The organism is Microbacterium sp. NPDC064584, from assembly GCF_040687315.1.
Classification (GTDB): Bacteria; Actinomycetota; Actinomycetes; order Actinomycetales; family Microbacteriaceae; genus Microbacterium; species Microbacterium lacus.
Window position 1 is genome coordinate 1 of the sequence record NZ_JBFBMZ010000002.1, and the last position, 55,633, is coordinate 55,633.

A 55,633-nucleotide genomic window follows, 5' to 3' on the forward strand; every position below is an offset into this window, starting at 1 on the left:
CTCGATGATCGATGACCACTCCCGGCTCGCATACTCCGAGATCCACCCCGACGAGAAGGGCGCGACCTGCGCCGGGTTCCTCACCCGGGCTGCGGTGAACTCAACCCGTCAGCGCAACACCTCGATGATCATTTCGGAGGTGTGGTGTGGCGAAGATCGGTAGGCCGGGGTTGCCGTCGGATCGGCGGCAGCAGGTATGGGAGTTGTGGAAGACGGGCGCGTCTATCAGCGAGATCTCACGGACGGTGGGATCCCCGCCGGGCTCGATCTTTTCGATTCTGTTGCCGTTCGGCGGGTTCTATCAGCCGCCCCAGCGCCGAAGGCCGGGGACGCTGACACTCGCCGAACGCGAAGAGATCTCCCGCGGCCTCGCCGCAGGCGAGTCATATCGGGCGATCGGCCGCCGACTTGGGCGTCCGGCGTCGACGATCAGCCGCGAGGTCGCGAAGAACAGAGGTCCGCGCCGCTACCGAGCGGTCGACGCCGACGACCGTGCATGGCGGCGCGCGCGGCGTCCGCAGAAGTGCAAGCTTGCTCGCAACCCGGTGCTGCGTGGTTACGTTGCCGCTCGGCTTCGGGAAGACTGGTCGCCCGAGCAGATCGCCGGAGCGCTCCGGAAGCGTCACCGGGCGGGGAGCGGTATGCGGGTGTCACACGAGACGATCTACAAGTCCCTGTTCGTGCAGTCCCGCGGCGTGCTGGCGAAGGAGCTGCAGAAGCACCTCAGGTCCGGGCGGCCGATCCGGCGCAGCGTCCACAACAACGTCACCGGGCAATGGCGCTCTCAGATCAAGGATGCGGTCTCGATCTCCGAGCGCCCCGCTGAGGCGGAGGATCGCGCGATCCCGGGCCATTGGGAGGGAGACCTCCTGCTCGGGCGCCATTGGACGCAGATCGCGACAGTCGTCGAGCGCGCAACACGGTTCACGGTCCTGGTCCAGGTCGATGGCCGTGACATGGAGTCCGTCACCGCGGGGCTCTCGCGTGAGATGAATCTGCTGCCGGAGCAGTTGCGTCGCTCACTGACGTGGGATCGCGGGATGGAACTCGCCGACCACAAGACGGTCACGAAGAACACCGGACTCGACGTCTACTTCGCCGACCCTCGCAGCCCCTGGCAACGCGGCACGAACGAGAACACGAATCGGCTGCTGCGTCAGTACTTCCCCAAGGGCGTCAGCATGAAAGACCTCACCCAGGCAGACCTCGACGTTGTCGCCGCCCGTCTCAACTCCCGCCCGAGGAAGACTCTCGACTTCGACACGCCAGCCGCTAGGCTCCAAGCACTGTTGCGCTGACGGGTTGAGTTCACCGCGGCGTACTTCGCCGCGCACGGCATCACCCGCATCGAACGGGTCATGACCGACAACCACTTCAGCTACCGGCTCTCGAACGACTTCCAGACCGTCCTCCGCAGGCTCGGTGCGAAACACGTCCTCATCCGCCCGCACTGCCCCTGGCAAAACGGCAAAGTCGAACGCCTGAACCGCACCCTGCAAACCGAATGGGCCTACCGGCAGATCTTCACCTCTAACACCGCCCGCGCCGACGCCCTCGCACCCTTCATCGAGCATTACAACGCTCATCGCCACCACACCGCCATCAACGGCACACCCCTCAGCCGAGTGTTACCAACGTGACAGCCGAGTACACCTAGACCCCGAGATCAGTCCGAGAGCCAGCGACGCAGCGCCGCGTCGGAGGCGCGCTCCGCGTCGGCCTGCGCGTCCGTGTCGCCCCCGTCGTCGGCGGCGGGTCTGCGGAATGCGCCGATGTCGATCGGTGCGGTCGAAGTGTCATCGTGCGTCGTCGGGGCGCTGTCGGCGGCACGCCGATCGGGCTCCGGATCGTCGCCGAGCTGCACCGCGTCGACCTCGATCGTGTCCGCCGAGTCCTCCTCGGCGCTCACCCACAGGGCGAGCTCCTCGGGATCGTACGCGTCGGTGTGCATCGAGGTGTCCAGCGTCGTCGCCTGCGCGTCGGGAACCCGATCCAAGAGCGCGAGCGCGTCGTCCACCCCGAGTGCCGAGGCGGAGACGATGTCGTCGTCGCTCACGCCGGCGGCGAGGGACTCGAGCAGATTCACCGCATCCTGCACGATGTCCTCGCGACCGGTGTCGTGCCCGTGCACGAGCCACTTGGCGAACTCGAGCTCGGCGTACAGGCGCGCTCGCGACCGCACGAGCTGATCGGGGGCGCGTTCGCTGTGACCCACGTAAGCGGCGTAGACATCCTCCGCGGCCGCGGGCGCGGAGGCGAGCCACTGCAGGTCGGTCGCCGGGTCGCCGACGGAGAGTCCGTGCCATTCGAGGACCCCGGTCACGCGCGGTTCGTCGGCGATGTCTTCGAACAGGAACGACGCCGCACCGGCGCCGCCGAGGACGACGGCGGATTCGAAGCGCCACAGCCGCTCGTCGTCCAGAGCGCGACGCCACCGTGCCAGGAGGTTGACGGGCGCCGAGCGGGTGTGCTCGACGCGATCGATCAGACGCGAGACGTCGTCCCTGACCTGCTGTGGGGTGCGCACCGGCAGGCCCTCCGTGCGCACGATCGACAGCGGCAGGGCGTGCAGTGCCGCGAGGGCCTCCCCGATCGAGGTGGCTGCCCCGCGGCCCGAGGGCAGGTGCGCGGCGTCGACCCGATACCCCGGGAGGAAGTCGACGACGAGCGCGCGTGCGTCGCCGAGGCCCGTCTCGCCGAGAAGCTCAGGAGCACGGAAGGGCAGGAGACCGCGGACACCGGGAGTCAGCGCGCGCAGCGCTCGGGCCTGGGCGGCGAGTTCGGCATCGGCATCCGCGTCCGACGCCGCGCGGACGACGACTCTCCGCCCGTCGTCGAGATCGGCGACGGCGGCATCGTATCGGCCGGCGGTTCCTTCGGTCAGGACACCGACGCCGATCACGCCCACTCGGGGCAGAGCCGAGGTCACGGACGCGGCTAGAGTGAGGGGTGAGCGTGCCATGAGCCCAGGGTAGGTCGGCCGAGGGCCTGCGCCCCCGCGCCACGCCCGGCTTGTCGCCCGCGGCGATGAGGCGTCGCGCATCCACTGCACGACAATCTGCGCGCCCACACGCTGCACATCGGATCACGGCGGAGAGGATCGGTCATGACGCCGTCAAAGGGCACACGAGCCGTCGGGCTGGACCGGGCGGCCGAAGAGCGTGCCGTGCCCGGTTTCCTCGAGGCGGCGCGCGCCGATGAGCGCAGCCGCGTGCTCGTGCTGCAGGGCGACCGGGCGCCGCTGTCGGACGCTGATGCTCTGTACTGGGTGAGCCCGGCCGCCGTTCCCGGGGGCGCGGAGTGGGCCTTCCTCGGGCGCGCGGAGGACGGAGCGGCGCTGCTGACGGCGGTCCTGGCGAGCGCTGACGACGATCCGTTTCCGGCTCCTGCGGGGTGGGCGTCGCTGCGTGCTGTCGGCGGTGCACTCTCACACCCCGAGTCGGGGGCGTTCGTCACGGCTCTGAGTCTCGGCCGCTGGCTGCGCGAGGCACCGCACTGCCCGGCGTGCGGAGCGTCGACCGAGATCCGTTCGGCGGGGTGGGCGCGCCACTGCCCGTCGTGCGGTCGCGAGCACTTCCCGCGCACGGATCCCGCGGTGATCGTGGCGATCACGAGCGCTCGGCATCCGGATCGGCTTCTGCTCGGATCGAATGCGATGTGGGCGGGCGAGCGGTTCTCGTGCTTCGCGGGCTTCGTCGAGGCGGGCGAGTCCCTCGAGGACGCGGTGGCGCGCGAAGTGCGGGAAGAGGCGGGTGTCGATCTCGTCGACGTGCGCTACCGCGGGTCGCAGGCGTGGCCGTACCCGCGGTCGCTCATGCTCGGATTCCTCGCCACGGCCGCCGACGACTCCGCCGCTGAGGCGGACGGCGAGGAGATCCTCGCGGTGCGCTGGTTCGGGCGCGACGAAATCGGGGCGGGTCTGGCGGGCCGCAGCGTGCTGCTGCTCCCCGGTCCCGCCTCGATCGCGCACCGCCTCATCTCCGAGTGGTACGCGGGCTCGGCATGAGCGATCGCGCTCTCGCCGGACTCGACGAGCGTCAGCGCGAGGCCGTGACGACGCTGCGCGGACCCCTCGTCGTCCTCGCGGGCGCCGGAACCGGAAAGACCCGGGTGATCACGCACCGTATCGCCCACGGCGTCGACACCGGCGCGTACTCGCCCGGCCGCGTGATGGCGGTCACCTTCACCGCCAAAGCGGCCGGCGAGATGCGTGGTCGCCTCCGCGCGCTCGGCGTCGACGGTGTCGCGGCGCGCACTTTCCACGCGGCGGCTCTCGCGCAGGTGAACTACTTCTGGCCGACGGTCGCGGGGGACACCGCCCCGTCGATCGTCGACAACAAGGTGCGGTTGCTCGCGCACGCGGCGGACGGCATCGGACTCGAACCCGACACCGCCACCCTGCGGGACGTGGCGTCGGAGATCGAGTGGCGCAAGGTGTCGATGCTCAGCATCGACCAGTACGCGGCGGCGCGACCCTCGGGCGTCGGCAGACTGGACGTCTCGCGCGTGGCGGACCTGCAGCGTGCTTACGAGAAGCTCAAGGACGAGCGCCGCAAGCTCGACTTCGAGGATGTGCTCTTGGCGTGCGCCGGAATGCTCGAGGCCGAACCTCGCGTGCTCGCCTCCGTGCACGAGCAGTACCGCCACTTCACGGTGGACGAATTCCAGGACGTCTCGCCGTTGCAGCATCGTCTGCTCGAGCTCTGGCGGGGCGACCGCCGCGACATCTGCGTCGTCGGCGACGCGAGCCAGACGATCTACTCGTTCGCCGGCGCAGACTCGCGATTCCTCCTCGAGTTCGCCGCTGCCCACCCCGACGCGCGCGTCGTGCGGCTCGAGACAAACTATCGATCGGATGCCGCCATCCTGGCCGTCGCGAACGAACTCATGCGCGGACGTCCCGGAGCGCTCGAGCTGGCGCCCGCCCGCGCCGAACGCGGACCCGAACCACCGACGGTCACGGCGTACGAGGACGATGCCGCCGAGGCGGCGGGGGTGGCCGAGGCCGTGGCCGCCCGGATCGCCGCGGGGGTCGACCCGCGCGAGATCGCGGTGCTGTACCGCGCCCACTCCCAGTCGCCGGAACTCGTCCGCGCGCTCGCAGAGCGCGGGATCGCCGCGAGCGTGCTCGGCGGACGCAGGTTCTTCGACATGCCGGAGGTCCGGCAGGCAGTGATGGCGTTGCGCGGCGCGTCGGTGGCGCCGTTGGAGAGCGGGTTCATCGATGCAGTGCGCGACGTCCTTCGCTCGCTCGGGTTCACGGACGAGCCACCCCAGGCCGGCGGCGCCCTGCGCGACGCCTGGGAGGCGCGGGCGGCGATTCTCCGTCTGGCCCAGGAGTCGCCGGCCGGGACGAGTCTGCGGCAGTTCACCGACGAGCTGCAGGCGCGTGCGCGCACCCAGCACGAGCCTGCGCTGCGCACCGTCACCCTGGCGACACTGCACGCGGCCAAGGGGCTGGAATGGCCGTACGTGCACCTGCTCGGCCTCGCCGAGGGGCTGCTGCCGATCAGCTACGCGACCACGTTCGAACAGGCGGACGAAGAACGGCGCCTCGCATACGTCGGCATCACGCGGGCCGGCCGAGTCCTGACGATGTCATGGTCGAGAGGACTTCGCGACCGGCAGCCGTCGCGCTTCCTCCGAGAGATCGGCAGCGGCACTCTGCGTGCGGCCGGTGCGGCAGCGTCGAGCGGAGCGCGGAACGTGCGTGGAGGGTCAGCGACGTGGACGGGATCGCGCCCGGATCGAGGACGGGCTCACTGATCATCCGTACGGCCGCGAACGCCGCTTCGGCGAGGATCGGCGTCGACACCGGTGGTGCGGGCCGACCCAGGAGCTGCGCCGCGATCTGCGGCCATGCGTCGTCGGCGTCCCGGCGATGGGCGGCGACGCACGCCAGGCACGCCGTGCGCCCGGGCACGACGACCGGCCCGATCTGCGCACCCGTACCGGTCAGGATCAGCGGGACGTGCGTGACGTCGGCGCTCATGAGAGGGGCTATGCGTCGGGGTTCGACCAGGTGGTAGGCCACCACGACGACCGGCGGACCGGGTTTCACCGTCTCATCCGGTGCGCCGAACCATTCGCTGCGGGAGCACTCGGCGCCGGTCTGCGCGAAGGCGTCGAGCAGCGTCTCCGCGTGCGTGATCGCGAGCCCGGACGGGATCTGCACCCGCAGCTGCGGCGACGCGGCCGCGGGGGCGCACAGAGCCGCGGCGATGCGGCGGAGGAACGGCGCGGCGGCGCGCTCCGGCGCACCGAGCGCGATCGCCACCGGATCCAGTGCGCCGTCCGGGATGCCGCGCTCGAGCTCCGCGATCAGACGCTGCTGCCAGCGTGTGGGCTCCTCGATCACCGCGACGGCGTCCGCACCGAACTGCAGCGTGGATGCGGAGCGCCACAGCGGCGGGTGAGCCGGGTCCAGTCGGAGCAGCATGGGCCGATTCTGCAAGACCGCACCCGCGCGCGGCGCGTTCTCCACAGGCCACTGCGCGGGATGCTCCCGTAGCGAGGTTGGGGAGAAGTCGATGCGGTCGGTCAGACCGGGCGCGGATCCTCCGGCTCGGCATCTGCGGGGGGCTGCCCAGGGTCCTCGCCGGCGAGCAGGCGCTCGAGGGCGTCGTCCATCTCGTCGCGCACCGGCTCCTCGCCACGGGAGCGGGCCTGGAGGCGCGCCACGAGCGCTCCCGGATCGTCGATGTCCTCCGCGGCGGGCATGAGATCGGGGTAATCCCAGAGCGCATCCCGGCCGCTCGCGCCCACGGCATCCGTCACCGCGCGCCACATGGCCGCCGCCTCGCGCATCCGCCGCGGCCGCAGCTCCAGTCCCACGAGCGAGCCGAGCGCCTGCTCGGCGGGTCCTCCCACCGCGCGCCGGCGCCGGACGGCCTCGGCGATCCGCGCCGCCGACGGCAGCCGCGAGGTCGCGTCCTCCGTGACCACGTCCACCCAGCCTTCGATCGTCGCGAGCAGGTTCTCGAGTCGCGTCAGCGCCGCGTTCTGCGCATCGGACCGCGTCGGCAGCAGCGCGCCGCTCTCGAGGGCGCGGCGCAGCTCGTCGGGCTCGGAGGGGTCGAAGCGGGTCGCGAGCTCTTCGAGTGCATCGGTGTCGACGTGGATGCCGCGCGCGAAGTCCGTGATCTGCGACAGGACGTGCAGCCGCAGCCAGCGGGCGTGGCGGAACAGTCGTGCGTGTGCGAGCTCGCGGGTCGCGATGTACAGCGCGAGCTGGTCCTGCGGGATCTCGAGGTCGCGGCCGAAGTCGGCGAAGTTCTGGGGGAGGATCGCGGCTTCACCCGCCGGCAGCAGGGGGATGCCGACGTCGCCGCCGCTGACGACTTCTTTGGACAGGTTGCCCACCACGTGGCCGAGCTGCGACGCGAACAGCGAGCCGCCGACGGTCCGCATCAACCGGCCCGCGCCCTGGACGAGCGCCTGCATCTCCTCGGGTGCCTGCTCCTGGAGCGCCGCGGTGAGGGCGTCCGAGATGCTGGTCGCGACGGGCTCCGCGAGCTCCTGCCAGACGGGCAGCGTCGCCTCCACCCACGCGCCACGCGTGAGCGTGCGCGGTGGTGACGACAGATCGGAGATCGTCGTCGCCTCGCTCAGCCACAGCGTCGCGAGCGCGAACGCCTGGTCGAGGTCGGTGCGCTCTCCGGCGGAGATGCCGAGGCCGTCCTGGTTGGCGATGTGCAGAGCCTGCCGGGCGGCCATGTCCCACGAGATGCCGCTGCCCGATTCGTCACCGGCGGCGAACGCCCCCTGGAGGTGCTGCATGACGGTCTGCATCATCGCCGGGTCGATGCCCATGCCGGACAGTCTCGCCAGCTGCTCGGGATCGATCTCGGCTCCGGACCCGCCGAACAGCTGCCGGATGAGCTCCTGGAACTGGTCCTGCGGGCTCTGCTCGTCGTCGGATTCTGCCACTTCAGCCGCCTTTCAGCCGGGTCATGACCTCGCGCTCTACGCTAGTCGCACGGATCATCGCACTTCCGGGCCGGGGACCCTCCCGCTGTACGCCGGTCGCGAACGACCACGTACAGAAAGGTCTCTCGTGACGCTGTTCGATGAGAACGTGACGATCACGCCCGCCCCGCGGCGTCGCATGTCGCGCGGTATGCGCGCCGGCGTCTGGTCCCTCACCGTGGCGCTCGCGGTGCTGCTCGTGATCACCTTCCTGCCCACGTCTTACGTCATCCAGCGCCCGGGGCCCGTGTACAACACCCTCGGCACGACCGAGTCGACACAGGGCACGCAGGTGCCGCTCATCTCCGTCGAGGGTGCCGAGACGTTCCCGACGGAGGGAGCGCTGGACCTGCTCACGGTGCAGGTGGTCGGCAGCCGCGAGCGCACGCCCTCGTGGTTCGAGCTCGCGACCGCATGGTTCGACCCGAGCAAGGCGGTCCTTCCGATCGACACCGTCTTCCCCGACGGCGAGAGCACCCAGCAGCGCAACGAGCAGAGCGCCGCGATGATGGTGGACTCGCAGAAGGAGGCGACCGCCGCCGCCCTGACCGAGCTCGGCTACGACGTGGGGGCGCAGCTGGAGGTCTATTCACTCACCGAGGACTCGGCATCCGCGGGCGTGCTCGAGGAGGGGGATGTGATCCTGGCGGCGAACGGCACGACGGTGACCGATGCCGCGACGCTGCGCGAGATCGTGGCGGACGGCGACGGCGCCCCCGTCGACCTGGCGATCCAGCGCGACGGCGGTGCGCGGACCGTGTCGGTCACTCCGCGCTCCACCGAGATCGACGGCGAGCAGGTGTGGCTGCTCGGGATCCAGCTCACGAACGACTACGAGTTCCCGATCGACGTCACGATCCAGCTGAACAACGTCGGCGGACCGAGCGCCGGGATGATGTTCGCGCTCGGGATCATCGACACCCTGACTCCGGGCCAGCTCAACGGCGGCGAGAACGTCGCCGGCACCGGGACGATCGACGCCGCGGGCGACGTCGGACCGATCGGCGGGATCCGTCAGAAGATGTGGGGCGCGGTGGGCGCGGGCGCGGACTGGTTCCTCGCTCCGGCCGACAACTGCGACGAGGTCGTCGGCTACGTGCCGGACGGGCTCCGCGTCTTCTCGGTCGCCACTCTGGACGACGCGTTGGACGTGCTCGAGGTCGTCGCCGACCCCGAGCGCGACGCGGCGGATCTCGCGGCTCTGCCGGCCTGCACCGCCGGCTGAGCGGAGGATTCGCCCACAGCGCAACTCTCGGCGCCGGTAGGTCGATCCCACGGCGTACGCCCAGAACCGCCCGCCTAGGATTGAGGGGTGACCACGACCTCAGCGCCGACACCGGCCACGCCTTCCCGCTCCCGACGCGTCATCGCGATTTCGCTGGCGATCATCGCCGCGCTCGTCGTGGCGTTCTTCATCTTCGCCAACCTTTACGCCGACTGGCAGTGGTATGCACAGCTGGGCTTCCAGTCCGTGCTGCTGACGCAATGGACCGCGCGGGTCGTGATGTTCGTGGTCGGCTTCCTCGGGATGGCGGTGCCGGTCTGGCTCGCGATCCAGCTCGCCTACCGCCTGCGACCCGTGTACGCGCGCCTCAGCTCGCAGCTGGACCGCTACCAGGAGGTCGTCGAGCCGCTTCGCCGTCTCGCGATGTGGGGCATCCCGGTCTTCTTCGGCTTCTTCTCGGGCTTCGCCGCGTCCGCGCAGTGGGAGACCACGTGGCTGTGGTTCAACGGTGTCGCCACGCGCGTGACCGACCCGCAGTTCCAGCTGGACACCGGTTTCTACCTGTTCGCGATGCCCTTCTACAGTGCGCTGCTCGGGTTCGTCTCGGCCGTCCTGCTCGTGAGTCTTCTGGTGACCGCGCTCGTGTCGTACCTGTACGGTTCGGTGCGGATCGGCCAGCGCGAGCTGCGCATCTCCAAGGCGGCGCGCATCCAGCTCGCCGTGATCGCCGGGCTGTACCTGCTCGTTCAGGGCGCGAGCCTGTGGCTGGACCGGTACAAGACCCTCGTCGAGCCGGGCGACCGCATCACCGGGCCCGGGTACACCGGGGTGAACGCGATCATCCCGGGGCTCACGATCCTGTCCGTCGTGGCCGTGATCGTCGCGATCCTCTTCTTCGTGACAGCCGTGATCGGCCGCTGGCGCTACCCGCTCATCGCGACCGCGCTCCTGGTGGTCTCCGCGATCGTGGTGGGCGTGGGCTATCCCTGGGTCGTGAACACCTTCCAGGTTCGACCGAACCAGTTCGCCCTCGAGGGAGAGTTCTACCAGCGCGGCATCGACATGACCCAGCAGGCGTACGGGATCGCCGACCTGGAGAAGAGCGATTTCCAGGCGACGACGGATGCCGAGGCCGGCGCGCTGCGCGAAGACGCCGCCACGACCGCGCAGATCCGCATCATGGACCCCGCCGTGATCAGCCCCACCGTCAGGCAGCTCGAGCAGTTCCGCGGCTACTACCAGTTCGCGGATCCGCTGGACGTCGACCGCTACGAGATCGACGGGGTCTCCCAGGACACGGTCGTATCGGTCCGTGAGCTGAACATGGACCAGCTCGGTGCGGCCGCGTCGTGGCAGAACACCACGCTCGTCTACACGCACGGCTACGGCGTCGTCGCCGCGAAGGGCAACGACCGCACGACCGACGGCGACCCGGTGTTCCTCGAGCGTGGCATCCCGGCGGCGGGTTTCCTGTCGGATCAAGAGAACTTCGAACCGCGCGTGTACTTCGGCGAGTTCTCGCCGACCTACTCGATCGTCGGCGCGCCCGAAGGGACCGCGCCGGTCGAGCTCGACTACCCGCGCGGCACGGACGAGGGCTCGAGCGAGACCAAGACGACGTTCACGGGCGACGGCGGGCCGAGCGTGGGCAGCGTCTTCAACCGCCTGATCTACGCGCTGAAGTTCCAGTCCGAGCAGATCCTGTTCTCGGACAACGTGAACGAGGAATCGCAGATCCTCTACGACCGCGACCCGAGCCTGCGCGTGCAGAAGGCCGCCCCCTACCTGACTCTGGACGGCGACCCGTACCCGAGCGTCGTGGACGGTCGCATCGTCTGGATCATCGACGGCTACACGCTGAGCTCGAACTACCCGTACTCGACGACGGTGAGCCTGCAGCAGGCGATCTCGGACTCGACGACGACGGCACAGCGCTTCGCCCTGGACAACATCAACTACATCCGCAATTCCGTGAAGGCCACGGTCGACGCGTACGACGGCAAGGTGACGCTGTACGCGTGGGACGACGAGGACCCGATCCTGCAGGCGTGGCAGAACGTGTACCCGTCGACGGTGAAGCCGATCAGCGAGATGTCCGGCGACCTGATGAGCCACGTCCGCTACCCGACCGACCTGTTCAAGGTGCAGCGCTACGCGCTGGGCGTCTACCACGTCGATGACGCGCAGTCCTTCTACCAGCGCGACAACGCGTGGCAGACGCCGAACGACCCGCAGCAGGACACCGTCCTGCAGCCGCCGTACTACCTCACGATGCAGATGCCCGGACAGGACGAGCCGACGTACTCGATGTTCACGAGCTTCATCCCGGCATCCGAGGGGACGGCATCCCGCAACGTGTTGATGGGGTATCTCGCCGTCGATTCGAATGCGGGCAGCGAGGCGGGCGTGAAGGGTGAGGACTACGGCAAGCTCCGCATGCTCGTGGTGGATGCCGACACCACGATCCCCGGCCCCGGTCAGGTGCAGAACACCTTCAATTCGGACCCGTTGATCTCGTCGCAGATCAACCTGCTGAAGCAGGGTCAGTCCGAAGTGATCAACGGGAACCTGCTGACTCTTCCCGTCGGCGGCGGACTGCTCTACGTCCAGCCGGTCTTCGTGCAGGCCTCCAGCGGGACGCAGCTTCCGCAGCTGCAGAAGGTGCTCGTGGCCTTCGGCAACGAGGTCGCCTTCGAGGACACGCTGAACGAGGCGCTGGACGCGCTGTTCGGCGGTGACTCGGGAGCGGATGCCGGCGACACCGACGTGCCCGCCACGCCGTCGCCGACCGAGACGCCGACTCCGGGTGAGACGACGGATCCGCAGCCCACGACGCCGCCGACCGATGACTACCAGGCGGCGCTGGAGGAGGCTCGACAGGCGATCCTGGACCGACAGGCGGCGCTGCAGGCCGGTGACCTGACCGCGTTCGCGGAGGCGGACAAGCGCCTGACCGCGGCGGTCGAGGCGCTCCTCGCCCTCGGCGAGCAGTAACGGCCGTATGAGACGAAGGCCCCGCACCGATCGGTGCGGGGCCTTCTTCGCTGTCCAGACGCCTTACGCCGTGAGCAGCGCGTACCAGATGATCAGCAGCGTCACGATGAATCCGGCGATCTGGTTGACCCAGAGGAACCGCCCCCACCCCTTCGTCGCGGTCTCCGCCGTGTCGTCGGTGATCGAGCGGTAGGGCCAGACGGTCGCGATGTACAGCAACGGCACGAGCGCGGCGAGGGGGCCCGGCCACGCGGTAGTGAGCATCATGACGCCCGCGGCCGCGTAGCAGACCAGTGCGAACCACACCGTCCAGCGCGCTCCGCGGACCGTCGCGATCGACGAGATCCCCGCTTCCCTGTCCGCGACGACGTCCTGGACGGCACCGAACGCATGGGAGGCGACCCCCCAGAGCGCGAAAGCGACGATCACCGCCGCAAGCTGCCACGTCCAGGCGACACCGGCGAGCACCAGCCCGTACACGGCGGGGGAGAAGAAGTGGATGCTGGAGGTCACCGAGTCCGCGAACGGGACCTCCTTCAGCCGCAGTGGAGGGGCACTGTAGAAGACGACGAAGAACAGGCTCGCCGCCAGCACGATCCAGGAGGCCGGCGAGCCGACGATCAGCAGGTACACCACGAACGGCAGGCACGACAGGGTCGCCGCCCACAGCGTGATGCGATGCATCCGCCGGTCCAGGACCGCCCCGTGGGCACCGCCCTTGCGCGGATTGCGCAGGTCGGTCTCGTAGTCGAAGACGTCGTTGATCCCGTACATCGCGAGGTTGTAAGGGATGAGGAAGAAGATCGCACCGATGATCAGGGTGGCGTCGATCTGACGCGTCGCCAGAAGGTACGCGGCGGCGAACGGATACGCCGTGTTGACCCAGCTCACCGGACGCGAGGCCACGAACAGCTGACCGATGATCGTGCTCACCCGCAGGGGGGTGCGCGACTGGCTCATGCGTGTCTCTCCTCGGGGGTCTTCCGTGTGAGCAGCGTGTAGACGGCCGGAACCAGGAACGCCGCGCACAGCGGATACGAGAAGTCTTCCAAAGGTGCCAAGCCGATGCGCAATCCGCTCAGATGCTCCTCCGGATACACGACGAGCCCGGCCGCGATCATGGCGTTGTCGAACACGGCGGTGAGCACGAGGAGCACGGCCGCCGAGATCGCCGATGCCGCCATGCGACGGCCGAACGCCGGCCGGCGGAGCGTGGCGAGGGTGACGATCACCGTCACCACGACGAACGGGATGACGATCAGGGAATAGGTCACGACGACTCACCACCCTGCGACGGACGCGCGTCGGTGCCGGGCTGCGTCGCCCGGCGCGCGAGCACGCGCATTCCCGCCGCCCACGCGACCAGCCCGAGGTAGCACAGGAAGGTGAGGAAGAAGAGCTCCTCGAAGGGCAGCTCCGGGGCGATGTCGATCCCGGTGAAGTAGGGGCTGTCGCCCTTGAGGAACACGCCGGTGACGATGCCGACGGCATCCCAGGCGAGGAAGAAGGCGACGCCGACGCCGACGGCGGCGAGTGTCCGGCCGGGGGAGGCCCACAGCGCGAGTCGGAAGCGTGCGTCGAGTGTCGCGATGCCGGCGGCGGAGATCAGGATCGCGAGCAGGTACAGTCCGGGCACGTCAGACCCGGGCAGGCTCGGCGAGGGGACCGGGGGAGCGATCGCCGCGAAGGCGCTTCAGCACGAGTTCGGCTGAGATCAGGCACATCGGCAGGCCGATGCCGGGCAGCGCGGACGTGCCCGCGTAGGAGAGGTTGCGGACCTTCCGGGACGCATTGCGCGGGCGGAAGACCGCGCTCTGTCCGAGCGTGTGCGCGAGCCCGAGCGAGTTGCCGCGCCATGAGTGCAGATCGGTCTCGAAATCCCCGGGGGCGATCGTCCGACGCACGGTGATGCGCTCGGCCAGATCCGGGATGCCGCACCACTGGGAGATCTGCTGGATGACGTGATCTGCCGCGGTCTCCACGGCCGGGTCGCCGTCACCGTCGACGCCGCCGTGCCCGATACCGGGATCGGCGGGGACCGGCACGAGGACGAAGAGGTTCTCGCTGCCCGCGGGAGCGACGTCGTCGTCCGTCGCGCTCGGACGGCAGATGTACAGCGACGCGGGATCGGAGATCCGGGTCGGGGCGTCGAAGATGTCCTCGAAGTTCTCGCGCCACTTGCTTGCGAACAGCAGGGTGTGATGTGCGAGCTGGGGGAGCTCGCCCTCCACTCCCAGCAGCAGCAGCAGCGCGCCCGGACTGGGGACCCGCTTGTCCCACCACTTCTGCGGATAGGTCTGCAGCTCCGGCGGCAGCAGTGTCGTCTCGGTGTGGTGCAGGTCGGCCGTGGAGACGACGAGGTCGGCGGGGATGCGGGTGCCGTCCGAGAGGCGGACGCCCGTGGCGACGGCATCCGTCGTCGTGATCTCCACCACCTCGGCGCCGGTTCGGATGCTCGCCCCGTGTGCGCGCGCGAGCCGCTCCACCGCGCGGATGACCTCCACGAACCCCCCGCGCGGGTACAGCACGCCGTCGTCGAGATCGAGGTGGCTCATCAAGTGGTACAGGCTCGGGACGCCGTACGGCGAGCCGCCGAGGAACACGGCCGGATACTCGAGGATCTGCCGCAGTCGCTGGTCGGTGAAGCGCTTGTCGACATATCCCGCGAGCGTCTTGGTCAGCAGCGGCGCGAGTTGCCCGGCTCGCTTGAGCAGTTGCGGATCGCGCAGCCCCGCCGTGGTCTCGTACGTGTCGTACAGGAAACGCGAGACGGACAGCTCGTATGCGTCCGCGGCCGAGTCGAGATAGGCGTCCAGCTTCGCACCCGCGCCGGGCTCGATGCTCTCGAAGAGGGCCGTCGCCTCGGCGCGGCCCGTCCGCACGTCTATCGGCGCGTCCGCGCTCATCGACGGATCGGTGTACACGCGATAGGCGGGGTCCAAGCGAACGAGGTCGAGCTCGTCCGCGGCGCTCGTGCCCAGCATCCGGAAGAAGTGGTCGAAGACCTCCGGCATCAGGTACCAGCTCGGACCGGTGTCGAAGCGGAAGCCCTCGTGCTCCCAGGATCCCGCGCGCCCGCCGAGCTCGTCGCGGGCTTCGAGGACGGTGACCGTCCACCCCTCAGCGCTCAGGAGGGCGGCTGTGGCCAGTCCCGCGATGCCGCCGCCGATCACGACAGCGGTGCCCTTGTCCTGCTCTGCCATTTCTCGGTCCTCTGCGGTCGGTGGGTGCGTGGTCATGTGCGGACGCCCGCGCCGCTCGGCCGGCGCGGCGGGAAGCCCAGAAGTGCGCGCGCGGCCAGGGTCGCCTTGACCGGATCGGGCACGCGCACGCGCTGCGTCGGGTTCTCGTCGCGCCGCAGGCGCTCGGAGAGTGCCGCGAACAGGTCGTGCGCCGCCGTCACGGCGCGGCGGCAGTCGGCGGGCAGCTGAGGCACGACGGCCGCGGCGGCCGCGAGATCGGCATCGATGCGGTCGAGGACCTCGATCCGGCGCCGGCCCCCCTCGGCGAGCCCGAGGTAGTCGCGTCCGAGTGCGTCTTCGTCGTGGTGCTGGTCGCGGAGGAAATTCACATCCTGGAACGCGGAACCGAGGCGCCGCGCGCCGTCGACGAGTTCCGCGGGAGCCGGGATCGGACGCGGCGCGCCGGCGTTCACGAACACCTGCAGACACATGAGCCCCACCACCTCGGCGGACCCGTACACGTAGTCGTCGTGCGAGGCGGAATCGTGGTGTGCGGTCTGCAGGTCCGTGCGCATCGAAGCGAAGAAGGGGCCGGTGAGGTCGGCGCCGATGCCGCACTCCCGCGCGGTGCGCGCGAACGCGTGGACGATGAGATTGGAGCTGAAACCGCGCTCGATCGCCGCGAGCGTCTCCTCTTCCAGCGCGTCCAGCACGGCGCGCTCCGCGGCGGCGTCCAATCCCGCCTCCGCGGCGGGACCGTCCACGATCTCATCCGCGACGCGGACCAGCGCGTAGATGTTGCGCACGTGCGGGCGCGGACGCGGTCCCAGAAGGCGCGTCGCCAGGCCGAACGAGGTCGAGTACGCCGCAATCACCGCGGCGGCGGCATCCTGTGCTGTCCTGTCGTACAGGGCGAGCCCCGTCGGCTCGTGACTCACGGAATGCGCTCCTCGATGCGGTCGGCCAGCCCCAGGATCAAGGGGCGGGCGCAGGTGGGGAAGGAGGGATCCTCCACGGCGCTGCGCACACTCCCGAGCGTATCGTCGATCAGGGAACGCAGGCTCGCCCGGGCTCCGCTCTCTTCGAGCGCCCGCTGCGCCTCACGCACCGCGATCGGCCCGGTGTGGGCGACGGCGAGCGCATCGTTCACACGCGACCACGTGGTGGACTCCCGGGCCAGGGCGATCAGCGGCGTGCGCTTGGATTCGCGGAGGTCGCCGCCTTCGTCGCGCCCCGCCTGTGCGGCCGAGCCGAACGCGCCGATCATGTCGTCGACGAGCTGGAAGGCCAGCCCCAGTCGTCCGCCTTCGGCATCCAACGCCGCGATCGCGTCAGGCGTCGCGCCGGCCAGCAGAGCACCCGCGCACAGCGGCGCGCTGAACGAGTACACCGCCGTCTTGTTGAAGGTGGCGTCGAAGATCGCCTCCGCCTCGGCGTAGTCGGGCGTCACGGCGTTCTCGACGTCGGCGAGCTCGCCGGCGGCGGAGACGTAGATCGCGTCATCGAGGAGGCCGAACAGGCCGGCGCGGACCGGCGCCGGGACGTCCGCGAGCGCGATCAGGCGCGACGCCTCGTGCAGCAGCAGGTCGCCCGCGAGGATCGCCGCAGCATCGCCGAGAACCACGGAGCCCTGCTCATCGGCGCCGCGGCGGCGGGCACGGTCTCGGAACTCACCACCCACATTCGGGATGCCGCGCCGAACGGTGTCGTGATCGATCACGTCATCGTGCACGACGAACGCCGTATGCAGCAGCTCGAACGCGGCGGCGACCGCGTACACCGCGTCGGTGTCGTCCTCGGATCCGCCGAACGCAGAGAACGACGCCGCGACGAGGGCGGGACGCAGGCGCTTGCCTCCGGAGGTCGCGCGGGTGACCGCATCGCCCAGGTCGCTGAATCCGCCGCCCAGCTCGTTCGCGCGCCCGCGGATCCGCCGCAACGACCCATCGATCGCGTCGTCGATGGCCGTGCGGGTGGAGGGAGGGATCATGACGCCTGTCGTCGCTGGAGCGCCGGCCTGCCGGAGTCGAACAGGTGCAGCTGCTCGGCCTGCAGCACGAGCCAGGGGCTGAACGCCCACGGGGTGGCGGTGAGGGAGGTGCCCAGATCGACGGGGTCGACCCACATCGCATCGACGACTTCCAGCGGGTTCAGGACGGGCTCGTCCGTCGTGCGCGCGGTGTAGACCGGGCAGACCTCGTACTCGACGATGCCGGACGTGTCCACCGCGCGATACCGGAACAGCGGCAGGGCGAGCTCGATGTCGGTGAGGGTGATGCCGAGCTCGAACTCCGCGCGACGGTGGACGGCGCTGAGCACCGGCTCGGCGGGACGCGGGTGCCCGCAGAAGGAGTTGCTCCACACGCCCGGCCACGTCGTCTTGCTGAGCGCCCGACGTGTCACGAGGACCTTGCCGTCCTCGTTGAGGACGTGGCACGAGAAGGCCAGGTGCAGTGCGGTGTCCGTGCCGTGGACGCTCGACTTGGGCGCGGTGCCGATCGCCCGTCCTTCGTCGTCAAGGAGGACGACCTCGTCGGTGTCGCTCATCGATCCTCCTCAGATCGCTAGATTAGCTAGCAACATTGCCTTCCGCCGATGATACAAGGGCGTCGCGGGGAGTGTCCACACGACCCCCGGCGAGGAGCGCTCGCCGCCTCCGGCGGTGTCCGCACGCCCTCGTGCGTACCGTCACGTCCCTCCACGATGCCACGGATCGGCGTTCTCCGCGCCGCGCCGCAGACGACGAAGAAGGCGCCCCCCGGCGGGGACGCCTTCTTCGTTTTCGTTGCGGGGACAGGATTTGAACCTGCGACCTCTGGGTTATGAGCCCAGCGAGCTACCGAGCTGCTCCACCCCGCGGCACAAGAGGAAAGCCTAGCACGGATCCGGGGAGTCGTCACATCGCGGCGCCGGTTGCCGGGGGCACCGGCGACCGGTCAGGATGAACACATGCCTGCCGAGCGCGACACCGATCGCCACGACGACCTCGTGGACGGCCGGGACGAGTCTCCTGCGGAGCGCGCCGATCGCAACTGGAGCGAAGTCCTGCAGGAGCTGCGTGTCATGCAGACGGGAACGCAGATCCTGACCGGCTTCCTGCTTGCTCTGGCCTTCCAGCCCGCGTTCGCCGAGCTGGATGCCCGCCAACGCGGGGTGTACCTCACGCTCGTCGTCCTCTCCGCGCTCAGCTCGATCATCGCGCTCGCGCCGGTCGCCCTCCATCGCATGCTCTTCCGACAGCGCGCCAAGCAGCACGTCGTCGCGTACGGGCACACGGCCCTGGTGACTGCGCTGATCACGGTGTCGGTGCTGTTGATCGGCGTCGTCGGTTTCCTCTTCGATGTGGTCGTCGACGTCGACGCCGGTGTGCTGGCGGCCGTCATGCTCGCCCTCGTGATCGTGATCCTCTGGGTCGCGGCGCCTCTCATCCTGCGCATCAGGGCTCGAACGGAGGTCCGCTCGTGAGCGATTCCGCCCCCGGGCAGCCGCTGGCGATCGCGGCGGCCCAATTCGCCCCCGTCGCCGACAAGGCCGTCAACCTCGCCGCGATCGCAGACCTGGTCCGCATCGGCGCGGCGCGCGACGCGCGGCTGGTGGTGCTCCCCGAGTACTCCAGCTATTTCGTCGACCCTTTCGACGACTCGCTGGTCCGCAACGCCGAGACACTCACCGGCCCCTTCGTCGCCGCACTCACCGAGCTGGCGGGTGCGCACGGGATCGTGATCGTCGCGGGCCTGCTGGAACAGGCGGAAGACGGACGACGGGTGCGCAACACCGTCGTCGCGGTGGATCGCAGCGGCGTCGTGGCGCGCTACCGCAAGCTGCATCTGTACGACGCCTTCGGTCAGCGCGAGTCGGACTGGGTCGAGCCCGGACGCCTGGAACCTCCGGAGACGTTCGTGGTCGACGGTGTCCGCTTCGGGCTCATGACCTGCTACGACGTGCGCTTCCCGGAGGTGGCCCGCACACTCGCCGATGCCGGCGCCGACGTGTTCGCCATCCCCGCCGAGTGGGTTCGGGGCCCGCTCAAGGAGCACCACTGGCGCACCCTGCTGCACGCGCGCGCGATCGAGAACACCGCGTACGTGATCGCCGCGGACCACCCGCCGCCACTCGGTGTCGGCAACTCGATGGTGGTCGACCCGCAAGGCGTCGAGATCGCCGCAATCGGGACGACGACGGACATCGTCGTCGCGCACGTGGACCCCGCGTTGATCGAGCGGGTACGGCGCGTGAACCCGGCTCTGCGCCTTCGTCGGATGTCGGTGACGCCGGTCGACTGAGCGCCCTCAGCCCGTCATGCGCGCCAGACGGGATGCCGCCTCATCCAGCACCGACACGCGCTTGCACGCCGCGAACCTCACGAGCGTCGCGTAGCGATCGCGGTTCCGCGTCGTCGCGAACGCCGTCAGAGGAATCGCCACGATCCCGGCGCGGGCCGGCAGCTCGCGGCAGAACGCCGCAGCGTCCGTGACGCCCAGGGGAGCGGCATCCGCGACGGTGAAGTAGGAGCCGGACGGCCGCGACACCTCCAGGCCGGCAGATCGCAACCCCTCGCCGAGGAGCGCGCTCTTCGAGCGCATCTGCTCCGACAGCGCCTGGAAGAACTCGTCGGGCAGGCGGAGGCCGGCGGCGATCGCCGGCTGGAAAGGTCCGCCGTTCACATACGTCAAGTACTGCTTCACCGCGAGCACGGCGTCGACGAGCTCGGCGGGACCGCTGATCCAGCCGATCTTCCACCCCGTCGCGGAGAAGGTCTTGCCGCCGGAGGAGATCGTCAGCGTCCGCGCCGCCGCGCCCGGCAGAGTCGAGATCGGTTCGTGCGTCCGTCCGAACGCGAGGTGCTCGTACACCTCGTCCGTGATGATGACGGCGTCGTGTCGGTCAGCCAGTCTGACCACTTCATCGCGGAGCTCGCGGGTGAACATCGTGCCGGTCGGATTGTGCGGGTCGTTCACGAGGATCGCGCGCGTGCGGTCCGTCACCGCCGCGGCGAGTTCCTGCAGATCGGGCTGGAAGTCCGGCCAGCGCAGCGGCACGGGCACGAGGCGCGCACCCGTCAGCGCGATGATCGCCGCGTAGGAGTCGTAGTACGGCTCGAAGACGACCACCTCGTCCTCCGGGCCGTCGATCAGCGCCAGGAGGGCTGCAGCGAGCGCCTCGGTGGCTCCGGCCGTCACGAGGATCTCGCGGGCAGGATCCAACCGGACGCCGTAGAAGCGCTGCTGGTGCTCGGCGATCGCCTCGAGCAGCTCGGGCACGCCGCGCCCCGGCGGGTATTGGTTGCGCCCGCTCGAGATCGCCGAGCGCGCCGCCTCCAGGACTTCGGCCGGGCCGTCCTCGTCCGGAAAGCCCTGGCCGAGGTTGATCGCTCCTGTCCGCGCCGCGAGGGCCGACATCTCGGCGAAGATGGTGGGACGGGTCGCGCCGTCGGCGTCGACCAGGCCCGCCCCTGCGGCGGCACGGCGCCATGCTCCGGGAAGAACTCGCATCACGCTCACGCTACTCGCATAGACGGCCCCCATCCCCGACATAAGAAACGCACAGACAGCGACTCCAGAGTGGTCATCGTCGGCAGAAGGAGCACACCATGAGCCAGAACCCGGGCGATCGCCCCGAAGAGACCACCCCCGAGAACGAGCACCGGGCGGAGACCCCAGAGACGGCGACGCCGCTGTCGGACGCGCCGTCGGACGCGACGGAACCCCGTGCAGCGACGGAGTCGCCCGCGCAGACCGAGCCTGCCGCCGCGGCGATCCCGCCCCAGCCGCCCGCCCCTCAGGCTCCCGCGTCATCCGTGACGCCGGCGTGGCAGGCTCCCCAGCCTCCGCGTCAGGGCGCTTATCCCGCCTACCCGCAGCAGCAGTACGGCGCGCCCCGCCCTCAGCAATACGCGGGGCAGCCCGCCGCCGCACCCGCGTATGCGTCGTCCTTCGGCGCGGGCGCGAACCAGACCCAGCCGACCATCCCGTTCGACCCGCGCGCGACGGGCGCCGTTCCGACGTCGCCCTCCGCAGAGCCGAAGAAGAAATCCGGCGCCGGAAAGGTCGTCGGGCTCATCGTCGCCGCCGCGATCGTCGGCGGCGCGGCGGGTCTCGGCGGTGCCTACGCCGGCGTGAACCTCTTCACACCCGCCGGGACGAGTCCCGCGGCGGGGCCCGCCACCGTCACGGTGAACAACACCGACTCGGTCAACCAGACCACCGCGATCGCGGGGAAGGTCCTGCCGAGCGTCGTCACGATCCAGGCAACGGGCACGAACGGTGCCGGGACGGGCTCGGGTGTCGTGCTGACCAGCGACGGGTACGTGGTCACGAACACCCACGTCGTGACGCTGGACGGGCAGACCGCCGACGCCACGATCCGGGTCACGACCTCGGACGGCCGCGTCTACGACGCCGAGGTCGTCGGCACGGACCCGACGTACGACCTCGCCGTGATCAAACTGACGGATGCCGAGGATCTCACTCCGGTGGAGTTCGCCGACTCTTCGGCCCTCAACGTCGGCGACCAGACGATCGCGATCGGCGCTCCGCTCGGGCTGTCGAACACCGTCACCACCGGCATCGTGAGCGCGCTGAACCGCTCGATCCAGATCGCGTCCTCCGCGGCGCCCGACTCGGGCACGCAGCAGGATGACCAGACTCCGGAGGGTGAGGGGCAGCAGGGTCAGAGCCCCTTCCAGTTCGACTTCGGCGACGGCAATCAGGCGTCGACGCCCACCGAGTCCATCTCGATCGCGGTGATCCAGACCGACGCGGCCATCAACCCGGGCAACTCCGGCGGCGCACTCGTCGATGAGGACGGCAAGCTCATCGGCATCAACGTCGCGATCGCGACCGCGGGAGGCTCCAGCGGGGAGTCCGGTTCCATCGGCGTCGGATTCTCGATCCCCTCGAACATCGTGCAGCGCGTGACGGACGAGATCATCGAGACGGGTGCGGCCACGCACGGCCTCCTCGGTGCAAGCGTGCGCGACGCGGCGACGGTCGAGGACTCGACCACGACGGGCGCGTACATCGCCGAGGTCGTCGACGGGGGAGCGGCTGCGGCCGCGGGCCTGCAGGTCGGCGATGTCGTCACGGCCTTCAACGGTGTCCCGGTCACCGACGCGACGGATCTGACGGCGCAGGTGCGTGCGGCGGCGGCAGGATCCGACGCCACGGTCACGATCGTCAGAGACGGCAAGACCGTGACGCTGGACGCCACGCTCGGCCAGCTCCAGTAGCCGGCGCTCGTCCGCCGATACGGACGCCACCCCGCGATAGAGTCGCGGGGTGGCGTCCTTCTCGTTCGGCGCGGGGAACGCGCAGAAGCTCGCGAGCATCCCCCTGTACGCGCTCGGTCGCCTGGTCACGGCGCTCATCCCGCGTTCGGCGGACGGCTGGGTCTTCGGCTGCGCGGTCGGCATCGCTGACGGCGCGCTCGCACTCTGGCAGGTCGCGGCCGCCGACGGTGTGCCGGCCGTCTGGCTCGTCGATTCGGACCGCGAGTCGCGGGAGGCTGCGGCGCAGGGCATCCCACACGCGCGCAAGCGCTCGCTGCGGGGCTTCTGGCTCACCGCTCGCGCGCGGGTCGTCGTGGTCACCCACGGCTTCGGCGACGTGAACCGCTACGCGGTCTCCGGGGCGTTCATCGTGCAGCTGTGGCACGGCATCCCGCTCAAGCGCATCGGGTTGGACTCGCCGGAGACCGTCCGCAGCGGCGTCCTCCCCGGCTGGGCGCCCGTCCGTGCGCTGCTGGCATTCATGTACCGCTCCGCGACCCGGCGGATCCGCCTGTTGCCGGCGGCATCGCACGCGGTCCGCGGGCGCCTGGAGTCCGCGTTCTCGCTGCCGGATGCGCGGGTGCCGGTGACCGGCGAACCCCGCGTCGACGTGCTCTCGCAGGGGACGCCGGAGGAGCGTCGATCCCTCGCCCGGGCCGCGATCGGGGCCGCAGCCGGATCCTTCGATGCCGGCGACCGGCTCGTGCTGTACGCCCCGACGTGGCGCGACGGTGCGCCGGATCCGGCCGTCCCCTCGGCGGCGGAGTGGCAGGCGATCGTGGACGTGCTGACCCGGCGTCGAGCCGTCCTCCTCGTCCGGTCGCACCCCCTCGGAGCGGGCGAGTACACACCGCCGTTCGCCACCGAACGAGTGCGGCATCTCGGCAGTGACGTGCTGCCTGACGTCACGCCGGTCCTCCCGGCCCTCGACGTCCTCGTCACCGATTACTCCTCGCTCGTGTTCGATTCCGCGCTCGTCCCGGTTCCCATCGTCTTCCTCGCCCCGGATGCGGACGAGTACGCCCGCACCCGGGGCTTCTACGGCTCGTACGCCGATGTCGCCGGCGCGGACTGGGCGACCGAGTGGACGGGTGCCGCCGCCCAGCTGGATGCCGTGCTCTCGGACGACGCGGAGCGTGCCCGGAGGATCGCGGCCGCAGCGCGGACGAGCGCCCGCGTGCACGCGTTCCGGGACGGGCAGAACACCCGGAGGGTGTACCGTGCGATCCTGGCGGGGACGGGCGAGCGGCCCACCCGTCCGACGGAAGGACCTCGATGACCGACGCCCGTTTCGCCTCCGACGACGGTGTCTCGCTGATCATCTCCGGACAGGGACCACGTCCGGCGACCGCAGAGCTCGTCGGCCCGCGGGCACGGGTGAGCGGCACCCTGACCGGCCGCGGCAAGACCTGGCGCGCCGTGCTGCCGTTGCAGGCCTCACGCTGGGGCGGTGCCGAGCTTCCGCTGCCGTCCGGCACGTACACGCTGCGCATCGTCGGAGCGGACGGCTCCGTCATCGATCCCCCGGAGGGTGTTCCGCTGACGCAGCTCGGGACGCTGCGCGCGGCGCTCACGGGGGACGCGCTCACCGTCGGCCCGCCGATCGACCCGGCCTACGACTCCGGCGAGGGGCAGGCCGCCCTCGATCGCCGCTACGCCACGCGGCCGGCGGCTTTGGAGAACGCGGTGTTCTTCGAGAGCTTCTACGGGCGCAACGCCAGCTGCAATCCGCTCGCGATCGATCGTGAACTCGCCCATCGTGCCCCGGGAGTCACCCGGTACTGGAGCGTCGTGGACCTCTCGGTGCAGGTTCCCGACGGGGCGATCCCGGTGGTGGACGGCTCACCGGAGTGGTGGCGCGCCCGCGGCTCGGCGCGTCTGCTCGTCGTGAACGACTGGTTGCGCCGCACGTTCTCCCGGCGGCCCGGGCAAGTCGTGATCCAGACGTGGCATGGGACTCCGCTCAAGCGTCTCGCGCTCCATCGCCCCGGTTTCGACCCGCGACGGATGGCGGCGGTGATCAAGGAGTCGCGGCGCTGGAACGTGCTTCTCGCCCAGAATCCCTACGCAGCCCGCATCCTCGGCAAGGCCTACGCGTTCGTGACCCGCCCGGTCTGGGTGGAGGGGTATCCGCGCAACGACATCCTGACGACCGGCGACGGCGCCGCCACACGGGAGGCGCTGGGCATCGACGCCGGCGAGCGCGTGCTCCTGTATGCGCCGACCTGGCGCGACGACCGCGCGGAGATGGTCGATTTCGTTGACCCCGCCGCGCTGGCGAAGGCGACCGACGCGGTGGTGCTCGTCCGGGGTCACTCCCGCACGCTGCAGCCCGGGCGGGATGCCGAGGGCCCGCGTGTCGTGGACGTCACCGGCTTCCCGGACACGTCGCGGCTGCTCCTGGTCGCCGACGCGCTCATCACCGACTATTCGTCGGTCATGTTCGATTTCAGCGTGACCGGAAAACCCATGTACTTCCTCGTGCCCGACATCGAGCACTACCGGGGCCAGCTGCGGGGGTTCTACTTCGACCTGACGGCGCACGCGCCGGGTCCGGTCGTCCGCACCGAGGCGGAGCTCATCGCTGCGGTCCGGGACGGGGATCCGACCGCTTTCGCCGACCGCTACGCGCAGTGGCGCGCGAAGTTCAACTCCCGCGACGACGGCCATGCCGCCGAGCGGGTCGTCGGTCGCATCCTCGATCAGCGCCTGATCGAGCGGGACTGAGTCAGGGCAGAGGGGTGTTGCGGTCGCCCAGCCGCGACGTGTCCACAGTGTCGTGCGCGCCGCGGATCAGACCGCCGAGGAACCCCGCACCCCACGACAGGTGCATCGTGGGCAGCACCGCGAGCGTCCAGAGCTTGTCGCGCCAGCCCGTGCCCCCGCCGGGACCGATCGCGACGACGACCACGAGCAGGACGTATGCGATCACCGGGAGATAGACCAGGGCGGCCAGCGTCGACCACAAGCCGGTGAGGATGCCGGAGACCTGCAGCACCCCCACGACGGCCGCGAGCACGAGGACGACCACGAGTGCCGGTGGCGCGAAGAAGCGCACCGAGTTGCCGCGGCCGTAGCGTCGCACGAGCTCTCCGCGCCAGCGTCCGGTCGCGGAGAACTGGCGGGCGAGCCGCGCCCAACTCTCCCGCGGCCAGTACGTCACCGCCAGCGCGGGGTCGAACCACACCCGATAGCCGGCCCGCCGGATGCGCAGATTCAGCTCCCAGTCCTCGCCGCGGCGGATGCTTTCATCGAACATGCCGACTTCCTCGAGCACGTCGCGCCGCATGACGCCGAGGTAGGCGCTCTCGGCTTCGCCCTCCTGCGTGCCCCCGTGATACGCCCCGCCGCCGAGTCCGATCGGGGAATTGTACGCGCGGGCGACCGCGCGCTGGAAGGGGCTGCGCCCGTCTGCGCGCATCACGCCGCCCACGTTCGCCGCGCGCACGCGGGAGAGGGTGGCGAGGGCGCGCGTCGCATAGCCGGGCTCGAGTTCGGAGTGGGCGTCCACGCGGACGATCGTCGGGTAGCGGGCCGCGCGGATCGCACGGTTCAGCCCGATCGGGATGTCGGCCTGCGGATTGTCCACGAGAACGACCTCATGTCCCTGATCATGGCGGCGCGCGAGCTCTCGGGCGAGTTCCGTCGTCCCGTCGGTGGACGGTCCGAGAGCGAGGATCAGCTCGACCGGCCCGTCGACCTCCTGAGCGAGCACGGTCTCGACCGCGCGCTCCAGATACGCCCTCTCGTTGAGCACCGGCATCACGAAGCTCACCCCGGCGCCGGCGCCCACCACGGGCGCATCCTTGCGCCCCGGCTGGTCGACATGCACCCGTCGATCATGCCACGCCCGCACCGGGCCCCCGGGTGCGCCCAGCACGGCTCGGTATCCTGGATCGGTGGGAATCGTCTCGGATGCGAAGAAGGCCACCGCGCTCCTGCGGAAGGCCGTCGACAGTCGGAGCGCTGTGCGCGAAGTGCGTCGAACCCTCTCGCACCTGCCCGCGCACCCCTCCCACCACTATCGCGTGGCCGTCTACTTCGCCGACGGCGCCGTGAACATGTACCAGATGCGTCAGTGGTACAAGCCCCTGGCCGAACTGGCGCGTACGTGGCCCGTCGTCGTGCTCAGCAGGTCCGCGACGGGAGCGCGCGCTCTGCTCTCCGAGGACGCACCGCCGGTCGCGTTCGTCCCCACGGTGCGCGACGTGGAGCGCTTCATCGCCGATCAGGACATCCGGGTCGTCCTGTACGTGAATCAGAACACCCGTAATTTCCAGATGTTCCGCTACGGGCGCCGGTGGCACGTCTTCATCAACCACGGCGAGTCGGACAAGATGTACATGACGACGAACCAATACAAGGCGTACGACTACGCGTTCATCGCCGGTGAAGCCGCGCGAGAGCGTCTGGAGCGCGTGCTGTGGGACTACGACCTCGATCGCCGCGCGATCCAGATCGGGCGCCCGCAGGCCGACCATTACTCAGGGGCGCTCCCGTACACGCCCGACGAGCGGACGGTCGTGCTGTACGCGCCGACATGGGAGGGTGACCGCCCGTCCGCGCACTACGGGTCGATCCGCTCGCACGGTGAAGCGCTGGTCCACGCGCTCCTCGCGACCGGGCGACACCGGGTCATCTACCGGCCGCATCCGCGTTCCGGCGTCGTCGATCCCGCGTACGGCGACGCGAACCGCCGGATCATCGCCGCCCTGCACGCGGCGAACGCCGCAGATCCGGCATCCGCTCATGTGTTCGACGACGGACCGGAACTCGGCTGGCAGCTCGCCGCCGCGGATGTCGCGATCGTGGACATCTCGGCGATGGTGTACGACCGGCTGGCAGCCGACCGCCCGCTCATCATCACGCGTCCGGCCGACCCCGAGGCGCTGATCGACACGAACGGCTACCTCTCGGCGTGCGAGTGGCTCGACAGCGCGGATGCCGGCCGCATCGTCGCCGAGACCGACCGGGTGCTCGGCGATGACGCCGCGGTGGCACGCCTCGAGCAGTGGGTGCGGCACTATTTCGGCGACACGACGCCCGGCGCGGCGACCGCCCGGTTCCACGCCGCTGTCGACCGGCTGATGGACGAATGGGACCACTGGCACGCGCGGACGCTCGCGCGTGAGGACGAGGGCGACGACGAGCTCGACAACGACGAAGCGGAGCTCGACGACTGAGACGGCTCAGCCGACGCGGGCGGGTCCGTCGACCAGGCGCGCGATGGCCCGAAGGGGGATCGTGACCCAGGTGGGACGGTTGCGCGCCTCGTAGATGGCCTCGTAGACCGCCTTGTCGAGTTCGAGCGCGGCCAGCAGCGGGCTGTCCTCGTCACCCGTCTCACCGGATGTCGCGGCGTAGCCCTCCACGAAGGCGGCGCGGGATCTCTGCGCCCAATCGCGCACAGCCTCGCCGCGATCGGGGCGATCCAGACGGATGGAGCCGGCGACGTAGTCGAACGACCGCAGCATCCCGGCGACGTCGCGCAAGGCGAGATCGGGCTGGATGCGCTCGGCCATGGGCCGCAGCGGCTCACCCTCGAAATCCAGCAGCACCCAGCCGCGGTGAGGGTCCTGCAGCACCTGCCCGAGGTGGTAGTCGCCGTGGATCCGCTGCAGCGGCGGCCAGGCGGCCTCCGTCGCTCGTGCGTAGACGGTCTCGATCGCCGCGCGGCGATCGGCGATGGCGGGCACCTCCGAGATCGCGATCCCGAGTCGGCGATGCCAGGTCGCCGTGGTCGCAGCACGGTCCGACGGTGCGCACGGGCGGATGGGGAAGAGCTCCGCGAGAGACAGGTGCACGTCCGCGGTCGCCGCGCCGAGCGCGCGCGCCCGATCGCGGAAGTCCTCGCCGCGCGCCGCGGCGTGCAGTGCCACGCGCCACGCATCCTCGACCCCCGGAAGGAACTCCTGCGCGAACGCCAGTGACCCCGACACCGGAGTGCCCCCGGGGCCCGGCCACGTGCCGTCGACGGACCCGACGGCCCGTGGCACATGCGTGGACCCGGCGTCGGCGAGTGCGCTCTGCAGCTCGATGTCGGGGTTCAGCCCGGCGTGCAGCTGCCGGAAGACCTTGCAGATGATCGGCATCGCCCCGTCGCCGCGGTAGATGATCGAGGTGTTGGACTGCTCGCCGGAGAGCACCGCTGCGGTCCGCGCGACGCCATCGGGCGCAACGGTGCGAATCGGCTGTCCGACCGCGACGGCATCCGGCCCCTCGCCCGCGCCGCCGCGGGTCACCATCTCCAGCAGCGCGCGACTGTACGCAGGATCGAATGGGCCGTCGATGTAGGTGGTGCCGGGTTCCGGGCTTCCGATGATGTGGTCGGCGGACGCGTCGACGCCGGCGGTGGCGCGCGCGACGACCGGGACCTGATACAGCACGGACGGCTGGGAGCCGTCGTCCGCGACCAGGAACGTGCGCACCCGTGCCTCGAACGTCGCCCCGACGTCGGACTCCGCGCCCGCAACTGCGGGGGCGTCCCACCACGCGACGAGCCGCAGAGCGGGCGGACGACCCTTCGCGGCGTACCATCGCTGCCGCGGCATCCACGCCGCCAGGCACGCCAGCGTACTTTCCATGGTTCCGAGATTATGCCCTCGCGTGGAACACGTCGATTCGCGTGGTGCCTCGAACGGCTCCCACTGACCGGGGATCCGCGGAATCCGCCGCGGCGGCCGGCCGGTCTGCGACGATGAGCGCATGAAGGAGCTCGAGGGCTGGCAGCGATCGTATCTGACGGTGGGCGAGGAGACCCGCGGGTACTACCGCAAGGGGGACGGTCGCGGGGTCATCATCATCCACGAGTTCCCCGGGATCGAGCCGAGCCTGCTCCGTCTGGCCGAGGAGGTGGTCGCGGCCGGCTTCACCGTCGTCCTGCCGCACCTGTTCGGCGATCCCGGCGCCGGGTTCTCGGCGCGCAACATCGCGGGGGACATCCGGCAGTTCTGTGTGCGGCGAGAGTTCTCGGTGTTCGCCCGGGGGAGGACGAGTCCGATCGCCGGGTGGCTGCGCGCGCTGGCCCGGGACCTTCACGAGGGTGTCGGCGGACCTGGTGTGGGGGTGATCGGCATGTGCTTCACCGGAGGCTTCGGTCTGGCGATGATGGCCGACGCGCCGGTCATCGCCCCGGTGGTCGCCGAGCCGTCGCTTCCCGCCGCGATCGGCTTCCCCCGTTCGGCGGCTCTGCGCGGTGCCGATCTGGGGCTCTCACCCGCCGATGCGGATGCCGTCGCCGATTCCGGCTGCGAGGTCCTGGGTCTGCGGTTCCGGACGGACGTGACGACCGGGACGCGCTTCGAGAGCCTCCGGCGCCTGCTGGGCGAGCGCTTCCTCTCTCTGGAGTTCGAGGGTCGCGGACATTCCGTGCTGACTGCCGATCGTCAGGAATTCGCGGTCGAGGAGGTGCTGGCCTTCCTGGATCGCACAGTCAACGACGCGACGGTCCGGCGTGAAGCCGAGCGCGACCGCATGCTCGAATCCCGCCTCGAGACCGCGTTGGGTTCCGGTTTCGAAGCGCGCATCACGCACGGTCCCGACCGCGTCACCCTCCTGATCCAACGCGGACTCACCCGCAAGGGCCTCGAGCGCGTGCAGGGGATCACGCGGGAGGTCACCTCGGTCGACCCGGAAGTGGTGCGGGTCACCCCGCGCGGGGCCGTCGCCTCAAACGCCGCCGGAGGTTGAGGAGTCGTCGTCGGCGCCGGTCGGATCGGGCGGTGACAACGGGATCGCGACGGATGCGATCGAGGTGCCGAGCAGGCCGAGCGAGTCCGCCGAGTCGATCGGCTCGGGAAGCGCTTCGGCTCCGCTGCGGACGCGTTCCGGCTCGGAGGGGAGGCCGGCCCACTCCGTCGGCTCTTCGGGTCGCGTACTGAAGATTCCCATGGATCCATCCTGCCGCGCGTGCGGCGTCGTCAGTTCGAGGTGGTGTCCCGGCCGACGGAACCGTCGACGTCGGGCTCGGCATCAGGATTCTCGATCGCCGCGCGACCGCGCGGCGTGACCGCCTTCGCGACGCTGCGTCCTGCCGACCCGACCGCGGACCCGGCGCGAGTGAAGCCACCCGCGATCGCGCCGCCCGCCCTGCGGATTCCCCGCGTCGCGGCGTGCTCGAGGCGCAGTGTGTCGGGGCGCGGCTCCAGCTCAGCCGGCAGATCCAGCGGCGGCAGGCCGAACGCGCGGCGGGAACCCACGAGCACGCGACGCCCCAGGATGTGGTTGCCCGCGCCGCCCACCGCGGCGCCGATGCCGAACGGCAGCGCTTTGCCGACGAAGGACGCGCCGCCGCGCGCCGCGAACGACCGCACGAACGTCGTCTTCAGCCGATCGACGAGGGGGCCCATCGCGGCGCGGGGGATCGTCTTGGTGACCAGTTCGCCCCAGTACCGATCGCGAGTGGGGCCCTTGCCGGCGGCCTGGCCCGCGAGTTGGGCAACGAGGTCGACGCCCTCCTTGCCCAGCATCATGGTGAGCACGAGGGCACGAGCGCGGTCGGGGTCGGCCACCGGGATGCCGTGGACCTCGGCGACCGACTGGGCGAAAAGCGTCGTCGCCTCGAGGAAGCCGACGGTTTCGACACCGCTGAGCGCCAGGGTCACGCCCGTGCCGATGCCGGGGACGACGGCCGTCGCCCCGACCGCGGCGCCGCCCGTCGTCACCGCGGCGAGATATCGCCGCTCGAGGATACGGACGATCTCCGCCGTCGTGGCCGTCGGGTGACGCAGACGGATGCTGCGCAGGTGCGCGAGCACGACCGGGCGCTGGATCGCGAGGACCCGGTCGAGCACCCGGACGAGCATCGGATGCTCCGCCGACCCGGCGGGCGGAAGCCCTCCCGTCCACGGCGCGTCGTCGGGGAGGGAGTGGATTCGGTGCACCTTGTCGGCCATAACGGCCCGATCTTATGGGTGCGCTCTGGATGAAGCCTGGGCTTGACACGCCGCGCCCACGAGCGCAGGCGGGGTCAGACGAAGAGGTTCGCGCGCTCCAGGTCTTCGGCGAAGTCCACCTCGACCGCGTACAGGTCGGAGATGTCCATCGGCTGGAGGCGGATGCCGTCCTGCTCGATCGCGAGCTCGAGGCCGCGCTCGAAGTAGTCCTGGTCGTCCACGCGCGACAGCTGACGGATGAACGCCTTCTTGTCCGCGGCGGAGATGTAGTTGATACCGACCGCCTCGCCGATGCCGCCGACCACCGTCTTGGAGAGCTGGTCGATGAATCCGTCCGCGGTCACGGTGTACTTGACCTCTTCGTCGCTCACCTTCGAGGTGTTGACGGTCACGAAGGACTGGTCGCGCTCGATGAGCTCGATCGCCCGGCCGAGGACCATGGGATCGAAGACGACGTCGCCGTTCATCCAGAGCACCCCACCCTTGCCGCTCTTGGTGAGGGCCCGCAGGAGACTCTTCGAGGTGTTGGTCTGGTCGTAGCGGTCGTTGTAGACGTAGTCGACCTCGGGGAAGGCTTCCACGATCGTCTCGGCGCGGTAGCCGACGACCGTCATGATGCGGGCATCGGTCCCGAACGCCGCGCGGACGTTGTCATGCTGCTGCTGCATGATGCTGCGGCCGTCGCTGAGCTCAGTGAGCGGCTTGGGCAGGCTGCGGCCGAGCCGCGAGCCCATGCCGGCGGCCAGAATCACGGTCTGAAGGGTCAAAGTCTGCTCCTGGGATGAGTGTCTTCACTGTCGGTTCACCGACGCGACACTCCCTCGTGCCGGTTTCATGGTAGCGAAGTCACCTGGGAAGGCGCATAATGCACCGGTCCCGTTGCCGATTCGTGATGTGGGGCGTGTCGCCGGCGTGTGGTTTCGCGCCGTGTCAACTCATTGGGAGCGCGGGCACGCGCTTGATACGTTGGGTCGGTGCCAGCCTCGCTGCCCCAGCCCGATGACGCCCCGACGGAGGACCCGACGGGCGAAGACGGTGGCGTGCCCGCGGCGATCCACAGCCTCCAAACGAGCGGACGGGGCGAGGCCCCCGCAGCGCCGCACCCGGGTCCGCCGCCGCCCCTGCCCGCGGATCTGCGGATTCCTCCGCGCCCGCCGCTTCCCGTCGTGCAGCCGGTGCTCGTACCTGAGCCTGAGACGGAAGCCGAGGTCGAGCCCGAGGTTGAACTCGAGCCTGAGCCCGAGCCGGAGGTCGAGCCCGAAGCCGAGCCCGAACCCGAGGTCGAACCCGAAGCCGAGGTCGAGCCTGAGTCCGAACCCGACGTCGAGCCGGAACCCGAGGTCGAACCCGACGTCGAGCCGGAACCCGAGGTCGAACCCGAACCCGAGGTCGAACCCGAACCCGAGCTGATCCCCGACCCCGTCGACATCGAGGAGGCCGGCGACGAGTCGACGGATGCCGAGCTCGCCGTCGTCGATCCGAACGCGCTCGGCGCGGCATCCGTCGATACCGCTGGCGACGCGCTCGTGGTCAAAGGCGTCACGAAGGTCTTCGGCGACACCCGGGCGGTGGACGGCATCGACCTCACCGTGCCGGCCGGGATCTTCTACGGCCTGGTCGGTCCGAACGGTGCGGGGAAGACCACGACCCTGTCGATGATCGCGGGTCTGCTGCGCGCCGATCGCGGCACGATCCGCGTGAACGGAGTGGATGCCGCTGCCGATCCGGTCGGAGCGAAGCGCCAGATGGGCGTGCTGCCGGACCGCCTTCGCACGTTCGACCGCCTGACCGGCCGCCAGTTGCTGCACTACTACGGCGTATTGCGCGGGCTGCCGTCCGCCGTCGTGGAGAGCCGCACCGCCGACCTCGCGCGCGCGTTCGACCTCACGGAATCGCTCGGGCGCGTCGTGTCCGACTACTCCGCCGGCATGGTGAAGAAGATCATGCTCGCCGGTGCGCTCATCCACTCGCCGCGACTGCTGGTCCTCGACGAGCCGTTCGAATCGGTCGACCCGGTCTCCAGCGCGATCATCCTCGACATCCTCAAGACCTACGTCGCCCACGGCGGGACCGTGATCCTCTCGAGTCACGGTATGGATCTCGTGCAGCGCGTGTGCTCGCGCGTCGCGGTGATCGTGGCGGGACAGGTGCTCGCCGAAGGGACGATCGACGAGGTGAGAGGCGAACTCACCCTCGAGCAGCGCTTCATAGAGCTGGCCGGCGGTCTCAGCGACGTGGAGGGCCTCGAGTGGCTGCACACGTTCTCCGACTGAGACTCGCCCTCCTCATCGGCGCGCTGCGCGGCGATGCCGGGCACGTCCGGCGCACCGTGCTGGCGCTCTTCCTGCTGGTCGCCGCGACGGCGGTCGCGTGCTGGGCACTTCTCACGCTGCAGGATGCCGCGACCCCCGTGGTGCTCGCGGTCATCGTCCTCGGCGGCTCGGCCGTCACGCTCGGCTTCGCCCTCGCTCCGCTCGTGGCGGGGGCGACCGATCCGCTTGACCCCCGCCGCTTCGCCGTCCTGGCGCTGCCGAGCGGTCGCCTTGCGGCCGTGCTCGCCGTCGCCGGGTTCCTCAGCGTCCCCACTTTCGCGCTTCTGGCGGTCTCGGTCTGCGCGGCGATCGTGTGGACGGCCCACGGCGTGCCGTGGCCGGCTGCGGTGATCGGTGTCGTCCTGGGCGTCGCGACCTGCGTCCTGCTCGCCAGGGTCTGCATGGCGCTGACCGCGCTGTTCCTGCGCGAAAGGCGATCGCGCGAACTCTCGGGCCTCTTCGCGCTGGCCGTCCTCGTCGTCGTGGTCCCGGTCGGCGTGTTCTTCGCCTCACTGGAGTGGCGAGGACGGGTGCCGACGCAGCTGGCCGAAGCCGTCGCCACGCTCGCGGTGACTCCGCTCGGCGCGGCGTGGGCGTATCCCGGTCGCGTCGCACAGTTGGGGACCGGATCCGCGACGGCTTCACTGCTCGTCGCCCTCGGCACGCTCGTGGTGCTGGGCCTGCTGTGGGCACTCCTGGTCCGTCTCATGCTCTCGCGGACCGAGCGACCGCTGTCCGGTCGTGAGCGCGGCGGGCTCGGCTGGTTCGCAGTCGCACCGGGAACACCCGGGGGAGCGGTCGCCGCGCGCAGCCTCGTCTACTGGCTGCGCGATCGCCGCTACGTCGTCAACGTCCTGATCATCCCGATCGCCGGCGCGATCACGACCGTGCCGCTGCTGATCGCCGGCGTCCCGCCTCAGATCGTCGCCCTCGTGCCCGTGCCGATCATCGCGCTGTTCCTCGGCTGGCTGCCGCACAACGACCTCGCGTACGACTCGACCGCCGTCTGGATGCACATCGCGAGCGGCTTGCGCGGGGTGTCCGACCGGGCCGGCCGGCTCGTGCCGGTGCTGGTGATCGGCATCCCGCTTCTGGCGATCCTGATCCCGGTCGCGATCTCGCTGCACGGCAGGTGGGCGCTCCTGCCCGCCATGGTCGGGGTCTGCGCCTCGCTGTTCCTGTGCGGACTCGGCCTGTCCAGCATCTCGTCGGTGCTCGCCCCCTATGCCGCGTCACGGCCGGGCGACAGTCCGTTCCAGCAGCCGCCGCGCGCGGGCTCCGCGAGCGCGATCGCCCAGGCGCTCGTGATGGTCGGCGCGATCGTGCTGAGCGCACCGGCGTTGTGGTTCGCTTGGCTCGCCCTGACCGCCGACATCGAGGATTCGTCGACCGCTCTCTGGGTCGGGCTCGGCGGCGGGCTCGTCGTGCTCGCCGTCGGCGTCGCGATCGGTGCGGCGATCTTCGAGCGGCGCGGTGGGCGACTGATGGAGTTCGCGGAGTCGGTCTGAGCGCGTTAGCGGGGTCCGGCATCCGCCCGCCGTGTCATGCCCCGCGTTACACTGGCTGACCATGAGCACCCCCCTCGACGCCCCGGACCAGGGTGGCAACGAACCCGGCGGCACGATGACGCTCGACCGCGAACTCGAAGAGCTCATCCGCGAGGAGAACCTCGAGCCGGGCGATCACGAGCGCTTCTCGCACTACGTGAAGAAGGAGAAGATCCTCGAGTCGGCCCTGACCGGCAAGCCGGTGCGGGCTCTGTGCGGCAAGAAGTGGACACCGGGCCGCGACCCGGACAAGTTCCCGGTCTGCCCCACCTGCAAAGAGATCTACGAGTCGCTCGTCGGCTGACGCACCCTCGCGCTCACTCCCGCGCGTCGACGTAGACGGTGGGGATCGCCGGATCGGACTTGCTGAGCGCGAGCGCGCGCACCGGCAACTCCTCGCGGACCCGAGCGTGGTGGCTGCGGGCGGCCTCGACGCCGGCCGGTCCGACGTAGCGGGCATCCGTGCGGCCCGCCTCGACGAGCGGCACCTGCAACGGTCGTGCATCCGGATGCTCGGACGCGGTGTCCACGTGCTCGAAACCGTCCGAGACCGCGATGAGCTCGCTGGTCGCCGTGCCGTCCGCCACGGTGCGGAACGCGGCCTTGCGTCCGCCCTTGGACCCCTTGTCCGTGGAGGCCTTCGCCACCGCGATCCACGAGCCCGCGGCGTCCTGCCGCGCGACGAGCTTGTAGACCATCCCGGCGGTGGGCGTTCCCGACCCGGTCACGACCGAGGTGCCGACGCCGTACGCGTCGACGGGGGATGCCGCGAGAGAGGCGATCGCGTACTCGTCGAGGTCGCTGGTCACGGTGATCTTCGTCCCCGTCGCGCCGAGCGCGTCCAGCTGCGCGCGGACCTCGGCGGCGACCGTCGGCAAGTCGCCGGAGTCGATGCGGACACCGCCGAGTCGGGTTCCGGCGACCTGGACGGCGAGCTCGACTCCTCGTCGGGTGTCGTACGTGTCGACGAGGAGCGTCGTCCCCACGCCGAGCGCCTCGACCTGCGAGCGGAACGCGTCTTCTTCGGTGTCGTGCAGGAGCGTCCACGCGTGTGCCGCTGTGCCCATCGTGGGGATGCCCCAGCGCCGTCCCGCTTCGAGGTTGCTCGTCGCGCCGAAGCCGGTGATGTAGGCGGCGCGAGCGGCCGCGACCGCCGACTCCTCGGCGGCGCGCCGCGACCCCATTTCGGCGAGCGGGCGGTCGCCGGCGGCGATGCTCATGCGGGCGGCCGCCGTGGCGACCGCGGAATCATGGTTGAGGACGCTCAGCGCGAGCGTCTCCAGGATCACCGCCTCGGCGAACGTGCCCTCCACCGTCAGGATCGGCGAGCCGGGGAAGTAGAGCTCCCCCTCGCGATAGCCGTTGATCGAGCCGCGGAAGCGATAGTCGGCGAGGAAGGCCAGGGTGGCGGCATCCACGACCCTGTTGTCCCGGAGGAAGCGGAGTTCGTCGTCCCCGAAGCGGAAGTCGTCGATGAGGGAGAGCAGCCTGCCCGTGCCCGCGACGACACCGAAGCGGCGGCCGCCAGGGAGGCGTCTGCCGAACAGCTCGAAGACGCAGCGCCGGTGCGCCGTGCCGTCGCGGAGGGCCGCCTCGAGCATCGTGAGCTCGTACCGGTCGGTGTGCAGGGCGGTGCTCGTGGTCACGGCGTCAGCCTACTGAGAGTGAAGCCGCGGGTAGGCTGGTCGATCGTGGATGACGCGCCGATCGGGATCTTCGACTCCGGAGTGGGCGGCTTGACCGTCGCCCGCGCGATCTCCGCCCAGCTCCCGCGCGAGTCGCTGCGCTACATCGGCGACACGGCACGCTCGCCGTACGGGCCCAAGCCGATCGCCGATGTGCGGCGCTACGCGCTCGAAGTGCTCGACACTCTGGTCGACGAGGGCGTGAAGATGCTCGTGATCGCCTGCAACACCGCGTCGGCCGCCATGCTGCGCGACGCGCGCGAGCGGTACGACGTGCCGGTCGTCGAAGTCATCGGTCCGGCGGTGCGCACCGCGATGTCCACGACCCGCAACGGCCGCATCGGTGTGATCGGCACGACCGGCACGATCGGTTCAGGTGCTTATCAGGACATGCTCGAGGTGAACGCGAAGCTCACGGTGTTCGCCGAGGCGTGCCCGCGGTTCGTGGAGTTCGTCGAGGCCGGGGTCACCGACTCGCCCGAAGTCCTGCGCGTCGCGGAGGAGTACCTCGCTCCACTCCGGCACGCGGGAGTGGACACGCTCGTGCTCGGCTGCACGCACTACCCGTTCCTCGAGGGCGCGATCAGCTACGTGATGGGCCCGGACGTCTCGCTCGTCTCCAGCGACACCGAGACGGCGAAGGACGTGTACCGCCAGCTCGTCAGCCGCGACCTGCTCGCGGGGCCCGACGCGATGCCGCACCACGTGTACGAAGCGACCGGTGAGTCTGCGGACGACTTCCTCCGTCTCGCGCACCGCCTGATGGGGCGCGAGGTCAGCGAGGTGCAGCTCGTCCAGACCGGCGTGATCGAGCTTCCGCGCTGAGCGCCCAGCGCCCCCTGACCGACCTTGCCCGGCACCCCGCCGGACCTTCCCCGACGTGAGGAACCTCATGACCGACACCACCGCCCCCACCGTCCGCGCCGACGGACGCTCTGCGGATCAGCTTCGCGAGATCACGATCGAGCGCGGATGGAGTGCGCACGCCGAAGGCTCGGCACTCATCTCCTTCGGCGGCACGAAGGTGCTGTGCACGGCGTCCTTCACCAACGGCGTGCCGCGGTGGCTCACCGGCAAGGGCAAGGGCTGGGTCACCGCGGAGTACGCGATGCTGCCACGGGCGACCAACAGCCGCAACGACCGCGAGTCGATCAAGGGCAAGGTCGGCGGGCGCACGCACGAGATCTCACGCCTGATCGGGCGCGCCCTGCGCGCCGTCGTCGATACGAAGGCACTCGGCGAGAACACGATCGTGATCGACTGCGACGTGCTCCAAGCCGACGGCGGCACGCGCACCGCGGCGATCACCGGTGCCTACGTGGCGCTCGCGGACGCGATCGAGTGGGGTCGGCGCAAGAAGTTCATCGGACAGAAGGCGACGCCCCTCATCGACTCTGTGTCCGCCGTGTCGGTAGGGATCATCGACGGTGAGCCGATGCTCGATCTCGTCTACGTCGAGGACGTCCGTGCCGAGACGGACATGAACGTCGTCGTGACCGGCCGGGGCCTGTTCGTCGAGGTGCAGGGCACCGCCGAAGGGGCCCCGTTCGACAAGCGCGAGCTCGACGCGCTGCTCGAGCTCGGCGTGGCCGGCTGCGCCGATCTGCGCGAGGCGCAGCTGGCAGCGCTCGCGGCGGAGTGACCGACGTGCACAACTCCTCAGATCCGGCGGTTCCGACTCGCAGAATCGTCCTGGCGACCCACAATCCGCACAAAGTCGAGGAGTTCCGCGCGATCGTCGCCCAGACCAGGCCCGATCTCGAGGTCGTCGGGTACGACGGCCCGGAGCCGGTGGAGGACGGTGTCACGTTCGCGGAGAACGCCCTCATCAAGGCCCGCGTGGCGGCCGCGCACACCGGGTTGCCCGCGCTCGCGGACGATTCGGGCATCTGCGTCGATGTCCTCGGCGGATCCCCGGGCGTGTTCTCGGCGTACTGGGCCGGTCACGAGAAGGACGCCCGCGCCAACCTCGAGCTGCTGCTCGATCAGCTCTCCGACGTGCAGGATCCGCACCGCACCGCCTCCTTCGTCTCCACGATCGCCCTCGTGATCCCGGTTGACGGCGGACCGGATGCCGCAACCGAGCACACCGTCGAGGGCCGGTGGCCCGGTCGGCTGGCGCGCGTCGCGTCGGGCGCCGGCGGCTTCGGGTACGACCCGGTCTTCGTGCCGGACGACCAGCCGGCCGGCGCGGAGCGGACGGTCGGGGAGTGGTCGGCGGAGGAGAAGAACGCCGCCTCGCATCGAGCGCGGGCCTTCGTCGCACTCGTGCCGCTGCTCGCACGGATCCCGTGAGAACGGCGATCATTCCCGACTAGATGGAATGCCCCGACCCGCGCACGGCACGGCTCTACCCTGGGCGTATGCACGATCACGCGCCCGGCATCCGCGGCACCGGCAACCGCCGGCTGCTCGCGATCTCGCTCGCGATCACGACGGTCGTCATGGTCGTCCAGATCGTCGGCGCGGCACTTTCCGGCTCCCTCGCCCTGCTCGCCGATGCGGCGCACATGTTCACGGATGCCGCGGCCCTCGTGATCGCGCTGATCGCGAGCATCGTGGCGGCACGGCCGGCGAACGACCGCCGCACGTTCGGGTTCCAACGGGCGGAGGTGTTCGGCGCGGCCGTGAACGCGGTCATCCTGATCGCGCTCTCGGTATGGGTCGCGATCGAGGGCATCACCCGACTCGTGCGGCCGTCGGACGTGGAGGTGTCCGGCACCCTCATGCTCGCGATCGCGATCATCGGACTGATCGCGAACGCCGTCGCGATGTGGCTGCTGAGCGCCGCGCAGCGCACGAGCATCAACGTCCGCGGCGCGTACCTCGAGGTCATGGGCGATCTGATCGGGTCGGCGGCGGTGATCGTCGCCGCGATCCTCATCGTCACGACGGGCTGGGTGCAGGCCGATGCGATCGCCTCGCTGTTCATCGCCGCCATGATCATCCCGCGCGCGATCTCCCTCTTGCGCGAAGTCGTCTCGGTGCTGAGCGAGTCGACGCCGAAGGGCATGCACGTCACCGAGATCCGCGACCACATCCTCGCGACGCCGGGCGTCGTCGGCTGCCACGACGTGCACGTCTGGCAGCTCACGCGCGGGGCGCCGGTGTTCACCGCTCACGTGGTCGTCGACGACCAGGTCCTCGCCGAGGGACGGTCCGGGGCGATCCTGCAGCGGCTGCAGTCGTGCCTGAGCGATCACTTCGACGTCGAGCACTCCACGTTCCAGCTCGAGCCCGCCGGACACGTCGAGCACGACGCGCACGCCTGATCAGGACTCGCGGACGACGTCCTCGGGCGCCTTGTCGGGCCGCAGACCTCGCCAGCGCGAGTGGCGGAGGATGCCGCCGGGAGTGAACTCACCGAACTCGACTTCGCCGACGAGCTCCGGACGCACCCACTGCACACCGCGGGCATCGAGCGCCGGCACACCGCGGAGCGGGCGCTCCGCGGTGTGCAGGGGGGCGAGGGTCTGCATGAGCGAACGCAGCGTCGTGTCGCTGAAGCCGGTGCCGACCCGTCCGGCGTAGTCGAGACCGTCGGGTCCCGGGATGCCGAGCAGGAGCGATCCGAACGTCTGCGCGCGGCCGCCCTGCCCCGGCCGGATGCCGACGATGACGACTTCCTGTGTCCGGGTGAGCTTGACCTTGAGCCAGGACTCCGATCTGACACCGCGCCGGTACGTCGAGGCCGGGTCTTTCACCACGATGCCCTCGAGGTCGAAGCGGCGGCTCGCCTGGAGGGCGGCATCCACGTCGTCGAACACGGGCGGCAGGACCAGTGGCGCGGTCACCCGCGCGGCGAGGCGCTCGAGGATCGTGCGGCGGTCCGCGAGCGGCCGTGCGGTGAGATCGTGTCCGTCGGCGGCGAGCAGGTCGAACAGGTAGTACTGCACCGGAGTCCGCGTGCGCTCGCGCGCGATCTCGGCGGGCCGCTGCAGGTTCATGCGGCTCTGCAGGAGCGGGAAGCTGGGCCGTCCGTTCTCGTCGATCGCGACGATCTCGCCGTCGATGATCGCAGGTTCCGGACCGAGCCCCACGTCGATCTCGGTCACTTCGGGATACTTGGCGGTCACGTCATTGCCGCTGCGGGCGACCAGTCGCAGCCTCGATCCGTCCCACACGCCGATCGCGCGGATGCCGTCCCACTTGGCCTCTGCCCACACCGGGTCTCCCCACCGACGCGCCGCGAGTTTCGCACGCTCGGGTGTCGCGCTCGTGGACAGCATCGGCCGCAGGTCCTCGCGGGTCGGCGGCCAGGTCGCGGTCGGATCCTCGGCCGGTGCCGTCTCCGCCTGCGGGGCGGGCTCGACCACGATCCCGTCCGCCTGCGGGGCGGGCTCGACGACGACCCCGTCCGGCTGCACCCGCCCCTCGGCATCCGTCTTCATGCGGTGAAGGAGCCAGCTGGACTTCTCGCCGTGACCGTCGGTGCGGATCAGGGCGAGGCGCACCCGCCCGAGCGGGCCGCCCGGTCGACCCTCGAGCGTCGCGATGATCTCGTCCTCGCGCCACTTCTCCAGTTCGTACCGCCCGTCGTCCCAGATGGTGACGCTGCCGCCGCCGTATTCTCCGGCCGGGATCGTCCCCTCGAAGACGGCGTAGGACATCGGGTGGTCCTCGGTCATGATCGCGAGGTTGTTGCGCCGAGAGGAGTGCGGAACCCCGCGAGGGACGGCCCAGCTCACCAGCACGCCGTCGTGTTCGAGGCGGAAGTCCCAGTGCAGGGCGGTCGCATGATGTTCCTGGATCACGAAGATCGGCAGCGTTGCCGGACCCGGCGGCTCCGCCGACGGGTCGTCGGGCACCGGCTCGGGCGTTCTGGCGGCCGAGCGCTTGGCGATGTATGCGCGCAGCGGCGCGTCGTCCGCGGACCGTGCACCCGCATGGACGCCGAGCGCCGCCATCGGATCGCCGATCGAGTCGACGCGGTCCAGGACCTCGTGGAACGACAGCTGACCGAGTTCGGGGTCGTCGAGTTCCTCCCACGTGCGCGGCGCCGCGACGTTCGGATGAGCGCGACCGCGCAGCGAGTAGGGGGCGATCGTCGTCTTGGCGGCGTTGTTCTGGCTCCAGTCGATCAGCACCTTGCCGCCGCGGAGATCCTTCTTCATCGTGCTCACGACGAGATCGGGGTGATCCGCCTCGATCGCGCGCGCCAGCTCGTGCGCGAGTGCGGATGCCGCTTCGCTGCGCTGCCCCGGCGGGAGCGCGCAGTACAGCTGCATGCCCTTGCTGCCGCTCGTGAGCGGGTACGGGTCCAGCCCCATGTGACCGAGGATCTCGCGCGCCCAGCGCGCCACCTGCGCGCACTCCGCAAGACCTGCGCCGGGGCCCGGATCCAGGTCGAGCACGAGGCGGTCGGCATCCCCGCGCGTCCCCTCCGCCGTGAAACGCCACTGCGGCACGTGCAGTTCGAGGCTCGCGACCTGCGCGAGGTAGACGAGCGTCGGCACGTCGCCGATCAGCGGGTAGTCCTTCGGCCCGCCGGAGTGCGGGATCGGCAGGCGATGAACCCAGCCCGGTGCGCCCGGCTCGAGATCCTTCGCGAAGAAGGACTGCGCGGGGTGCTCGTCGGTGCCCACGCCGTCCGGCCAGCGCTTGCGGGTGACCGGACGGCCCGTGACGTGCGGGATCATCACCGCGCCGATGCGCGTGTAGTAGGCGATCACCTCGCCCTTGGTCGTCCCGGTCTCGGGGTACAGGACCTTGTCGAGGTTCGTGATCTTCAGACGGCGTCCGCCGACGGTGACCAGCTGTTCCTTCGACGCGCTCCGATCCGCCCGCGCATCCGCCATCCCCTCATCCTGCCCTCAACCGGCGCGGGCGCGCAGGATGCGGAGTCGGATGAACCGGTAGCCGACGCCGAGCAGGACGACGGCGGTGCCGATCACGACCGCCGTCGGGGGGAGGGTGACCACGAGCACCGCGCAGCCGATCACGCCGAGGATCTGGAGGGTGCGCGGGTAGCGGCGGTGCGGCGCGCGCTGTCGCCAGGCGGCGAGGTTCGCGACGAAGTAGTAGAGGAGCACGCCGAACGACGAGAAGCCGATCGCGCCCCGAAGGTCGGTGACCGCGACTGCCACGACGACGATCAGGCCGATCGCGACCTCGGCGCGGACGGGGACGTTCCGGCGCGGGTGGACGGCGGAGAGGAAGCGCGGCAGATCGTCCTCGCGCGCCATCGCGAGGGTGGTCCGGCCGATGCCCGCGATCAGGGCGAGCAGGGCTCCGAGGGATGCCGCTGCCGCGCCGACGCGGACGACCGGCTGCGTCCATCCCCAGCCCGATGCCGCGGCGACGTCGGCGAGCGGCGCGGGGGATGCCGCTGTCGCGGCCGGGCCGAGGACCGTGAGCACGGTGACGGCGATCACCGCGTACACCGTGATCGCCAGCAGCAGAGCGAGGACGATCGCGCGGGGGATCGTCCGGGCGGGGTCGCGCACCTCTTCGCCCATCGTGGCGATGCGGGCGTAGCCGGCGAACGCGAAGAACAGCAGCCCCGCCGACTGCAGGATGCCGTACACCCCGTCCCGGAGAAGATCCGGTGCCGCAAACCCGACGTGATCGGGTGCGGCGATCCCCGCGGCCACGACGACCGCGAGCGTCAGCAGCACGGCGACGACGATGATCCGGGTGAGCTGGGCGGTGCGGGTGACGCCGAGGCAGTTCACGGTCACCAGCGCGATCACGGCGAGGATGCCGACGGGGCGTTCCCAGCCGGGCGGCGCGGCGTACGCGGCGAACGTGAGCGCCATCGCCGCACAGCTGGCCAGCTTGCCGATCACGAACGACCAGCCGGCGATGAAGCCCCACCAGGGCCCCAGCTCGGCGCGACCGTAGGCGTAGGTGCCACCCGAGGTCGGATACGCCGCGGCGAGCTGGGCTGAGGCGGTCGCGTTGCAGAAGGCCACGATCGCGGCGAGGACCAGACCGACGAGGAGCCCGACTCCGGCGGCGGCCGCGGCCGGGGCGAACGCGGCGAACACCCCCGCACCCATCATCGACCCGAGCCCGATGAAGACGGCGTCCGTGAGTCCCAGGCGGCGCTGCAGCGCGGGCGGATCGGAGGGGGCACTCACTCTGCCGACTTTACGGACAGCGGGTGAACGCATGGTGACTCAGCCGCGGAGGTAGCGGGGCTCGGTGTGACAGGTGTGTACTGGTGTGATGAGAGCGATCTGGAAGGGCGCGCTGACCTTCGGCCTCGTGAACGTGCCGGTCAAGGTGTACTCCGCGACCGAGGACCACGACGTGCCGCTGCACCAGGTGCACAACAAGGACGGCGGGCGCATCCGCTACCAGCGCATCTGCGAGATCGACGGTGAGGTCGTGCCGTACGCCGACATCGACAAGGCGTACGACGACGGCGAGCGTACCGTCGTGCTCACGAAGGAGGACATCGACTCGCTCCCCTCGGAGCGCAGTCGCGAGATCGACGTCGTCGAATTCGTCCCGAGCGACCAGGTCGACCTGCTCACCCTCGACCGCGCGTACTACCTCGAGCCGGACTCGGCATCGCCGAAGGCCTATGTGCTGCTGCGCAAGACGCTCGAGCAGACCGACCGCACCGCGATCGTCCGCTTCTCACTGCGGCAGAAGACGCGTCTGGCGGCGCTGCGGGTGCGCGGGGACGTTCTGGTGCTGCAGACCCTGCTGTGGGCGGACGAGGTCCGCGAGGCGGCCTTCCCGGCGCTGGATGAGCCGGTGCGCATTTCGGCGAAGGAACTCGAGCTGTCGGCATCCCTCGTCGAGAGCTTCGCGGCCGACTTCGATCCGACCGAGTTCACGGATGAGTACCAGGAGGAGCTGCGCACCCTGATCGACGCGAAGCTCGAGAAGGGGGAGGCGCTGGACACGACCGAGACCTTCGGCGAGCAGGACGAGGACGCGAAGGGCGGCGAGGTCATCGACCTCATGGAGGCGCTGCGCGCGAGTGTCGAGCGCAGCCGCGCCGCGCGGGCGGGATCCGCGGATGCCGAGGCGAAGCCCGCGGCGAAGAAGAGCGCCGACGCGAAGAGCCCGGGAAAGAGCACATCGAAGAAGGCCGCCGGAAGCGCGGCGAAGAAGAAGTCGAAGGCCTCTTAGCCGAGCGGGTTCTTCGGCGCGGGGCCCGCGTCGGGGTGGCCGGGACCGTGCTCGAACACCTCCGGGTCGAGGACGAGGGCTTCGGCCTCCTCATGGTCGGTCACGACGTCTTCGCCGGCGGCCGCCGCCTTCTTCGCCTTGCGGCGCTCGCTGAGATAATGCCAGAGCGTGACGATCGCCGTGCCGCCGACGGCAACCAGCAGGATGATGTCGATGTACTCGGTGACGATGTCGGCCACCCAGGGGATGAAGCCGATCAGGTAGCCGACCATCGTGAGCCCGAAGCCCCACAGCATCGCGCCGATGAAGTTGTAGAGGGTGTAGCGCCGCCACGGCATGTGTCCGACGCCCGCCGCGACCGGCGCGAACGTCCGCACGATCGGGACGAAGCGGGCGAGGATGATCGTGAGGCCGCCGAAGCGCTCGAAGAAGGCGTTCGTCCGCTCGACGTTCTTCTTGCTGAAGACGCCGGACTCCTTGCGCTCGAACACGGCCGGTCCGCCCTTGTGGCCGATGAGGTATCCGACCTCGCCGCCCACGAACGCGGCCAGGGCGATCAGCAGCGAGACGACCCAGATGTTGACGCCGAAGATGTTGCTCGTGTTGGTGAGCAGACCCGAGATGATCAGGAGCGTGTCACCGGGCAGAAGGAACCCGACGAGCAGGCCGGTCTCTGCGAACACGATGAAGCAGACCACGAGCAGAGCCCAGGGGCCGGCCGCAGCGATGATCGTCTCGGGATCCAGCCAGGGGATCAGGGCGATGTTGTGCAAGGGTCTTCCCGTCGGTCGGCACGGTCGGCGGTCATATCGTCGGTGCGGGTGCGGATGATCGCGTGCGGAAGGTGGGACTTGAACCCACACGCCCGAAGGCACAGGAACCTAAATCCTGCGTGTCTGCCGATTTCACCACTCCCGCGGGTCGGATCAGTCTATCCGGGCGGGTCCGCGCCCACCGTAGGGATGACCCCCGCTCTCGGCCGCTTCTCGGCCAGCGGATGCGATGGCGCGGATCAGCGGTTGCGGTGCACGTAGAAGTAGGCGAGCGGACCGATCCAGTTGATCAGGATCACCGGGATCCACGCGGGCTTCGGTCCTCTCACCTCGTCTGCGCGACGGTGGGAAAGGTCCCAGAAGGCGAGACCGGCGAGGGCGAACTGCACGATGCCGAGAAGGCCGAGGCCCACGCGGCCTGTAGGGGAGACGTCGGTGGTGGTGCGCGACATGGTGAGCATCCTCTCGAGCGGTCCTCCCATCCTGCATCGCGGCGGGCGCGCGCGCACCTGTGGATAACTTCCAGACCGGATGCCGGGGGATTGCGAGGATGCTCGGATGACTCTCGCGTACACGGGCACGTCCTCCGCTGCGGCGGTCGTGGCGGAGCGTGTGCGTGAGCGGCTGCGTGCGGAGCGGACAGACCCCACCCGCGAGCCGGAGCTGGCGACGAGGATCGTGCACGCCGAAGTGCGCCGGCACAACGACTTCGCCTTGGCGCGCGGGCTCACGCCGGTCGACGACGAGGGGGCCTGCGTCCGCGAGGTGCTCGCCGCCGTCGCCGGATACGGCCCGCTGCAGCCCTACCTCGACGACCCGACGGTCGAAGAGCTGTGGATCAACGCACCCGACCGCATCTTCATCGCCCGAGCGGGCGTCGCCGAGCGCGTCCCGCTGAACCTGACCGACTCCGCGGTGCGCGATCTCGTGGAGCGGATGCTGCACGCGACCGGTCGGCGGGTGGATCTGAGTCAGCCCTTCGTGGACGCGTCGATGCCCGACGGGAGCCGGTTGCACGTCGTCATCCCGGACATCACGCGCCGGCACTGGTCGGTGAACATCAGGAAGTTCCTTCCGGCGTTCCGCGATCTCGGACGCCTCGTGCATGCGGGCTCGATCGCGCCGTCGGCGGCGGGGATCCTGTCGGAGGCGATGTGCGCGGGACGCAGCGTTCTCGTCTCGGGAGCCACTCACGCGGGGAAGACCACGCTGCTGGCGGCTCTGATCGCCGCGTGCCCGCCCGAGCATCGGATCATCACGGTGGAGGAGACGTTCGAACTCGCGGTGGACGCGCCCGACCTCGTCAGCCTCCAGGGTCGTCAGCCGAGTCTGGAGGGTACCGGGGAGGTCTCGCTCCGCCGGCTCGTGAAGGAAGCACTGCGCATGCGGCCGGACCGACTCGTGGTCGGCGAGGTCCGCGACGCGGAGGCGCTGGACCTCCTGCTCGCGCTGAACACCGGCGTCCCGGGCGCCGCGACGATCCACGCGAATTCGGCCCGCGAGGCGCTCGCCAAGCTCGCGGCGCTGCCGCTGCTCGCCGGCCGCAACATCGATGCCGGCTTCGTCCTTCCCGCGGTCGCCGCGTCCGTGGATCTCGTCGCGCACTGCGAGCGCGATGCGACCGGGCGGCGTCGCGTGGTCGAGATCGTGACGCCGACCGACGTGACCGGATCCACGATCCAGGCACGGACGCTCTATCGGGCGGACACCCCATGAGCATCGTCTGGGGCGCGGTCCTGGCGGCCGGGATCCTGCTCCTGATCTCCCCGTGGGTCTGGCCGGCGCACGAGCGCCGTGCTCCGCGCGCCGTGACCGGCGCGCTCACCCGACTTCTCGAGTCGGCGGGCCTCGGCCGGGTTCCTCCCGCGGGCGTCATGGCGGCATCCGGCGGCATCGCCGTCCTGCTCGCCGCCCTCGCGTGGCTGCTCACGCAGGTGCCGGCGCTCGTCGTGGTCGCGGCGGTTGCCGGTGTCCTGGCCCCGTTCGGCGCGCTGCGCGCCCGCCGGTCCCGCCTCATCCGTTCCCGCCGCGCGCTGTGGCCCGACGTCTGCGATCTGCTGATCGCCTCCGTGCGTGCGGGCATGTCGCTTCCCGATGCGGTCGCGAGTCTCGCGGCATCCGCTCCGGCGCCGCTCCGCCCGCCGTTCGCCGCGTTCGCGCGCGACATCGCCGCGTCGGGTCACTTCGATTCGAGTGCTCAGCGACTGAAGGTCGCGTTGTCCGATCCCGTGGGGGACCGGATCGTCGAGACGTTGCGGATGGCGCGACAGGTCGGCGGCACGGAGCTCACGCCGGTGCTGCGGGCGCTCGCCGCCTCGGTCCGCGCCGACGCCGCCCTTCGGGCGGAAGTCGAGGCGCGACAGTCCTGGATTCGCGGCGCCGCCGTCCTCGGGGTCGCCGCACCGTGGGTCATCCTCCTCCTGCTCGCGATGAGACCGGAGGCATCGCGCGCCTACAGCAGCCCGGAGGGCGTCGTGCTGATCCTGACCGGTGCGGCGGTCTCCTTCGTCGCGTTCCGCGTCATGCTCCGTATCGGTCGGCTTCCCGAGCCGCGGAGGTGGTTCGGATGACCGCTCTCGGTGCGACGGATGTCGCACTCGCCGTCGTGCTGGGTGCCTCGTTCGGACTGGGCGTGTGCCTTCTGGTCTCGCTCGCCCCGCGCTGGGGTGCGCCCTCGCTCGCGCGCCGCATCGCGCCGTACATCCGCGACGTCACGGATCCGCGCGGAACGAGTCTCCCGACGAACCTGCCGGGGACGACGTTCGCTGAGATGTGGGGTGCGCTCCAGAGCCGACTCGGCCGCATGATGGGCGGGTCCGCGGCGATCGAGCGTCGTCTGCAGCAGGCGGGATGGGCGATGGATGCCGCGACCTTCCGTGGTCGGCAGCTGGCGTGGGCCGTCGGCGGCTTGGCCGCAGGTGGGGTCCTGGTGGTCGTGCTCGTCCTCACAGGCCGTGCGACCGGTGCGTCGGTGCTCGTTCCGCCGACCGCCGCGGCGATCGCTGCGGTGCTGTGCGACGCAGGCCTCTCGCGGGCGGCCCGCGGGCGCGTCACCCGTATCCAGGAGGAGCTGCCGACCGTGCTGGAGTTCCTCGCGCTGTGTCTGTCGGCGGGCGAAGGCATCCTCGATTCGCTCCGCCGGGTGAGCACCGTCGGCGCCGGGGAGTTCACGGGCGAGCTGCGCGGGGTGGTCCTCGCCGTCGGAACCGGGTCGTCTCTCCCGGAAGCACTGGGGCGCGTATCGCGACGTCTGGACATCCCGGCGGTCTCGCGGAGCATCGATCAACTCGTCGCGGCGATCGACCGCGGGGCACCTCTCGCGCAGGTGCTGCACTCCCAGGCGCTCGACGCGCGCGAAGAGGCCAAGCGCGGCCTCATCGAACGTGCCGGGCGGAAGGAGATCTACATGCTCGTACCGCTCGTCTTCCTCATCCTGCCCCTGAGCGTGCTGTTCGCCGTCTTCCCGGGGATCTTCATGCTTCGACTCGGAATCGGCTGACCGCCGGAAGGAGAACCCCATGATCCGAAACGCCTTCGGTCGACTGGAGATCCCGCGTACGATCGCCCGGCTCTGGCGCGACGCGCACGACGACGAGCGCGGCGACGTCCCGGGCTGGGTGCTGATCACCCTCATGACCGCAGGGTTGGTCGTCGTGATCTGGGCGCTCGCAGGTCCCGCGCTCGCCGGGTTGTTCGAGCAGGCGATCTCCCGGGTCTCCGGCCTCTGACCCGTGCGCGGCATCCTTCGCCGTCTGCGCGACACGCTCGGCGACGAGACAGGATCCAGCCCCGTCGAGTTCGTCCTCGTGGGGACCCTCCTGACGCTTCTCACGCTCGGCGTCCTGCAATTCGGGCTCACGGTGTACGTCCGCAATGTCGTGCACGATGCCGCGGTGGAGGGTGCGCACGAGGCCGCGCTGGCGGATGCGACGCTCGGCGACGGTGTCGCGCGCACACGGGCGATCGTGGAGCGCACCGTCGGCGCGGCGTACGCCGCCGATGTCCGGGCGCGCGAGACGGACGCTCTCGGACACGCTGCGGTCGAGGTGCGCGTGAGCGCCACTCTGCCGCTCGTCGGTCTGCTCGGTCTGCCGCGGCTCCTGGAGGTGACCGCTCATGCGCCGATCGAGTCACTGGACTGATCGCATCGACGACGAGACCGACGATGGCGGGTCGGCGGCACTCGAGTTCATCGTCGTCGGCCTGCTCCTGCTCGTCCCGTTGGTCTACCTCGTCGTCGCGCTGGGTCTCATCCAGGGGCAGTCTCTCGGGGCGGAAGCCGGTGCGCGACACATCGCGCGAGCGCTGTCGACAGCTGAGAACGCGGATGCCGCGCGGCGAAGCGCAGATCGGATCCTGCAGTCCGTCATCGAGGAATACGACCTCGATCCGGGATCCGTCGGCGTCTCCTTCGCGTGCCGACCCGCCGGCGCGACGTGCCCCGCAGCCGGCGCCACTCTGGTGGTGACCGTCCAGACCAGGGTCGCTTTTCCGCTCGTCCCTCCCGTGCTCGGACTCGACCGACTCGCCAGCATCCCGGTCGAAGCCTCGGCGGCGCAGAAGATCTCGCGGTTCTGGGAGTCCGGATGATGCGGTGGCGCGAGGATCACCGGCGGGGGCGCCCGGATGATGAGGGCAGCATCCTGCTCCTGACGCTCGGGTACGCGCTGCTCGCGATCGCGGTCATCCTCGTGTGCATCGACGCGACGAGCCTGTACCTCGCCCAGAAGCGCCTGGATGCGCTCGCCGACGCCGCCGCACTGGCGGGTGCCGACGGCTTCACACTCGTGGTCGACGCCGGTGAGCCTCGGGCGGTGCTCTCCGATGACGGCGTCCGGGATCAGGCTGAGACGATCGTCGCCGAGGCGGGGGACGGGGCGACGGTGATCGAGGCGGGCACCCCCGACGGCGTGTCGGCCCGGGTGCGGGTCGCGGACACATGGCGTCCACCGCTCGTCGCGCTGTTCGTCCCCGACGGTGTCGCGCTCAGCGCGACGGCGACGAGCCGAACCGCTCTGCGGTGATCGCGCGGCTCAGGCGCGCGATCCGGTTCTGCTCGCCGCGACGATGCCGGTCACCGGCACCGCCCACAGCGCGATCGCCGCGACGAGTTCGACCGTCGACATCACGATGACCGGGACACCGAGCCCCGCCACCGTCTCCGTGACCGATTGCGGCTCCAGCACCGACTCCGGCAGGGGGGAGAGCAACAGGTCGAGCACCGAGACCGTCCAGTGCGTCACCCCCGCGGCATAGACAACACTCACGAGCGCGGAAGCGGCGGCGAACCCGAGTGCGACCAGCCCGCACACGAGGGCTCGGCGCGACCGGCTCCGCACGCCCATCACGAGACTCCCGACGGCCAGGACGATGTACAAGCCCAGGAAGACGAGCAGCATGTCCTCACGTTACTGCTGCCCGGTGGGCCCCTCGCTCCATCCGTGCGTGTTGAACCAGTCAGCGCGGTCGAGGCTCTCCTGAGCGGATGCCGCTCCCGCGGTGTCATGCTCATCCAGGAACCGCCCCCCGACGAGGGGGATGAACCGCAGGCATACCGGGCAGAGCGCACGCCCCGCGGGGAACCCGTTCGACAGGAGCTCGGCGGGCGCGCCCGGCGCCCCGGACCCGGTGCACCGCGGATCGTCGGCTCCGGCATCCGCCCACATGATCGTCCGGTGACGATGCAGTCCCCGGTGGTCGAGCTCGCGCGTGCAACGCCGGCCGCCCCTGCGACTCCGGCAGAAGACGACCGTCATGATGCGCTCTTCGGGACGAACATCGGCACCCAGCGCGCGAACGCGACCGCGCCGAGGAGCGCCACGACACCGATCGCGCCCGTCGCGAGACCGAGCGACGAGGCCGCCGCGATCGCCGAGACGGCCAGTGGCGCGACGGCACCGCCGGCATCCGTGAGGGTGCGCCACGACCCGAGGAACGGCGCCGGATCGGCGCGGGGGGCGACGTCGGCACCGAGTGTGAGGAGGATGCCGCTGGAAAGGCCGTTGCCCACACCGAGCACGGCGGCGAACATCGCGAACCACATGGCCGCGGAGTCCAGGTCGTGCGTGAACGAGAGTGCGAGGAATCCCGCACCCATAAGCAGCATCGCGGGAAGAGCCGCCCAGAGCCGGCCGAATCTGTCCATGACCTGCCCGCTCGCGTAGAACAGGGCGAAGTCGATCGCGCCCGAGATGCCGACGACGAGGGCGATCGTCTGCGCGTCCAGCCCGATCGACAGGCCCCAGATCGGCAAGACCACCTGGCGCGCCGAGCGCACCGCCGACAGAGAGGCCGCGGCCAGACCCAGCCGGACGAGCACGCGGCGGAACCGCCACATCGTCCGGAACACCCCCGCGCGCTCCGACGTCGGGATCGATCCGGTCACGGCCTCGCCGGTGTCCTCGGCGACGCCCGGTCCCTCGTCCGACGTTTGCAGTTGCTTCTCCGGGTCGGGTCCGAGGAGCACCAGCAGCACGGTGGCGACCAGACACACGCCGAAGAACCAGATCGCGGCGTGCTCGTCGCCGAAGACCGCCAGGAGTCCCGCCGCGATGAACGGACCCACGAACATGCCCAGCCGAAAGGTGCCGCCGAGCAGCGACAGCGCCCGCGCGCGGAACGCGTGTGGGACCCGGGTCGTCATGAACGAGTGCCGCGCGAGGCCGAACCCGGCGGCGCAGAACCCGATGAGGAAGACGGAGGCGGCCAAGACACCCAGGACCGGAGCGAACACCATTCCGAGCACTCCGACGAGCGACAGCATCCCCGCGGTCGCCATCGTCATGCGTTCGCCGACGTGCGCGACCGCCCAGCCCGCCGGGATGTTGCCGACGAGCTGCCCGAGCACGAGAGCCGACGCCACGAGCGCAGCGAGGGCGACATCGGCGCCGAGACGCGTCGCGATGATCGGGATCAGCGGGATGATCGCACCCTCGCCGAGCGCGAAGAGGATCGTCGGGCCGTAGATCATCGGGCCGAACCGCCACAGGACGGATGCGGCGCGGTCGGTCACCGCATCCACGTTAGTCTGGACTGTCATGCTCGACTTCGATCCTTCCGCCGACATCCAGGCGCTGCGCGCCACGTTCGCCGACATCAAGGCGGTGGTCGACGTCCCCGCTCTCGAGGCCGAGATCGCGCGCCTGAGCGACGAGGCCGGTGCGCCGGACCTCTGGGACGACGTCGACAAGGCGCAGAAGGTCACGAGTGCACTGAGCCACCGGCAGGCCGAGCTCAAGCGGGTCACCGATGTCGAGCGGCGCCTGGACGACCTCGAGGTGCTCGTCGAGCTCGCGAACGAGATGGACGACGAGGACTCCGCCGAAGAGGCCCGGCACGAGATCGCCGAGCTCGAGGACATCGTCGGCCAGCTCGAGGTGCAGACCCTGCTCGACGGCGAGTACGACGCGCGGTCGGCGGTCGTCACGATCCGCTCCGGCGCGGGCGGCGACGACGCGACCGACTTCGCCGAGATGCTCATGCGCATGTATCTGCGCTGGGCCGAGCGGCACAAGTACCCCGTCAAGGTCATGGACACCTCCTACGCCGAGGGTGCGGGCATCAAGTCGGCGACGTTCGAAGTCGACGCGCCCTACGCGTACGGCACGCTCTCCGTCGAAGCCGGGACCCACCGTCTCGCGCGCATCAGCCCGTTCGGCTCGGCCGACAAGCGGCAGACGAGCTTCGCGGCGGTCGAGGTCATCCCGGTGATGGAGGAGGCCGTCGAGGTCGATGTTCCGGACGGCGACATCCGCGTGGACGTCTTCCGCTCGTCGGGCCCCGGCGGGCAGTCCGTCAACACGACAGACTCCGCGGTGCGCATCACGCACCTGCCGACCGGACTCGTCGTCTCGATGCAGAACGAGAAGTCGCAGATCCAGAACCGTGCGGCCGCGATGCGCGTGCTCCAGACCCGCCTCCTGCTGCTCAAGCGCGAGGAGGAGGCGGCGACGAAGAAGGAGCTCGCCGGCACGATCACCGCGAGCTGGGGCGATCAGATGCGCTCGTACTTCCTCTACGGACAGCAACTCGTGAAGGACCTCCGCACCGGGCACGAGGTCGGCAACCCCGCCGTGGTGTTCGACGGCGACCTCGACGGGTTCATCTCGGCCGGCATCCGCTGGCGCAAGCGCAAAGACGACGACTGACCCGTCGCCGAAGCGGGTGTCGCAGAACGCCCTGACGGATGCCGCCGCTTAGGCTCATCTGGCCATGATCCGGTTCGAGAACGTCACGAAGCGCTTCCGCGGCACCGCGAAGCCCGCCCTGAGCAACGTCGACTTCGAGGTGGTCCGCGGCGAGTTCGTGTTCCTCGTCGGCGCGTCCGGGTCGGGCAAGTCGTCGTGTCTGCGGCTCATCCTGCGAGAGGAGGTTCCGAGCGACGGCCGCGTCGTCGTGCTCGGGCGCGACCTGCGCTCGCTCTCCAACCGCAAGGTGCCCTACTTCCGGCGGCATGTGGGGGCGGTCTTCCAGGACTTCCGGCTGCTGCCCAACAAGACCGTCTTCCAGAACGTCGCGTTCACCCTGCAGGTGATCGGATCGTCTCGCGGATTCATCCAGCAGGCGGTCCCCGAGGTGCTCGCCCTCGTGGGTCTCGCGGGCAAGGACAAGCGTCTGCCGCACGAGCTCTCCGGCGGTGAGCAGCAGCGCGTAGCGATCGCGCGCGCGCTCGTGAACCGGCCGCAGGTGCTGCTGGCCGACGAGCCGACCGGAAACCTGGACCCCGCCACCTCGGTCGACATCATGCAGCTGCTCGCGCGCATCAACGCGAACGGCACGACCGTGGTGATGGCCACGCACGAGGCGGGATTCGTCGACCAGATGCAGCGCCGTGTGATCGAGCTCGTCGACGGCGAGATCGTCCGCGACGAGCGCCACGGTGGCTACGGCGACACGTCGAGCCTGCCGAGCCTGGCTCCCGAACCCGAGCGGGGAGCGGCCGCGGTCGCCGCGCTCACCGCCGTCCTCGAAGTGCAGCGCGAGACCGCCGCGAACCCCTCGACCGCTGTCGCGAGCGCGTACGGTCACGGTGGTGCTGCCGACATCGCCGCGCGCGCAGCCGCCACCGGCGCGGTCGCCGCCGCGGCGGCGATGGCGGAGGCGCGGGAGCATGCCGAGACTCCGGCGTCAGCGCCGGCCGACGTCGTCGCGTCCGAGCAGCCGGCGCCCGTCGCCGAAGACGCCGCGGCGTCACCGCGCACCCAGCCGGTGCCGCTCGTGGATATCGCCGAGGTGGATGTCGCCGAGCTCGGACTCGCCGACCGCCTGGGCCTGGGGGATCCGGACGCCGACGAAGTGGGGCCGACCTCATGAGGGTCGGGCTCGTCCTCTCGGAGGCGCTCACCGGACTCCGCCGCAATGCGTCGATGGTCGTCTCGGTCGTACTCGTCACGTTCGTCTCGCTCACGTTCGTGGGCGCGGCGATCCTGATGCAGATGCAGATCGGCCAGATGAAGGACTACTGGGCCGACCGTGCCCAGGTCGCGATCTACATGTGCACCGCGATCTCGCAGGCCCCGACGTGCACCGACGGCGTCGCAACCGACGATCAGCTCGCCGAGGTGCAGACCAAGCTCGACAGCCCCGCGCTGGCCCCGCTCATCCGCGACCTGCGCTTCGAGGACCGCGAGCAGGCCTACGCGAACGTCATCGAGCTGCTCGGCGAGGACTACGCGAGCGTGATCACGCCCGAGCAGCTG

The 55,633-nt window shown here is 70.3% G+C and carries 53 protein-coding genes, 2 tRNA genes and 1 pseudogene (1 of these 56 cut by a window edge); 31 read left to right on the forward strand and 25 right to left on the reverse strand.

Translation table 11 applies throughout. From position 1 onward, the window contains the following. The first annotated feature begins 146 nt into the window (after positions 1–146). Positions 147–1,298: an IS30 family transposase gene (locus AB0P18_RS04410; RefSeq protein WP_363359111.1), complete on the forward strand. Its 1,152-nt coding sequence runs from the start codon at positions 147–149 to the stop codon at positions 1,296–1,298. 15 nt (positions 1,299–1,313) lie between these two features. Continuing rightward, a pseudogene (locus tag AB0P18_RS04415) lies at positions 1,314–1,640 on the forward strand (integrase core domain-containing protein); the annotation flags it as partial. A gap of 26 nt (positions 1,641–1,666) precedes the next feature. Here AB0P18_RS04415 and AB0P18_RS04420 read toward each other — a convergent pair. Continuing rightward, positions 1,667–2,962 carry a phosphotransferase gene (locus AB0P18_RS04420; RefSeq protein WP_363359112.1) on the reverse strand — a complete coding sequence of 432 codons (1,296 nt, stop codon included), beginning with the start codon at positions 2,960–2,962 and terminating at the stop codon, positions 1,667–1,669. Between the two features lie 144 nt (positions 2,963–3,106). Between AB0P18_RS04420 and nudC the strand changes: the two genes are divergently transcribed. Both nudC and AB0P18_RS04430 read left to right on the forward strand, forming a co-directional pair. Continuing rightward, a complete protein-coding gene (nudC, locus tag AB0P18_RS04425) occupies positions 3,107–4,006 on the forward strand; it encodes an NAD(+) diphosphatase (RefSeq protein WP_363359113.1) in 900 nt (299 codons plus the stop codon). After that, entirely contained in the window at positions 4,003–5,766 is a 1,764-nt protein-coding gene (locus tag AB0P18_RS04430) for an ATP-dependent helicase (RefSeq protein ID WP_363359114.1), read from the forward strand. Before nudC ends, AB0P18_RS04430 begins: the two co-directional genes overlap by 4 nt. A gap of 774 nt (positions 5,767–6,540) precedes the next feature. Here the strand turns inward: AB0P18_RS04430 and AB0P18_RS04435 are convergent. Then, positions 6,541–7,929 (reverse strand): zinc-dependent metalloprotease, encoded by a 1,389-nt coding sequence (locus AB0P18_RS04435; protein WP_344054316.1) that lies wholly within the window; start codon positions 7,927–7,929, stop codon positions 6,541–6,543. A gap of 127 nt (positions 7,930–8,056) precedes the next feature. Between AB0P18_RS04435 and AB0P18_RS04440 the strand changes: the two genes are divergently transcribed. Together AB0P18_RS04440 and AB0P18_RS04445 are read left to right on the forward strand one after the other, a co-directional pair. Then, positions 8,057–9,193, forward strand: coding sequence for a S16 family serine protease (locus AB0P18_RS04440; protein WP_344054315.1), 1,137 nt, complete (start codon positions 8,057–8,059; stop codon positions 9,191–9,193). Between the two features lie 87 nt (positions 9,194–9,280). Continuing rightward, complete coding sequence (locus AB0P18_RS04445; protein ID WP_344054313.1) at positions 9,281–12,187, forward strand: UPF0182 family protein; 2,907 nt, start codon at positions 9,281–9,283, stop codon at positions 12,185–12,187. 63 nt (positions 12,188–12,250) lie between these two features. On the opposite strand, the gene AB0P18_RS04450 is transcribed toward AB0P18_RS04445, so the two are convergent. From AB0P18_RS04450 to AB0P18_RS04485, 8 genes are all read right to left on the reverse strand, one after another. After that, a complete protein-coding gene (locus AB0P18_RS04450) occupies positions 12,251–13,147 on the reverse strand; it encodes a prenyltransferase (protein ID WP_363359115.1) in 897 nt (298 codons plus the stop codon). Further along, positions 13,144–13,461, reverse strand: a complete 318-nt coding sequence (locus AB0P18_RS04455) for a lycopene cyclase domain-containing protein (RefSeq protein ID WP_344054308.1) — start codon at positions 13,459–13,461, stop codon at positions 13,144–13,146. The genes AB0P18_RS04450 and AB0P18_RS04455 overlap by 4 nt, the downstream gene beginning before the upstream one ends. After that, positions 13,458–13,823 carry a lycopene cyclase domain-containing protein gene (locus AB0P18_RS04460; RefSeq protein WP_363359117.1) on the reverse strand — a complete coding sequence of 122 codons (366 nt, stop codon included), beginning with the start codon at positions 13,821–13,823 and terminating at the stop codon, positions 13,458–13,460. The genes AB0P18_RS04455 and AB0P18_RS04460 overlap by 4 nt, the downstream gene beginning before the upstream one ends. Position 13,824: 1 nt before the next feature. After that, positions 13,825–15,390, reverse strand: coding sequence for a phytoene desaturase family protein (gene crtI, locus AB0P18_RS04465; RefSeq protein WP_363359118.1), 1,566 nt, complete (start codon positions 15,388–15,390; stop codon positions 13,825–13,827). Between the two features lie 32 nt (positions 15,391–15,422). Beyond that, a complete protein-coding gene (locus tag AB0P18_RS04470) occupies positions 15,423–16,307 on the reverse strand; it encodes a squalene/phytoene synthase family protein (protein ID WP_363359119.1) in 885 nt (294 codons plus the stop codon). Then, positions 16,304–17,359: a polyprenyl synthetase family protein gene (locus tag AB0P18_RS04475; protein ID WP_363359120.1), complete on the reverse strand. Its 1,056-nt coding sequence runs from the start codon at positions 17,357–17,359 to the stop codon at positions 16,304–16,306. The genes AB0P18_RS04470 and AB0P18_RS04475 overlap by 4 nt, the downstream gene beginning before the upstream one ends. Continuing rightward, positions 17,356–17,916: an isopentenyl-diphosphate Delta-isomerase gene (idi, locus tag AB0P18_RS04480; RefSeq protein WP_363359121.1), complete on the reverse strand. Its 561-nt coding sequence runs from the start codon at positions 17,914–17,916 to the stop codon at positions 17,356–17,358. The genes AB0P18_RS04475 and idi overlap by 4 nt, the downstream gene beginning before the upstream one ends. A gap of 238 nt (positions 17,917–18,154) precedes the next feature. Continuing rightward, positions 18,155–18,228 (reverse strand) — tRNA-Met (locus tag AB0P18_RS04485). 90 nt (positions 18,229–18,318) lie between these two features. On the opposite strand from AB0P18_RS04485, the gene AB0P18_RS04490 reads away from it, so the two are divergent. Further along, positions 18,319–18,834, forward strand: coding sequence for a DUF6328 family protein (locus AB0P18_RS04490; protein WP_363359122.1), 516 nt, complete (start codon positions 18,319–18,321; stop codon positions 18,832–18,834). Continuing rightward, positions 18,831–19,652 (forward strand): carbon-nitrogen hydrolase family protein, encoded by an 822-nt coding sequence (locus tag AB0P18_RS04495; protein WP_363359123.1) that lies wholly within the window; start codon positions 18,831–18,833, stop codon positions 19,650–19,652. Before AB0P18_RS04490 ends, AB0P18_RS04495 begins: the two co-directional genes overlap by 4 nt. A gap of 6 nt (positions 19,653–19,658) precedes the next feature. Here the strand turns inward: AB0P18_RS04495 and AB0P18_RS04500 are convergent, their stop codons facing one another. Beyond that, positions 19,659–20,861: an aminotransferase class I/II-fold pyridoxal phosphate-dependent enzyme gene (locus AB0P18_RS04500; protein WP_363359124.1), complete on the reverse strand. Its 1,203-nt coding sequence runs from the start codon at positions 20,859–20,861 to the stop codon at positions 19,659–19,661. Between the two features lie 98 nt (positions 20,862–20,959). Between AB0P18_RS04500 and AB0P18_RS04505 the strand changes: the two genes are divergently transcribed. The 3 genes from AB0P18_RS04505 to AB0P18_RS04515 are packed head-to-tail and all read left to right on the forward strand — an operon-like array spanning position 20,960 to position 25,363. Continuing rightward, a complete protein-coding gene (locus AB0P18_RS04505; protein WP_363359125.1) occupies positions 20,960–22,597 on the forward strand; it encodes a trypsin-like peptidase domain-containing protein in 1,638 nt (545 codons plus the stop codon). A 49-nt stretch (positions 22,598–22,646) separates the two neighbouring features. After that, positions 22,647–23,915 carry a CDP-glycerol glycerophosphotransferase family protein gene (locus AB0P18_RS04510; RefSeq protein WP_363359126.1) on the forward strand — a complete coding sequence of 423 codons (1,269 nt, stop codon included), beginning with the start codon at positions 22,647–22,649 and terminating at the stop codon, positions 23,913–23,915. After that, positions 23,912–25,363 (forward strand): CDP-glycerol glycerophosphotransferase family protein, encoded by a 1,452-nt coding sequence (locus AB0P18_RS04515; protein ID WP_363359127.1) that lies wholly within the window; start codon positions 23,912–23,914, stop codon positions 25,361–25,363. The genes AB0P18_RS04510 and AB0P18_RS04515 overlap by 4 nt, the downstream gene beginning before the upstream one ends. A 1-nt stretch (position 25,364) precedes the next feature. Here AB0P18_RS04515 and AB0P18_RS04520 read toward each other — a convergent pair whose 3' ends face one another. Beyond that, positions 25,365–26,468: a glycosyltransferase gene (locus AB0P18_RS04520; RefSeq protein ID WP_363359128.1), complete on the reverse strand. Its 1,104-nt coding sequence runs from the start codon at positions 26,466–26,468 to the stop codon at positions 25,365–25,367. A 67-nt stretch (positions 26,469–26,535) separates the two neighbouring features. On the opposite strand from AB0P18_RS04520, the gene AB0P18_RS04525 reads away from it, so the two are divergent. Further along, entirely contained in the window at positions 26,536–27,819 is a 1,284-nt protein-coding gene (locus AB0P18_RS04525) for a CDP-glycerol glycerophosphotransferase family protein (RefSeq protein ID WP_363359129.1), read from the forward strand. Between the two features lie 6 nt (positions 27,820–27,825). Here the strand turns inward: AB0P18_RS04525 and AB0P18_RS04530 are convergent, their stop codons facing one another. Continuing rightward, on the reverse strand, positions 27,826–29,220 hold the full coding sequence (locus AB0P18_RS04530; protein WP_363359130.1) for an aminoglycoside phosphotransferase: 1,395 nt from the start codon (positions 29,218–29,220) through the stop codon (positions 27,826–27,828). Positions 29,221–29,341: 121 nt separating this feature from the next. Here AB0P18_RS04530 and AB0P18_RS04535 point away from each other — a divergent pair, with 121 nt between their 5' ends. Beyond that, on the forward strand, positions 29,342–30,325 hold the full coding sequence (locus tag AB0P18_RS04535) for a dienelactone hydrolase family protein (RefSeq protein ID WP_363359131.1): 984 nt from the start codon (positions 29,342–29,344) through the stop codon (positions 30,323–30,325). Here AB0P18_RS04535 and AB0P18_RS04540 read toward each other — a convergent pair. The 3 genes from AB0P18_RS04540 to AB0P18_RS04550 all read right to left on the reverse strand — a co-directional run bounded on the left by AB0P18_RS04540 (position 30,305) and on the right by AB0P18_RS04550 (position 32,297). Continuing rightward, positions 30,305–30,526, reverse strand: coding sequence for a hypothetical protein (locus AB0P18_RS04540; protein ID WP_363359132.1), 222 nt, complete (start codon positions 30,524–30,526; stop codon positions 30,305–30,307). The two genes, AB0P18_RS04535 and AB0P18_RS04540, sit on opposite strands and share 21 nt — an antisense overlap. A 29-nt stretch (positions 30,527–30,555) precedes the next feature. Beyond that, a complete protein-coding gene (locus AB0P18_RS04545; protein ID WP_344054275.1) occupies positions 30,556–31,530 on the reverse strand; it encodes a hypothetical protein in 975 nt (324 codons plus the stop codon). 74 nt (positions 31,531–31,604) lie between these two features. Beyond that, positions 31,605–32,297: a phosphocholine cytidylyltransferase family protein gene (locus AB0P18_RS04550; RefSeq protein ID WP_344054272.1), complete on the reverse strand. Its 693-nt coding sequence runs from the start codon at positions 32,295–32,297 to the stop codon at positions 31,605–31,607. A gap of 207 nt (positions 32,298–32,504) precedes the next feature. On the opposite strand from AB0P18_RS04550, the gene AB0P18_RS04555 reads away from it, so the two are divergent. From AB0P18_RS04555 to AB0P18_RS04565, 3 genes are all read left to right on the forward strand, one after another. Beyond that, positions 32,505–33,803, forward strand: a complete 1,299-nt coding sequence (locus tag AB0P18_RS04555) for an ABC transporter ATP-binding protein (RefSeq protein WP_363359133.1) — start codon at positions 32,505–32,507, stop codon at positions 33,801–33,803. Further along, positions 33,779–35,350, forward strand: coding sequence for a hypothetical protein (locus AB0P18_RS04560; protein ID WP_363359134.1), 1,572 nt, complete (start codon positions 33,779–33,781; stop codon positions 35,348–35,350). Before AB0P18_RS04555 ends, AB0P18_RS04560 begins: the two co-directional genes overlap by 25 nt. Positions 35,351–35,411: 61 nt before the next feature. Continuing rightward, positions 35,412–35,693 carry a DUF3039 domain-containing protein gene (locus AB0P18_RS04565; protein WP_344054259.1) on the forward strand — a complete coding sequence of 94 codons (282 nt, stop codon included), beginning with the start codon at positions 35,412–35,414 and terminating at the stop codon, positions 35,691–35,693. A gap of 13 nt (positions 35,694–35,706) precedes the next feature. Here the strand turns inward: AB0P18_RS04565 and AB0P18_RS04570 are convergent, their stop codons facing one another. Beyond that, positions 35,707–37,035, reverse strand: coding sequence for a nicotinate phosphoribosyltransferase (locus AB0P18_RS04570; RefSeq protein WP_363359135.1), 1,329 nt, complete (start codon positions 37,033–37,035; stop codon positions 35,707–35,709). 45 nt (positions 37,036–37,080) lie between these two features. Between AB0P18_RS04570 and murI the strand changes: the two genes are divergently transcribed. The 4 genes from murI (at position 37,081) to AB0P18_RS04590 (ending at position 40,346) form a co-directional block, all read left to right on the forward strand. After that, positions 37,081–37,899, forward strand: a complete 819-nt coding sequence (gene murI, locus AB0P18_RS04575) for a glutamate racemase (RefSeq protein ID WP_344054255.1) — start codon at positions 37,081–37,083, stop codon at positions 37,897–37,899. Positions 37,900–37,966: 67 nt separating this feature from the next. Continuing rightward, a complete protein-coding gene (rph, locus tag AB0P18_RS04580; RefSeq protein ID WP_363359136.1) occupies positions 37,967–38,716 on the forward strand; it encodes a ribonuclease PH in 750 nt (249 codons plus the stop codon). A 5-nt stretch (positions 38,717–38,721) separates the two neighbouring features. After that, positions 38,722–39,369 carry an RdgB/HAM1 family non-canonical purine NTP pyrophosphatase gene (gene rdgB, locus AB0P18_RS04585; RefSeq protein WP_363359137.1) on the forward strand — a complete coding sequence of 216 codons (648 nt, stop codon included), beginning with the start codon at positions 38,722–38,724 and terminating at the stop codon, positions 39,367–39,369. A 68-nt stretch (positions 39,370–39,437) separates the two neighbouring features. Continuing rightward, the gene (locus AB0P18_RS04590) at positions 39,438–40,346 is read left to right on the forward strand and encodes a cation diffusion facilitator family transporter (protein WP_363359138.1); all 909 of its coding nucleotides are present in this window, start codon (positions 39,438–39,440) and stop codon (positions 40,344–40,346) included. Here AB0P18_RS04590 and AB0P18_RS04595 read toward each other — a convergent pair whose 3' ends face one another. Beyond that, the gene (locus tag AB0P18_RS04595; protein ID WP_363359139.1) at positions 40,347–42,872 is read right to left on the reverse strand and encodes an ATP-dependent DNA ligase; all 2,526 of its coding nucleotides are present in this window, start codon (positions 42,870–42,872) and stop codon (positions 40,347–40,349) included. It lies immediately after the preceding gene. 15 nt (positions 42,873–42,887) lie between these two features. Then, positions 42,888–44,189: an APC family permease gene (locus AB0P18_RS04600; protein WP_363359140.1), complete on the reverse strand. Its 1,302-nt coding sequence runs from the start codon at positions 44,187–44,189 to the stop codon at positions 42,888–42,890. A 55-nt stretch (positions 44,190–44,244) separates the two neighbouring features. Here AB0P18_RS04600 and AB0P18_RS04605 point away from each other — a divergent pair, with 55 nt between their 5' ends. Further along, positions 44,245–45,162 carry a Ku protein gene (locus AB0P18_RS04605; protein WP_363359141.1) on the forward strand — a complete coding sequence of 306 codons (918 nt, stop codon included), beginning with the start codon at positions 44,245–44,247 and terminating at the stop codon, positions 45,160–45,162. On the opposite strand, the gene AB0P18_RS04610 is transcribed toward AB0P18_RS04605, so the two are convergent. The 3 genes from AB0P18_RS04610 to AB0P18_RS04620 all read right to left on the reverse strand — a co-directional run bounded on the left by AB0P18_RS04610 (position 45,159) and on the right by AB0P18_RS04620 (position 46,387). Beyond that, the gene (locus AB0P18_RS04610) at positions 45,159–45,935 is read right to left on the reverse strand and encodes a VTT domain-containing protein (protein WP_344054243.1); all 777 of its coding nucleotides are present in this window, start codon (positions 45,933–45,935) and stop codon (positions 45,159–45,161) included. The two genes, AB0P18_RS04605 and AB0P18_RS04610, sit on opposite strands and share 4 nt — an antisense overlap. Positions 45,936–45,998: 63 nt before the next feature. Further along, positions 45,999–46,080, reverse strand: a tRNA-Leu gene (locus AB0P18_RS04615). A 94-nt stretch (positions 46,081–46,174) separates the two neighbouring features. After that, complete coding sequence (locus AB0P18_RS04620; protein WP_363359142.1) at positions 46,175–46,387, reverse strand: PLDc N-terminal domain-containing protein; 213 nt, start codon at positions 46,385–46,387, stop codon at positions 46,175–46,177. Between the two features lie 106 nt (positions 46,388–46,493). On the opposite strand from AB0P18_RS04620, the gene AB0P18_RS04625 reads away from it, so the two are divergent. From AB0P18_RS04625 to AB0P18_RS04655, 7 genes are read left to right on the forward strand one after another with little or no spacing between them, the layout of a single operon-like run. Next, positions 46,494–47,651, forward strand: a complete 1,158-nt coding sequence (locus AB0P18_RS04625) for an ATPase, T2SS/T4P/T4SS family (RefSeq protein ID WP_363359143.1) — start codon at positions 46,494–46,496, stop codon at positions 47,649–47,651. Further along, positions 47,648–48,505: a type II secretion system F family protein gene (locus tag AB0P18_RS04630; RefSeq protein ID WP_363359144.1), complete on the forward strand. Its 858-nt coding sequence runs from the start codon at positions 47,648–47,650 to the stop codon at positions 48,503–48,505. Before AB0P18_RS04625 ends, AB0P18_RS04630 begins: the two co-directional genes overlap by 4 nt. Beyond that, positions 48,502–49,434, forward strand: a complete 933-nt coding sequence (locus AB0P18_RS04635; RefSeq protein ID WP_344054234.1) for a type II secretion system F family protein — start codon at positions 48,502–48,504, stop codon at positions 49,432–49,434. Before AB0P18_RS04630 ends, AB0P18_RS04635 begins: the two co-directional genes overlap by 4 nt. Before the next feature lie 19 nt (positions 49,435–49,453). Further along, positions 49,454–49,663, forward strand: coding sequence for a hypothetical protein (locus tag AB0P18_RS04640; RefSeq protein ID WP_344054233.1), 210 nt, complete (start codon positions 49,454–49,456; stop codon positions 49,661–49,663). Between the two features lie 3 nt (positions 49,664–49,666). Continuing rightward, positions 49,667–50,077 (forward strand): TadE/TadG family type IV pilus assembly protein, encoded by a 411-nt coding sequence (locus AB0P18_RS04645; RefSeq protein ID WP_363359145.1) that lies wholly within the window; start codon positions 49,667–49,669, stop codon positions 50,075–50,077. Then, complete coding sequence (locus AB0P18_RS04650; protein WP_363359146.1) at positions 50,052–50,525, forward strand: TadE family protein; 474 nt, start codon at positions 50,052–50,054, stop codon at positions 50,523–50,525. The genes AB0P18_RS04645 and AB0P18_RS04650 overlap by 26 nt, the downstream gene beginning before the upstream one ends. Beyond that, positions 50,522–50,959: a pilus assembly protein TadG-related protein gene (locus AB0P18_RS04655; RefSeq protein ID WP_363359147.1), complete on the forward strand. Its 438-nt coding sequence runs from the start codon at positions 50,522–50,524 to the stop codon at positions 50,957–50,959. The genes AB0P18_RS04650 and AB0P18_RS04655 overlap by 4 nt, the downstream gene beginning before the upstream one ends. A gap of 9 nt (positions 50,960–50,968) precedes the next feature. On the opposite strand, the gene AB0P18_RS04660 is transcribed toward AB0P18_RS04655, so the two are convergent. The 3 genes from AB0P18_RS04660 to AB0P18_RS04670 are packed head-to-tail and all read right to left on the reverse strand — an operon-like array spanning position 50,969 to position 52,974. Further along, complete coding sequence (locus AB0P18_RS04660; protein WP_363359148.1) at positions 50,969–51,334, reverse strand: hypothetical protein; 366 nt, start codon at positions 51,332–51,334, stop codon at positions 50,969–50,971. Between the two features lie 9 nt (positions 51,335–51,343). Continuing rightward, positions 51,344–51,691: a hypothetical protein gene (locus AB0P18_RS04665; RefSeq protein WP_363359149.1), complete on the reverse strand. Its 348-nt coding sequence runs from the start codon at positions 51,689–51,691 to the stop codon at positions 51,344–51,346. Beyond that, complete coding sequence (locus AB0P18_RS04670) at positions 51,688–52,974, reverse strand: MFS transporter (protein ID WP_363359150.1); 1,287 nt, start codon at positions 52,972–52,974, stop codon at positions 51,688–51,690. The genes AB0P18_RS04665 and AB0P18_RS04670 overlap by 4 nt, the downstream gene beginning before the upstream one ends. Here AB0P18_RS04670 and prfB point away from each other — a divergent pair. From prfB to ftsX, 3 genes are all read left to right on the forward strand, one after another. Beyond that, complete coding sequence (prfB, locus tag AB0P18_RS04675; RefSeq protein ID WP_363359151.1) at positions 52,973–54,082, forward strand: peptide chain release factor 2; 1,110 nt, start codon at positions 52,973–52,975, stop codon at positions 54,080–54,082. The two genes, AB0P18_RS04670 and prfB, sit on opposite strands and share 2 nt — an antisense overlap. Positions 54,083–54,146: 64 nt before the next feature. After that, positions 54,147–55,247: a cell division ATP-binding protein FtsE gene (ftsE, locus tag AB0P18_RS04680; RefSeq protein ID WP_363359152.1), complete on the forward strand. Its 1,101-nt coding sequence runs from the start codon at positions 54,147–54,149 to the stop codon at positions 55,245–55,247. Next, positions 55,244–55,633, forward strand: the 5' end (the start) of a protein-coding gene (gene ftsX, locus AB0P18_RS04685) for a permease-like cell division protein FtsX (RefSeq protein ID WP_363359154.1). The gene runs 525 nt beyond the window's last position; only the first 390 of its 915 coding nucleotides appear in the window; the start codon lies at positions 55,244–55,246; the stop codon falls past the right edge of the window. Before ftsE ends, ftsX begins: the two co-directional genes overlap by 4 nt.

Bases quoted from the DNA above. Each gene is read 5' to 3' on its own strand.
- idi (WP_363359121.1), bottom strand. From the start codon at position 17,916: ATGAGCGACACCGACGAGGTCGTCCTCCTTGACGACGAAGGACGGGCG.
- AB0P18_RS04655 (WP_363359147.1), top strand. From the start codon at position 50,522: ATGATGCGGTGGCGCGAGGATCACCGGCGGGGGCGCCCGGATGATGAG.
- AB0P18_RS04630 (WP_363359144.1), top strand. From the start codon at position 47,648: ATGAGCATCGTCTGGGGCGCGGTCCTGGCGGCCGGGATCCTGCTCCTG.
- AB0P18_RS04620 (WP_363359142.1), bottom strand. From the start codon at position 46,387: ATGTCGCGCACCACCACCGACGTCTCCCCTACAGGCCGCGTGGGCCTC.
- AB0P18_RS04595 (WP_363359139.1), bottom strand. From the start codon at position 42,872: ATGGCGGATGCGCGGGCGGATCGGAGCGCGTCGAAGGAACAGCTGGTC.
- AB0P18_RS04450 (WP_363359115.1), bottom strand. From the start codon at position 13,147: ATGAGCCAGTCGCGCACCCCCCTGCGGGTGAGCACGATCATCGGTCAG.
- rph (WP_363359136.1), top strand. From the start codon at position 37,967: ATGACCGACACCACCGCCCCCACCGTCCGCGCCGACGGACGCTCTGCG.
- AB0P18_RS04540 (WP_363359132.1), bottom strand. From the start codon at position 30,526: ATGGGAATCTTCAGTACGCGACCCGAAGAGCCGACGGAGTGGGCCGGC.
- AB0P18_RS04605 (WP_363359141.1), top strand. From the start codon at position 44,245: ATGAGAGCGATCTGGAAGGGCGCGCTGACCTTCGGCCTCGTGAACGTG.
- AB0P18_RS04545 (WP_344054275.1), bottom strand. From the start codon at position 31,530: ATGGCCGACAAGGTGCACCGAATCCACTCCCTCCCCGACGACGCGCCG.
- AB0P18_RS04565 (WP_344054259.1), top strand. From the start codon at position 35,412: ATGAGCACCCCCCTCGACGCCCCGGACCAGGGTGGCAACGAACCCGGC.
- AB0P18_RS04665 (WP_363359149.1), bottom strand. From the start codon at position 51,691: ATGACGGTCGTCTTCTGCCGGAGTCGCAGGGGCGGCCGGCGTTGCACG.
- AB0P18_RS04640 (WP_344054233.1), top strand. From the start codon at position 49,454: ATGATCCGAAACGCCTTCGGTCGACTGGAGATCCCGCGTACGATCGCC.
- AB0P18_RS04500 (WP_363359124.1), bottom strand. From the start codon at position 20,861: ATGCGAGTTCTTCCCGGAGCATGGCGCCGTGCCGCCGCAGGGGCGGGC.
- AB0P18_RS04530 (WP_363359130.1), bottom strand. From the start codon at position 29,220: ATGGAAAGTACGCTGGCGTGCCTGGCGGCGTGGATGCCGCGGCAGCGA.
- AB0P18_RS04635 (WP_344054234.1), top strand. From the start codon at position 48,502: ATGACCGCTCTCGGTGCGACGGATGTCGCACTCGCCGTCGTGCTGGGT.
- AB0P18_RS04650 (WP_363359146.1), top strand. From the start codon at position 50,052: ATGCGCCGATCGAGTCACTGGACTGATCGCATCGACGACGAGACCGAC.
- AB0P18_RS04505 (WP_363359125.1), top strand. From the start codon at position 20,960: ATGAGCCAGAACCCGGGCGATCGCCCCGAAGAGACCACCCCCGAGAAC.
- AB0P18_RS04625 (WP_363359143.1), top strand. From the start codon at position 46,494: ATGACTCTCGCGTACACGGGCACGTCCTCCGCTGCGGCGGTCGTGGCG.
- AB0P18_RS04420 (WP_363359112.1), bottom strand. From the start codon at position 2,962: ATGGCACGCTCACCCCTCACTCTAGCCGCGTCCGTGACCTCGGCTCTG.
- AB0P18_RS04490 (WP_363359122.1), top strand. From the start codon at position 18,319: ATGCCTGCCGAGCGCGACACCGATCGCCACGACGACCTCGTGGACGGC.
- ftsE (WP_363359152.1), top strand. From the start codon at position 54,147: ATGATCCGGTTCGAGAACGTCACGAAGCGCTTCCGCGGCACCGCGAAG.
- crtI (WP_363359118.1), bottom strand. From the start codon at position 15,390: ATGGCAGAGCAGGACAAGGGCACCGCTGTCGTGATCGGCGGCGGCATC.
- AB0P18_RS04430 (WP_363359114.1), top strand. From the start codon at position 4,003: ATGAGCGATCGCGCTCTCGCCGGACTCGACGAGCGTCAGCGCGAGGCC.
- prfB (WP_363359151.1), top strand. From the start codon at position 52,973: ATGCTCGACTTCGATCCTTCCGCCGACATCCAGGCGCTGCGCGCCACG.
- AB0P18_RS04515 (WP_363359127.1), top strand. From the start codon at position 23,912: ATGACCGACGCCCGTTTCGCCTCCGACGACGGTGTCTCGCTGATCATC.
- AB0P18_RS04600 (WP_363359140.1), bottom strand. From the start codon at position 44,189: ATGCGTTCACCCGCTGTCCGTAAAGTCGGCAGAGTGAGTGCCCCCTCC.
- AB0P18_RS04660 (WP_363359148.1), bottom strand. From the start codon at position 51,334: ATGCTGCTCGTCTTCCTGGGCTTGTACATCGTCCTGGCCGTCGGGAGT.
- AB0P18_RS04670 (WP_363359150.1), bottom strand. From the start codon at position 52,974: ATGACAGTCCAGACTAACGTGGATGCGGTGACCGACCGCGCCGCATCC.
- nudC (WP_363359113.1), top strand. From the start codon at position 3,107: ATGACGCCGTCAAAGGGCACACGAGCCGTCGGGCTGGACCGGGCGGCC.
- AB0P18_RS04475 (WP_363359120.1), bottom strand. From the start codon at position 17,359: ATGATCCCTCCCTCCACCCGCACGGCCATCGACGACGCGATCGATGGG.
- AB0P18_RS04590 (WP_363359138.1), top strand. From the start codon at position 39,438: ATGCACGATCACGCGCCCGGCATCCGCGGCACCGGCAACCGCCGGCTG.
- AB0P18_RS04535 (WP_363359131.1), top strand. From the start codon at position 29,342: ATGAAGGAGCTCGAGGGCTGGCAGCGATCGTATCTGACGGTGGGCGAG.